The following is a 57,671-nucleotide window of genomic DNA, read 5'->3' on the forward strand; positions in this document are numbered from 1 at the left end:
GCGGGGCGGAGCCGTTCACGGTGTCCTCGGCGATGCGATCGTGGTGTCTGATCACCTCGGCGATGATGATATTCAGGAACTTCTCAGCGAAGGCCTCGAATTCCGCAAGCGGAATTCTGAGTGCGTGTCAATTCGCGCAAGCGCGAATTGAGGGAATCCCGCAAGCGGGATTCTTGGGGCTGGCAGTAAGGGTGGATGCATCACGCGCGGGGCTGTGTAGGGCTTGGGATTCCCCGTCACTACCTCGACAAGGGATGTGACGGGCTGTCGGCCTGACGGGGTGCCAGCCTGGGGGTAGTGACGGGTTCCGCTGCGCTCCACCCTGAACCCCTCCCCCACCGTCTACCTGTCCCGGGCATGTTCACCTATTCGCCCTGTCAGCATAGAGGACAGCTGACTGTTCGTGGGTGAGATTGAGTCACTGTGCCATCCTCGGGTGTGAAGTTGTCTACGGGTGATGCATCACGAGCCTTGACTGTGTAGAATCTGGGATCAGATGCTACACCCTTACCACCGCGCACCTTGCGCCTGGATTCTATTTGCTATTACGCGCTGCATTCCGCGAAAAAGGAGAACACGGGGCATGGCCGTGAAGCTGCGTGATCACCAGATCGAGGCCGTTTCCGCCATTGTGCGGGGTCTTGATGTTCCGCCGGGCGGTATTCCCTGGAATGGTCTTCGCGGGCAGGTGCACGCGGCGTGCGGCACGGGGAAGACCGTCATGGCTGCCGCGTCGGCGAAGCGGCTTGTGCCCAGGGGGCGTGTGCTCGTGTTGGTGCCGACGTTGGATCTGCTGGCGCAGACGGTGAGGGCGTGGCACGAGGCCGGCCACAGGGGGCCGGCGGTGGCGGTATGTTCGCTTCAGGACGACCCGGAGCTGTGGTCGTTGAAGGTGCGCTCCACGACGAACCCGATCCAGTTGGCGCTGTGGCACGGGCAAGGGCCGGTCACCATCTATGCGACGTACGCCTCGCTGGGCGTCCTGGCCGAGGCGTTCGAGGGCGCCTACGGCCAGAAGCTTGATCCAGTAGACCTCGCGGTCGTTGATGAGGCCCACAGGACTTCCGGTTCGATGGGTAAGGCGTGGGCGGACATCCACGACCAGAGCGTCATCCCGGCGTACCGGCGGCTGTACCTGACGGCGACGCCGCGGATCTGGGAGGAGCGGCTGAACCGCGAGGTTGCCGAGGGGGTGCGGGATCCGCTGCCGCGGGAGATGGCGGCGAGCATGGATGACGAGAAGGTCTTCGGGCCCGTCCTGTACAAGCTCTCGCTCGCATCTGCCGTCTCCCGGGGCCTGTTGGCGCGGTACCAGATCATCGTCCTGGAGCTGAAGGACCCTGTCGTCACTCCCGAGCGGCTGATGGGCGAGGAGCGGCACACCGAAGAGGTCCGCGGGCAGCGCCTCGGAGCCCTCCAGGCCGCGTTGCTTCACACGATGGCGCAGCACGATCTGTCGACGTGCATCACCTTCCACCACCGCACCATCGAGGCCCAGGCGTATGCGGAAGGCCTTGAGCGCGTCGCGGCCAAGCTGCACGCCGACCAGCCCGAGACCTACCCGAAGCGGATCTGGGCGGACTGGCTGTGCGGCGAGCACGTCCCCGAACGCCGACGGGAGGTCCTCGGCTCGTTCGGGTCGACGGCGCAGCGGGCCGTGCTCTCGAACTGCCGGGTCCTGGGCGAGGGCGTCGACATCAGAGCCGTGGATTCAGTTGCCCTGTTGGACCCCAAGGGAGCGCCGCACGACATCGTCCAGGCTATCGGCCGGGCACTCCGACAGAAGCCCGGACAAGGGAAGTTGGCCTCTTTGATCGTGCCGGTCTTCCTACAGCCGGGAGAGAAACCGGAGGACATGTTCACCTCGGGATCGTATCGGCCTTTGGTGAAAGTCCTGGAAGGGCTGCGCGCTCACGATGAAGAGGCAATCGAATTGCTGGCGATTCCACAGGAGCCGCAGAAAGACGTGGCGCAGCCGTCCGTGAACATCGGTGCCGCGCCGGGAGACGGTGAGGAAGAATCCCGGCTGCTGCTCCGTTTCGCCGCTCCCAGGGATCCGGTGATGGTCGCGGACTGGGTCTCCTTCAACGTGATCGACACCGAACGCCAGGACTGGGGCCGCGGCTGGGCGAAGCTGAAGACGTACGTCGAGCGGACCGGGAACGCCAGGGTGCCCTACGGACACCGCGAGGGCGCGACACCTCTTGGACAATGGGTCGCGGAACAACGACGCGCCTACACAGCCGGACAGATGACCGGCCAACGCGCCCGACGGCTCGAACAACTCGGCATGGTCTGGTCCCTGGCCGATGAACGCTTCCAGGAAAACCTCGAAGCCGCGAAGGCCTACTACGACCAGCACTGGACACTCTGCGCACCCCGCTCCGCCACCATGCTCGACAAGCCGGTCGGGCAGTGGCTATCGAACCTGCGCCGCCCCGGCGCCCTCGACGGACATCCCGAGTGGAAGACGGCACTGGAAGCCGTGGACAAGGACTGGAACCCGGACTGGCCGCCGGACTGGCAACGCCACTACGCCGCACTGCGCGAACTGGTCGCCGACGAAGAAGGCCAAGCCGGCCAGGTGGAAGTCCTGCCCGGATTCACCGTCCACGGCATGGACATCGGCAAATGGCTCGCCAAGCAGCGCAAGATCGAGGTCTGGCAGACCCTGACGGACGGGCAACGCGAACGCCTGGAACAACTCGTGCCGCTGGCCCCGGCGCCGGAGGCAGAGGTGCCCGCCGCGGCGCCCCAGACGGCCTTGAGCGCCTTCGAGAAGGGCGTGGCGGCCCTGGCGCAGTATAAGACCCGCACCGGATCGGTGACCGTCCCACGGGGGCACGTAGAGACACTGGACGACGGGTCGGAGGTGAAGCTCGGAGTCTGGATCATGAACCAGAAAACCCGCCGCACGAAGCTGACCGCTGACAAACTCGCCGCACTCGCCACGCTGGGACTGGAATGGGCGCAGTAAGGTTAAGGAGTGGGCTAAGTTTTTGGTTAAGAAGTCGGGTTCTGACGTGAGGGTGCAGGGATATGGCATCTGAGGAAGAGCTGTTCGCGTCCGTCGATGCTCTGTTGAACGAGGAGCCGCACCTGCCGCCTCCGGCGGAGCGTGCCCGCCTGCGTGAGGCCGCCGGTATCACCCAGGCCCGTCTGGCGACTGCGTTGAAGACGACGACTCAGTCGGTGAAGAACTGGGAGAACGGCCGCTCGGAGCCGAAGTCGCCGCGCCTGGACGCCTACCAGCGGCTGCTGAAGGGGTGGGCAGCGAAGTATCCGGCTCCCAGTGCGGCCCCGGCTGCCGCGACGGCGCCAGCCGCATCGGGAACGGCTGCGTCCGCGGTGGAGACGACAGAGGCCCCGCCAACTCCCGCTGTCCCAGCAGCGGGGCCGCCGCATCCCGCCGCCCGGCCGGCCGCGGGATCGCGGCGTCCGGCCGCGACGAAGGCGGCGCAGCCCGCAGCCGATCCGCGGTTCCCGCACGGTCCGCTCGCCGTGCTCGACGGCGACGGGGCCGCGTACGGCGTCGGTGGGATCGTGCTCGACTGCCCGGCGACAAACGTGGTGGAGCTGGTGGAGTGGACGCTGCGCGAGTCCGGGCTCGGTGCGCCGCGCCTGCACCGCAACGGCAAGGACAGCGACCCGCTGATCGTGCTCACCGCCGCGGCCGCCGTGAAGCTCGGACTGCCCGAACGCCTTGAGGGCCATGAGCAGCGCCGCTCCCTTCGGCTGCCGGAGGATCACCCGGTGGTCAAGCAGGTGGTGAAAGCGAAATGGCGGCTCACCCAGCGCGGGTTCGGCCCCTGGGCAAGGATCTACCGCAAGGCCCAGGGGCGCGAGCGGCAGTGCGTGCAGCTCGCGATCCTGTCCTGGGACGCCCTCGATGAACGCTCCTGGCCCGCAGTTGCGGAGATGGAGCCGGCCGACATCGCCCGCGTTCTCGGCGTCTACGCCACCCGCGTCATCACCCCGCGCGGCTCCACAGCCGTATCGGGCCTTGAGCTAATGACGGCGCTGCGGCCACCCACACGCGCCACGCAGGACCCCGCCACCGGGAACTGGGTGCCCGGCCACAACCCCGGCTCGCTCGGAACGGAGCCGATGGACCCGGCCCCGCCGGAAGCCACCCCCGAACACCCCGTCGTCGTCGACAGCGGCTGGAACGGCGGCTTCCTGAACGAGGAGGCCTACCAGTGGGTGCGCGACGTCGACCTGCTGAGCGATGAGGAGTGCACACTGCCGTACGCGGTCGGCCTGGACCTGAACACCGCCTTCCTCGCCGCCGCGGCCCGCCTGGTCGTCGGCCTGTCCGCCCCCGACCACTTCCACAACCCGGTGTTCAACCCGAAGATCCCCGGGAGCTGGCTGGTGGATCTGTCCCACGTCGAGGTCGACCCGCGCCTGCCCTCACCGTTCACGCCAGACGGCACCCGGCCCACCGGGCCTGCCTGGTACCAGACCCACACCGTCGCCTACGCCCAGGAACTCGGCTACAACGTCACCCCGATCGAGGGGTACCTGCGCCGGGAGACCGGCGCCTACCTGGACCCCTGGCACGACCGGCTCAAGGCCGCCTACGTCGACACCCTCGCCGACCTCGGCGTCACCCGGGACCTGGACGACCGCGCCTTCCTCGCCGCGATGGAGCGGCACAAGGACGCCGACCCGGCGATGGCGGCCGTCCTCGCCGCCATCAAGGCCACCGTCAAGGGGGGCATCGGCAAGCTCCGCGAACGCCCCCAGGGCAAGAAATACAAGGAGGGCGAGCGGTGGCCGGCCCTGCAGCGGCCCACCTGGCGCCCCGACATCCGCGCCGCCGTCATCTCCAAAGCCCGCATCAACATGCACCGCAAACTGCGCAACATGGCCACCATGACAGGCCTGTACCCCCTCGCCGTGCTCTCCGACTGCGTCGTCTACCCCTCACCCGGCGACTCGCCGCTCGACTTCCTGCCCTACGCCGCCTCCGGCAAGCCCCAACCCGGGGGTTTCCGTCTCGGGCCGACCCCAGGCCTGGCCAAACTCGAGGGCGTCCAGTCAATGCTCTGGGCGGTCGACCTCATGGAACAGGGCTACAACCCCGCCCGGCACATCAAGGGCGGCGACGCCGTCCTCGACGAAGGAGAGTAGGCCGTGGCCGGAGAGATCGACGAGGCGATCGAGCGGGCCGACCGGGAAGCGTTCACCCGTCAGCCGCCCAAAACACTCCAGGCACGCATCAACTTCCTGATGAAGCAGTTCAAGACGACCAAAGCCGTTGCCCAGGAGATCGGTGTCAGCCAGCGGTCGGTGGAGCGCTACCGCACAGGCGAGCGCAAGCACCCGCCCAAGGCCATCGCCGAACGGATCGACGCCGCCGTACGGGCCCGCTGGCAGCCACAGGTCCGCAAGCGCCGGCAGAGGCAGGCCGCGACCACCGGCGGGATCACCGTAGAGACCCGCGCCCGCTTCGGGTACACCGCGCCCGTCGGCACCACCGACGACGGAAGATTCCGCCGCCTGACCGTCCACCTCCCCCCGGCCTACGCACAACGCCTGTTCAACGCCCGCAACACAGGCGCCAGCGACCAGGAGATGCGCCAGATCATCGCCGAAGGCTTCAAAGACATCTACTTCCAAGACGGCGGCAGCCGCGCCACAGGACTCTCCGACGTCACCCTCAACGACATCGACTACCTCGACCTCGACTACTAACCGGACGCGGTCGTCTTCCCCGAGATGGTCGCCATCTGAGCCGAAGCACGGTAGTTGTCACATAGGCAGGCTTGTTGTCACCGGCGAGGCTGCAGGTCGTTGGGGCCGCCCATCCCGGGAATCAGCGGCTCGGGCACAATCAGGAGCCGTGCCCACCCCTCCTGATCCCGCTGCCCTGTACCCCGATGTCGCGGCCCTGCGGCAGCCTCGCCGCAGCGCTCCGGGCCGAGGCGGAAGGCTGCCTCGCCGGTGTTCCCGTCACGTCCTCGGACTTTGATCCGCTGCTTCATGCGACCGTCACAAGCATGCTGCCGCACCGCGAGCCGCTGCAGATCAGTGCATCGTCGCACGAGCGACGGTGGTCAATCCGCGGCACGGAACCGTTCCAGAGCCTGTCCCTCATTGATGGCAGGACGGACGACCTGGCGGAGGTCGCCAGGGCCGCCCGGGCCTGGCACGACGGCGCGGCGCTGAACGGCATTCGCCAGGCGGCACCCTTCGTGCACCTGACTGGCCGGTTCGAGGTGCCCGACCTCGATTCCGCGCGGCTGGTGGAATCCGAGTGGCAGAGCATGCGCGTGGAGGCGAGCGGGCTGGACTACGTCTGGCAGGAGACGTATCAAGCCCTGATCGAGGCGGCGCACGCCGAGCCGGCGCTTCGTGCCCTCTACCCGTTCACGAGCCACTGGGCGTTGCGCTTCTCAACCACCACCCGCCCGCGCCTGACCGTCGTCGGACCGTGCCTGACCGCGGGCAGCGACGGCATGTACGGGGTGGGGACAGGGTTCATCACTTCGGACCTTGGCTTGTTCGCCACAGCGCACGAGGCCGTGGCGATGGCCGTGCACCATATGCCGTCCGGCCTCGGCCCGGTCACGCTTGGCGGATGACCTTGCCCGACAGAGGAGCCGCGTGGGTGCGACCACCGCCCGCATCGCCCCGGCACTGGTGACAGAAAGGCTGCCGAACAAGCACTTGTGACAAGTCGAATGCCTCGTTGGTGACAACCAGACTGCTTCGACCGTCCCCATTCACCACTTCAGCCGGTCCTGCTGATGACAACTCCTGAGCTTCGGCTCACCATCGCGGACGCGCTGCTGGATCCGGCCACATGGCCGAGCTGGTGTGGAGGGACATGGGGCGGGCGGCCGCGGTCCGCCGACGGTGCGACAACAGCCCGTGGTAGCTGCGCCAGGAACATCAGCCCCGCCACCAGCCGGGCAGCTGCGCTGGGCAAGGAGAAGACGGCGCCCGGCTCGGGGAGGATCTGGCGGGCGGCCGTGCCCGCGGAACAGCGCATGCGTGTCCGCTGTTGCGGTCTGCACCCGATCTACGGTCGGGTGCTACCCACACCGAAGGACGGCATCCGGGACAGGAATCGGGTCCGCCGTCATCGTCTAGGTGGGCGCCATCGTTGTCGGAGTCGACTCAGCAGCCCGGGCTTTCCCTCGCTCACAGCGTCGCTGAGGTGGCGGCGGTCCCGTTCACGGTTTTCAGCGATCTCTACCGAGGAGTATCGGCGGCTCCAGTGCACATTGCCCTGTCGGATCCAGTAGTGCGCCTGGCATGGAAGCGCCCAGTTGCCGATGGACGGTGCCAAAGAGATGCTTTCGCCGTCGTAGGTGATGGACCACTGTGCTGGTGACAGTGGCGTGATGACCTCGTGCCCGCATCCGCAGGCGCACAGGTGGCCGCATGTGCCGTAGGGGATCGAGACGTACAGGATGGCCGGTTCCATCGGTGTCGGGAAGGTCTCGACGAACACCGGGCGCAGGTTGTTGACCGGGGTCATTGCCGGTCCTCGTTGGCGATCTCGTTGGTGATCAGCGAGTAGGTGGAGAAGCCTTCCTCGGTCAGGTCGGCGTAGACGCCGATAAAGCGCTTGAAGCGGTTGACGGCCAGGACAGCGTTGAGCGCGTTCAGGTCGGCGGTCTGGATGTTGCGTGCGTAGGCGTCGCGTTCGGGTGCCAGCTGCGGGATGCGTCGGCGGGCTTGTTCGCGGCGTCCCGGCAGGCTTGCGGTCACGCGCAAGAGTCCGCTGAGTCGGCCATCGATTTCTTCGATTCCCATGCCTACGTCGATGAAGGGCACTTCGTGGGATTCGAGCCAGTCCATGACGGCCGGTTTGCCGGCTGCGTCGTCGGAGGCGAGGAAGACGAAGGTGGCTCCCTCGAGGAGGTCAAGGTTGTCCTCGTCCAGGTACTGCTCGCAGGAGGTGACACCGCAGTGCATGTTGGCGTAGAGCGAGGCGAAGTAGGCGGCCTTGTTCGGGCGGTTGCGGAGCGTCTCGACGGTGGGGGCGCCGGGTGCCCTGAAGGCGTTGTGGTTGTCGAAGGTGTCGCCGTCGATGAGCAGGATCGTGTCGACCTCGGTCTTGGCGATCTGGTCGAGGATGTAGCTGCCGCTGCCGCCGAGGCCGACGATCACGATGTGGTGGCCGCGGTAGCGGCGATTGACGGTTGCCAGGCCAGCGCGGGAGGTGGCGGTGTCGCGGTAGACGAAGGGGCTGCCGTCGTCTACGTCCTGCCAGGCCGCTCCTGGGGTAGGCGTGAACGACGGGTCGATGGCCTGTGCCTGGTCGGCGAGGATGCGCGCGTATGCCGTGATCTTTGTGTACTCGTCGGGATAGCCGTCGGGGCCTGGCTTGCTGGAGAGCATGAACTGCGCCTGTAGTCCCTCGGCGATGGCGCGGGACTCGGGGTTGGCCAGCCCCAGCGGCCGTCCGTGCTCGTCGCATGGGGCGGACCCGCCGAACCAGATGCGGTGGTCGGTGCCGGAGACGATGCGATCGCCGCTGACCGTCACGGGGTAGGCGAGGAAGCCGTGATTGACGGCGCACCCTGAGGTGACGTACGGGATGTGGCGGACGATCAGGTGCCCCGCTTGCAGGACGACGTCGTAACCGTCGTCGAGGAGGCGTGAGAGGTCGGGGTCACGAGCGAGAGGTGCGGTAGACATCGAAGACCATCCCCTTCTTCACTCGCACGCTGTGGCCGGCCGTCAGGCTGCCGGAGCCGTGCCCGTCGTGTCCGCGGCTGTAGCGGACGGTGTAGGTGTCCTGCTCGGTCAGCGGCTGGCCGGGGAAGGCCAGGTCGACGACCTGCTCGAAGGTGATCTCCTTCGCCTCCCACGGGTGCGGTCGGGTGTTGACGATGATCGTGACGGGCTGAGGCCCGTGGTCCTGCGGCATGGGTACCTCCAGATGTGCGGAACGACCTGGCCGAGACAGTCCAAAAGTCGACCAGTGCTCGAAGTTTCGAGCAGTTAGACTGTAGCAGAGGTGATCGACAAGTTGAGCGTTGCGAGAAATCAGGGACACCGATGAGCGAAAGCCCGACCGTGGACGTGCAGGCTCTGCATGCGGCTCTGGACGCCGCGCGGGAGGAAAAGGGGCTGTCCTGGCGGCAGTTGGCCAAGGAACTCGGCGTGAGCGCATCGACCATCTCGCGGATGGCCAACGGACTGAAGCCGGACGTCACCGGATTCGCCGCTATGACGACATGGCTGCGCATGCCGGCGGAGACCTTCTACGTCACCCCCGAAGCCACCCCCGCCTCTCTCTCGCAAGAGGAGCCCGAGCTGGTGGCATCGCTGGTGCCCCTCCTGCGCGCCCGCAGCGATCTCAGTGAGGGGGACGTGGCCTACCTCCAGGAAGTCATCGGAGCCGCCGCCCGCAGATTCCGTGCCGAACGCGCGTCCGGGAGTAACTGAGTGCGCTGGACACAGGCGCTGATGCGCGAAGTGGCGCAGGAGGAACGCGCCGGACTCGGCCTGGGGCCGCGCGACCCGCTTGACCCCTATGCCCTCGCCGAGGAGCACGGGATCAGCGTGTACACCCTCAGCAACCTGCGTGAAGCCGACATGAGCGACGAGGCGTTCCAGTACTTCACTGAGCACAGAACATCGGCGTGGTCCGCCGCACTCGTCCCCTTGGGCACCGCCAGGGTCATCATCGAGAACGAGTCACACCAACTGGAGCGCCGCCGCTCGAACATCGCCCACGAACTCGGCCACCACCTCCTGGAACACTCCTTCGACAGCGTCATCCTCGGTGAGGACCACAAGCGGCAGTTCAACGAGCAGCAGGAGAAGCAGGCCGCCTTCATAGCCGGCGAGCTCCTGGTACCACTGGCCGCAGCCGAACGCATGGCCTTCAATGGCTGGGACAACGAACGCGTCGCAGCCGCCTACGGGGTGAGCAAGCAGTTCGCACAGAACCAGATGAAAGGCCAACGCGTGCGGGCCAAGCGCACCGCTCAGAAATACGGGTTCGGAACCCCCGCCTGACGCGCTCGCTCTAGTTCAATACGACTGCGACTCGACTACTTGGCCATACCAGGCCAGCTCAGGAGGCAGTTGGCCGCAGGCTTGCGGCAGCGTCTGAGAAAGCTGAGGGGGCGGCGGTGCGAGACGACAGGGATGACGCACCATCCACCACCTCAACAACCACACCTGCATGGCCTGAGCAGGGTGAACATGCGGCCACAACGGCCTACAGATGTGCGGTGCCTTAGGCAGCATCGGCCACCCCTGCCGGCTGCCTCATGCCCCAGTCGGCAGGGAGTTGCCACGGTTGATTTGTATGAAGATCTCCGGGCCCCTTCCGCCGTTATGCGTGGACCAGTGATCATTCATCAATGACTCCGGATCCACGCAGTCGGCGTCGCGCTACGCCGCGCGCAACCAAGAAGCCGCAAGTCGTCACGAGACCATCGAGCGATGATGAGCATGACGTCGTTTACTTCAAGCGGCACGTCGAGGATGACCCCCACCGGGCTTCACCCGGCCGCGATTTCCTGCGCTCTACGCCCACAGCAGTGCGTGCCACGATGCGATCCGTTCTGGCGGCTGTTGCGGCGGCACCGCCGAAGAGCTTCGCAGGGGGAGGCTACTGGGAGGCCATGAAGGCGGACATGGCCGGTTGGTACGAAGTGCGCGTCGACGGTCCGAAGCGGCATCACTATCGCCTCTTCTGCCTGCTGGATTACGACGCGGAAGGGACAGACAAGCCGCTCCTGGTCGTGATAGCCGGCCGCGACAAGCCCTTCCGGACAGTGCTGGCACCCGCCGACTATCAAGCCGTGCGAGCCTTGGGTGAGGAGTACCGCAAGAGGAACCCTCGCTCTATTGAATGAGCAAGGGTCAGGCTAGGCAACTGCGCGCGAGCGAGCCTTGGGACTTCTCAGTTTGCCGAGGTGCTCCGCAAGCGCGCGGGTGTCGGCTACTCCGCCCTCCAAAAGTGGTTCAGTCACCGACTTCCGTTCTGCTACAGGAAGAGGCTCCAAGGTGATGCGCATACCCAGCGCCGCTGCGATCTCCGCCAAGGTTCCCAGTGTGGGGTTGGCGTGCTTAGAGGAAAACAGCCGTCGCACAACTGCCGGCTCCGCACTGATGGCGCGGGCCAGAGCAGCCTTGGAGAGATCGGCTGCATCCCGCGCCTCATCGAGTGCGTTGACAATGCGGTCGATAGTGGCGATGCGGATCGATTCCACCACGTAGTGGCGCATGAACTCAGGGTCTTGCAGATCCTCTGCAAGGTCATCCCAGAAGGCGCCGTGCTGCGTAGACATAATGCTCTCCTCCCGCCGTCCTGGTCCGTGGCACCAATCGAACAGCTCATGACGTGAATCTCCCGCGACGGAACTAGACACCCACCGACAGCCGTCAAGCCAGCCAGGCCTCACCACGAGGCCTCAAGCGTAGCAAATAAGTTACGCTCCCGCTAGCGCGGGACTGTCCCACAGCGGTGTTGTCAGCTCGGGGCTGACGAACGCGGCGCTTTGATCCGCAGTCGCCTGGCCGGGCGCTGACCGCTCCCTTTGCGGATTCAGAGGCGATTGGCATTCTTCTCGGTACGGCATTCGGGGCAACGACAGCGGCCATGCCGGTAGGCCGCCGCGGCACCGTGAGCGAGGCCGGGATCGCGTCCCGCGGTCAGCGCCAGATCCAGAACGCAACACCGAACTGGGGCATACGCGGCGTAGCTGCGGGCCCGGTGGACGGAGACTCCCAGATCGGCGCAGACGTCACTGATGTGCTCACCGCTGGCGACACACCCCAGCAGAGCGGCCCGGGCGGGCGGGAACAGCATGTCCACAGTCCCCGCGCACGACCTGGTGCGTGAGGACTGTGGTGCGGAGGTCAGCAGCACGTGGCAGCAGGCCAGTGAGGAGGATCGCGCCATGCGGCACTGATCCTGGAGGCTCCCGTCAGATAGGGGGCTGGTCTCCTACGCTCGTGCCAGCCCACCCTCACCGGTTGAGTTCAAACCAGACCACCTTGCCAGTGCTCAGCCGCGTCACGCCCCAGCGCCTGGCCAACCGGTTGACGACGTACAGGCCCCGCCCAGCCTCCTCCACAGCCCGAGCCCGGCGTAGGCGGGGCAGCTGCGGTACATCGTCGCCAACCTCACAGCGCAGCACGTCCGTGCGCAGCAAACGCATGGTGATCGGCCTGGTGGCGTACCGCACGGCATTGGTGACGAGCTCGCTGACCAGCAGCTCTACGGAGTCTGTGAGATCCTCCATACCCCAACGGGACAGGGCCTGCCGCGCAAGGTGTCGCGCCCGTCTCGGTGCCGCGTCCTCCGGCTCCAGGAACCAGTACGCCACATCGCTCGGCGCGATCCCGTCGAAGCGGGCCGCGAGCAGCGCGATGTCGTCGTCCCGGTCGCCAGGACCGAGCACGTCGAGCACCTCGTCGCACAGCGCCTCCAGCGGCGGCGGATGATCCGGCCGGGTCAGCTGCGCGGTGACGGCGAGTTTCTCCCGCAGCTGCTCTATCCCGGTCCACACGTCCCGCAGCCGCGACTCCACCAGCCCGTCGGTGTACAGCAGCAGGGTCGCCCCGGCCGGCGCGTCCAGCTCCACCGCCTCGAAGTCCACGCCACCGACACCGATCGGCGCGCCTGGCGGCACCCGCAGCACCTCGGCGCGGCCGCCCAGGTGCAACAGCATGGGCGGCGGATGACCGGCGTTGGCGATCGTGATGCGGTGCGAGACCGGGTCGTAGACGGCGTACAAGCAGGTCGCTATGTAGTCAGGGCCCAGGCGCTGGGCTTGCTCATCGAGGGCGTGCAGCACTTCCTGCGGGGGCAGGTCCAAGCCCGCGAGGGTTTGCGTGGTGGTGCGGAGTTGGCCCATGAGGGCTGCTGACGCCATGTCATGGCCCATGACGTCACCGACGACCAGCGCAATCCGGCTGCCCGGCAGCGGAATCGCGTCGTACCAGTCGCCGCCCACCCGGGCCGTATCTGCGGCAGGCAAATAGCGAGATGCCAAGCGCACGCCAGTACAGCGAGGGAGCGCCCTCGGAAGCATTCTGCGCTGCAGCTCGCCGGCGATGAGAGCCTGACGCCCGTCCAAGACTGTCTTGTCGATGCCCAGCGCGCTGTGCGTGGCGAGTTGCGCAGCCACCAACAGGTCGTCGTCGTCGAATGGGCGCCGGTCGGGGTTGCGCAGGAACAACGCGGCACCGATCACTCGGCGTCGGCCGCGCAGCGGCGCGAGGATCGCGCGCCTTCCTGGTACGACGCAATGCTCAAAGCCCTTTTCGAGCAGCTCGGTCAGGGCCACCCAGGCTTCGGGCGCGTCGGAGAAGACCGGACGCACCCCACGCAGCACCTCGGCGAGCGCGCTGCCGGGCAGCACCTCGCACAGTTCGGTGCCGAGGCCGTCCAGCTCGAAGAGGTTCTCCGGCACTGGCAAAATGCCGTCCTCCAGATCCCGTTCCTGCTGCGGAATCCGGTCTGTGCGGCTCAGCCGGAGCACCAGCGGGCCGGTGGGCCGCTCGTCGCCTACGGGCAGCGGGTCGCGCAGATAGACGAGGATCGCGTCCGAGAAGGTCGGCACCGTCGCCCGGCACAGACCCATCACGATCTCGTCCAGATCGATGCCCCGGGCAATGCGTCGAGTCGCGGCACCTATGTAGCGCAAACGATCAGCCGACAGGCGCGATGAATCGACGGCGAAAGCGGCATCATGGCTGGTCATCTGGTTGTCCCGGGTTGTCCCGGACAACGCTGAGGACTCTGGATGTGCCTGAGACAGGGACTGTTCGGGGACCACGTGCTGGGCCTGGGCCGGCACCCCTTTGAGGGTGACACTGGCAGGAACCAAAGACGGGGATGCCCGATATCCCATGTCGTGGGCAGCTTGTTGAACGGCGTCGTGCTCCTCATCAAGCACAGCACGCGCCTTCTGCAAGGCAAGATCAACGTCGTCGAGAGCCGCGTCATCATCAGAGATCGCTTGCAAACCGGGCTGAGCAACCTGCACGGCCGGCTCTTGCGCGAGGTCGCGATCGTCATATCCCGCCCACTCCCGCAGCTCAGAGAGTTCTGCCTCCAAGATATGCATGCGGCGCGCGGCATGGTCGGCCACCTGCTGGGCGGTGTCTCTCTCCTGCTCGGCACGTGCCAGCTGCTGACGCAGGTCGATCTGCTGGCGCTGCGCGCGGGACAGGCGCAACTCCAGCGCTGTGTGCGTCTCTGGGTTCTTCGGCGGCAGCACCTGCAGGGCGTCAACCCGTCGTTTGAGTTGCACCGTCTTGGCCTGAGCCTGGCCCAGCATGGCGAACAGGAGCGTGGCAATCTGAAGCGCCTGGGCTCGACTGCGTTCGCTGGCCTCGTAGGCCCCCCGGACGACCTGGAGCTCCTGATACACCTCAATGGTGCGGTCCTTGGCCGCCAGCAGGTCACGAGCGAGGGCCAGCTCTTGCATGCCCGGCGCGACCGGCGTCGGACTGGCACGGGCCCTTTCCCATAAGTCTCTCGCCACCTGCAGACGCTGCTCGGAGCGGTCGACCGGTTCTTCGGGAAAACAGACGTCCGCCACCGCTTCAACCAGGTCCCATGTCAGCGCTTCACCAGACAACAGATCACGCAGTCTGCGCAGTTCCGGAACTGCTCCGGCCGTGAAGTGATCCGGCGTAAGACGCTGGTGGAGCTGCCTCACCGATATCTCGGCATCGTCCAGCCAGGACCGCACCTGCTCAACCAACTGGTTGATCTCAGCACACGAACCTCTGGGTGGTGCCCATGGCCGGCCTGGTCGTTTCCCCTTGCCGCTCACGCACCCTCCGGCTCAGTTGTTCATCGGACAACCCCCTGTTGTCACGGGAGAACATTCAACCGGCTCACCAGCAGGTTTTACTCAGAAACGTCGCAATCCCTCCCCCGTGAAACCCCATCAAGGCGGTGCTACTCGTGAACCACGGCTCCACGGCGTTCCTGCTCCTCGTCCTGGCGGTCGCCATCCTGTTCGCCGCGGTTGCCGCAGTGATCGCCTTCGGCCTCGCCCGTTGGGAGGGAGCCGCTATCCCAGCGGCCCTCTCGCGCAGCGGTGTCGCCTTTGCTGCAGCCCTGACCTTGTGTCTTGCCATCCTCGCCTTCCTTGCCCGATAGCCGTCAACGGGCCCTGCCGGCTCCTTTGGGCGAGGGTGATGGTTGCGCTGTGCGCCCATCGGCCACCGGGCAGGGCGTGAGGCGCGCACCCCGAACCGACCGTGGTTCGAAGGACCCGCTGAGCAAGCGATTCCAGAGCACATGTCGCCGGCCGTGTCGGCCCGAAGCAGCAGTGGGCTCCGTACGCCGACCTACGGAAATCAGCCGGTGGCGTCCCAAGCCGAGGCAGACAAATCCGGCATACGCGAAACGGCTGAAAAGTGCAGCGTCAGTTCATGGGCGGACGGAAAGGGATGTCCCGGTCAATGCGAAGGGAGGGCGCGTGGCACGACGGGACATCGAGAAGATCATCGGTGAGCTCGGCGAGGTCCGCCGGATGCTCGCTGATCCCCATACCGGGATCACAGCGCTGCACCAGGTGCAGGAGAGCCGCCACAGCAAGGTCCTGGAACACGTCACCTACAGCACCACCGGCGTACGGGAGGAAAACCGCGAACTGCGCCGCCGGCAAGAACGGATGCTCAGCGACCTCGGCCAGGTCCGCGCATCTGTCGACGACCTGCGCCGCGAGATCGCCCAGGCCTGGGCCCACACCCTGGGCCTGCCACACATCCCCGGCACGGTGCAACCGGCCGAGGAAGCCATCCAGGCCCGGCAGGCCCCAGCCCTCGAGACCGGGGCCGGCATCGACGACGAGCGGAAGGACGACACCCCCGTGCCTGACCAGCACGCCCCGGACGCCGCCGACAACACGCCGCCCACCGGAGCCGGACACGTCTTCCACGATCTTGCTGAGCCGACGGACCAGGTCACGGCGAACGGGCAGGCCGCGGAGCGAGTACCAGGTGACCTCGCCAGTGTTTCGCACGCTCCCGCCGTTCACGATGAAGTGGGAGACAGTGCAGGTGTCTTGCCGTCCGCGCCTCCTGCTCGAGAAGACGGCACCGAACCCACCGCGCCCGGCCCCGACCCGGCCGCAGCGCCGTCCTCAATACCTGTCGAACCCGCCGGCACGGCGAGCAGCGAGCCCACGGTCATCGGTGAGCAGCAGGCCGAGTACCGGCGCGGGCTGTTGGCAGCGGCCGCCGTCTCCTCCGCCCGGCTGATATGCCACAAGGACACCTGGGCGTTCCTGGTGGAAAAGTCCCTGACGCATGCTCATTTCCGACTGCCGGACACAATCAGCGACACCGACGACGGACAGATCGACACCCACCTCTCCGGCCGCTCCCTGCTCGCCGTGCTGGTCACCACCCAGCGGATCCTTGAGCAGCCCGCCGACGACGACCTCGCCGGCTGGGCTTTGGCCCACGCGATCCACACCCGCACCCACCAGGCCGTCACCGCCGCCACCAGCACCGAGCGCTCCCACAACGGCGAGGTGACCACCATCGTCCTCGACGACCGCCCCCGACCGCCGACTGATTAACTCCCCGCTCCTTCTCCGCGCGCCTCACCGGTGGTCACCCCGGTGAGGCGCCCAGGCGGCTGAAGGCCCAGCGCAGCAGCTCCTGGTCGACGCGGGGGCGGCCGGTGCGGGCAAGTGCGGTGCGGGTGTGGGCGGTCAGTCTCGCCCAGGCGCGGAAGTTGCCGTGTGCGGCGCGGCTGTCGGCGAAGGTGATGTCGTCGGGGTCGGCGTCGGCCCAGACCGGGTGGAACAGCGGGATCGTCTCGAGGACCTCGCTGGGGGTGAGTCGGGTGACGTGCTGCCAGATGAAGATGCGGGAGGAGAGCATCGCCTCGCGGCGCAGTACGGTGTGGCAGCCCTCGCCGCCGACGAAGATGATGGCGAGCTGGGTGGAGGGTTCGTCCCACAGGTAGCGGAAGTACTCGAACGCCTCCCCGTTGAGCCACTGGGCCTCGTCCACGAGGAAGGTGCGGGGGTGTTCGGCCAGGGCGGTTTCAGCAGGCGGTCGAACTCGCTGGGGTGGCGTGGGGGCTGGCCGGGCAGATCGAGTGCGGTGAACAGTTCGTAGCGCACCGCGCGGGCGGTGGGCCGGGCCCGGAAGGTGATCCTGCGGACGTCCTCGTGCTCCAGCTCGCGCAGGCAGACATTGACCGCGAGGGTCTTGCCGAAGCCGGCGCCGCCGTGGAGGCACATCATGGCGCGGGCATCCACGGTGTCGGTGATGTTCTCCCGGGCGGTGAGCAGGGCGCGGGTGGTGACCACGGACGCATCCGGTAGGTCGACGTACTGGTAGGAGGGCGCGGTCACGAGGCGTCTCCGTCGTCGCGTGCGTCAGGAGCCGGCACCCGAGAGGGCGGACTGGCGGAGGCGGGCTCGGGCGGGGCCGGGGCGGGCCGGCCGGGTGTGGTCCGGGGGGTGAGGGAGGGCGGGGTGCGCCAGTCGGCCGGGGGTGCGGCGTGCGGGATGAGGTCCGGCAGGGCCAGCTTCGAGGCGTTGGTGTGCTCGACGGCAGCGAGTTCGTGCTCGGCCTGGGCGGAGGTGAGGGCTCCCAGCCTTTGGGCCGGTTTGGCGGTGGTGGCCGGGGCGAAGCGCTGCCGGCGCAGTGTCTCGGCGGCCTTGACCTCCGCGCGCAGGCGTCGGGCCCGCTGCGCGCGGGCCGCGCGCACCGCCGCCAGTTGTTCGGGGGTGGCCGCGTCCGCGAGGTGCGCGGGCCCGAGATACGCGCCGCGCGTGTCGCAGACGTCGATCTCGTGGTCGTGGTGCGGCATGTAGCGCACGGTGACGGTACGGCCGGCCTGGCCGGTCATCCAGGGCGCGATGTAGGTGCGCCCGCGCCACCGCACACCATGGCTGGACAGCTTCCGCGTCCGGCCGTCGTCCTCGAGGGGGAACGTCCACAGATCGGCGGCCGGAACATCCGTGACGGGGGTCGGGTCGGCCTGCCACGCCTCGAGCGGCGTACGGCCGGACAGTGCCCGGGGCCGGTGCTCGGTGTTCCACCAGACCGTCCAGGCCAGCACCTCGGCGGTGAAGTCCTCAAACGACAGGGCACCGGACGTCTCCGGCCTGGGCCCTGTGCCTTTGCGTCGCCGGCCGGTACGGAGCTGGGTGGGGGTGAGGGTGTAGCCGGGCAGGGCCGCGAACAGCATCCGGTCCACCGCGCGGTTGAGGTTTTCCACCGTGCCCTTGAGATGAGGGCTGTAGGCGGGCAGGTCCTTCACCGTCACGCCCATCGTGCCGAACGCCGCGGTGACGGTGGCCGACAGGAAGTCTTTTCCCCGGTCCACCCGCACCTGCTCCGGGGTCCCTCCCGCCGGCCCATACGGGTCTTCCCGCAGCACAGCGGCGCGCAGCGCGGCCAGCACCGAGGCACGGGACGGAGTACCGGGGGTGACGGCGGTGCCGGTGATGACTTTGGTGGCGGTGTCGACGAACCAGGTCACCCACGGGCGCACCAGGTCGCCGTCGGCATCCACCAGCAGCGGCGCCTGCACATGATCGGCCTCCCACACGTGATTGCGCCACGAGAGCGCCCGCTTGCTGAAGACGTCGTGCGCGCGGGCCGCGTCCGCTCCCGCGGCAAGACCGGCCCGCTCCCCCGCGGTGAGATCACGGCGCACCGCGCGCAGGAACGTCGACAGCGACGGCACCGGCTCCAGCAATGGCACCGCCGCCGGCGGCGCGCCCCCAGGAGGAGCCGCGGATCCAGGAGGTGTTGCCGGCCCGTCATGGCTGCTGTTCTCAGCCCGGGCCACCAACTGGCGGTGCACGGCGGAGGCGTTGCCGTGCCAGTACGCCAGCAGCACCCGGATCTCCCCCGTGATCTCGAACCGGCCACCGCCGCGCTCACCGGGGCGCAGCGCGGCCCGCGGCGAGCGGGAAGCCTCCGCCAGCCACCGCCACACCGTCCGCTCCGACACGCCCAGACACTCCCCGGCCAGGCGCACATGCTCCCGCGACAACCGCCGCTCGCCGCGCAGCGCCAGCAGCCGTCGCACCGCCGGCGCCCGCAACGCCCTCAACGACTCCTCGCCCAGCACGCCGGCTGGATCCCCCGGCGGCGCCAGCGGCTGCCCGTCCACCCCATGCCCCCTTCGTCCTCATCCGCGTGCGTGGGGCGCGTCTTTTTCCACCCCGGCCTCGTCACCTCGTCACCTCGTCACCTCGTCACCAGCAGGAACAGGCCCCGTCCACCAGCCCTCCGTGGAGCCGGAGTCACGGGTAGGGGCCCAGACGCGCGCAGGCCTCCTCAATGAGTTCCCGCTCCACCCGCCGCGCGGGGTCGCGCTCACGGGCCGCGTACACATGTGACGTGATCTTCGCCCAGGTACGGAAATTGCCGCGCGCCCGCTGCTCATCCACCCGCGCCATGTCCTCCGGGTCCGCCTGCGCCCACACCGGATGAAACAGGCTCAGCGTCTGTAGTAGTTGAGACGGCTCAAGCCGGCCGACCTGGTGCCAGGTCAGCACCCGCGAACGCAAAGCCGACGCCCGCGCCACCGCGCGTTCGCTTCCCGCCCCGCACAAAACCAGCGCCGCCGCACAGCCCGGCGCATCCCACAACTGCCGCAGATAATCCAGCAACGGCGGCGTCAGCCGCTGAGCGTCATCGACCACCAGCACCCCCGGCTGGGCCAGCGCCCCCGCCAGCGCCTGACCGGCCGGCCCAGCCCGATGCGTCAGCGCCCCCAACGGCAGCCCAAGCGCCTCACACAAGGAGGCCCGCAGCTGCGGCAGAGCGGGCGCCACCCCGGCCACCGCCCGCCACACCGGCACCCGGCCCGGCACAAGACGCACCGCCTGCTCCACCGCGACCGACTTGCCCAAGCCCGGATCCCCGAACACACAGCACATCCCACGGGCCGCGACCGTATGACCTACCGCCTCCACCACCCCGGCCACCTGCCGCGTCGACACCAGCCGCGCCCCCGGCACGTACAACCGAACCCCACCAGCCCGCCCCTCTGCCGCCACGGTACCCGGCCCGCTCTGCGCCGCAGACGTATCGCCGACCGGCTCCTCCACCAGCGGTCCGCCCGCCCCGTCGGTGAGCCCCAACTCCGCCAGCGCCCGGTCATAGGGACTCGGCTCCACCCCAGCACGGGCCCCTGCCGGACGCGCCACCTCCAGCACCCGGCCCGCCCCCAGATCCCGCTTGATCACCCGGTGCAACGTCGGAATCGACGGCACGCACCGCGCACCCCACCCCTCCAACACCCCCTGCTCCTGAGCCTGGAGCATCCTGCGCCGCAACTCCGCAACGTTCCCACCCGCCTGAGCGAGGACCTCCCACAAGGCGTCACTCAGCGAAAACCCGTCCTGCCGCGGCCGCGCCTCGACCTGACCCCGGCGCCCCTTCGCCAGCCACCGCCACACCGTCCGCTCCGACACCCCCGCCAACTCCGCCGCGATCCGCACATGCAGCGTCGACAGCACCCCCTGCCCCTCCACCGCAAGAAGCCGCCGCACCACCACACCCCGCGCCAACGACACACCCACCCCCGGCACACCACCACCAGCGACCGGACCCGCCCCAGCCTCACCCGCCGAAACCCCCTGCGTCATACCCGCCAGCCCACCCGACCCCGACAAGCACTCACACAGGAACCGCGAAACCCATGACAGCCACAACCCGACCTGCTAACCACCCCACAACAGCCACCTGGTCACCCCACGACAGCAACCAACACCCCGTCCAAGACCGCCACCAGGCCACCATCCCGCAATCCCACTGACGCCCACCCACTGCACCCCCACCGCCCACTCACATCAGGCCGTATCCGGTGAGGGCACGGGAGCGCGTGCGGTCAGGCAGCGAAGCCCACCACTCGTAGATACCTCGCAAGCCCGTACTGATCCCAGGTCGGGCAGGATGCCGTCGGCCGGGCCCCGTCCAGGCCCGCCTCGCACCCGCCGACCACAACCGGCACCGGCAACGCCAGACCACGCTGAACGCCCCGACACCGCCCCAGCACATCGCCCGACAACTCCCCTACCTACAAGCGCGCCAACCACCTAGCGCAAAAACCGCTGCCCCACCCAGCACAGTGCGCAGTACCAAACACCCAGCTCAGCCCACGCAACCACCAGCGCCGCACACCCGGCTTCGCGTAGACCGCCCCCACGAAACGAACACACCGCTCAATAAAGCTGAGCAACAGCAGGCCACAACCAAGATCATTAAGCAAGGCCGACAGCTACGCCACAGCATCCCGGAGGCCCTTCTCTCCGTCTTCCCCGTCACCACCAAGGACGGCGCCTACGAGATCGTCCAGGGTTTGGACATCAACGAGTTCTCCCGCGCCCGCATCGACGCCTCCGTCAAGGAGCTGGAGGAGGAGCGCGAGGCGGTCCGCGCCCTCGGCCTCATCTGACCTCCGGTCTCGTCCGACGTTCCGCCGGGATCCCCGGCCGCCGAAGCAGTGGCCGAGGTTTCCCGCGTTCGCGGGTCAGGGCGTGACGACCAGTTCCGCCAGATCCAGGAAGGCGTTGGTCGTCGCCACCCGCAGCTGGTCCACCTCCCAGCCGGGCGTGCGCAGCGCGCTGTCGAAGGGGACGTTCACGATCCGGTCCGGCCGAATGCCCAGTCGGGGGGTGAAGTTGTCGCGCGGTCGCGAAGGGTACGAGCCGTCGATCTGACCAGCCACCAGGATCGCCGTGTCGGCCAGTTCTCGACGTCCCTCTTCCCGCATTCCGTCGAGCAGACGCAGCGCCGCGTCGAGGAACCAATCGGTGGTGCCGCAGCACAGGATCAACTGATCCGTGTGGTCCAGCACCACGTCGGCTGACCGGTCCAGACGCTGGGGCGACCAGTCGGTCAGCACCAACGGGTAGTACGGCGCCGTGTGTTCCAGCACGCGCGCGTACTCCTGTGCGTGCAGGGGGTTCGGGCCGTAGCGGCCCGCGCGGTGGGCGACCACCTCAAGACCAGACGGGAGCTTCGTAGCGAGGGCGCTCACCGAGGCGTACGACGGGTCCGGTGGCAGGTCGGCGAGATCCCGCACGGTGGCCGGGTTGCGGTCGGTGAGTAACTCGTCAAGCGCCCCCTCCGAGGCAGCCCCATCGAGGGCCAGCACCGGTTCGCCGCGCACCGCGGCTAGCAGGGAGCCCAGCGCGACCGTAGTCGTGGCCCGCCCGCTGTAGTGGTAGGCGCCGACCAAGGTCAGCCGTCTGCTGTACGTCAGCGGGACGCGTAGCCGCTCCAGCCGGGCCTCGCCCTCCCGGCGGCCCGCGCCGAAACGGGGCAGCCGCAGCGAAGGTGGTTCCGGGGAAAGTGGTCCGGAGCGTCGGGGCGGGGTGAGGCGAACCCGGGCCGCCGCGCGCACACCGCCGTCGACGCCTGCGCCGCTCCGTGGGCCGCTCATCCGGTTCTGGGCAATGTACCGGGCCAGCAGGTCGGCGACCTCGCTCGCCGTCGGCCGCAGTCCGGGATCGTCGTCGAGACAGCGCAGCACCAGCTTCCGCAGCGGCTCCCAGGTGGTGCCTTGCCACAGGTGCATGCCCTCGGCAAGGCCCGCCAGGCGCAACCCCGCCTTGGTGCTGACGAGCTGGAGCAGCCCGCCCAGCGAACGGACGTTGTCCGCGGCCGTCGGGACCGGTCCGGGGCCCAGGTGACGTCCGTCGACGACACAGTCCGAGAGGCCGCCGAGGATGACGGTGCGGCGCAGCACGTACACGTCGTCGGCGTTGAGGTCCGCGAGGATCAGTCCCGATGCGTGGCACAGGGCGAGCGCGCTGGCCAGATGGTAAGCGACGAGGAGCCCGCGGAGCGTGTCGAAGGGCGCGGCCCCGGTCGGGATCGCCTCGTTGACGAAGTCGACGAGCTGTGGAGGTCGTGCGCGCGGTGCCTCGGTGCCCGCGATCGGCGCCATCGCCAGCCAGGGCGGCGAGTCGTCGAACCCGGTGGCGAGCAGCGCGGGCACGTACGGTCCCTGGAGCCGGGCCAGCGCCTCTGCCTCCACTTCCAGCAACCGGACGTTGGCTGCGGGCAGATCCGGCCGCGGCACCCGCAGCACGGCCTCCGCGCCGTCCGCGGTGACCCCGCGGTAGACCACCGTACGGCGGCCTCGGCGACGCCCGAGCAGAGCGTACGGACCGAGCCGGACGGGGTCCTGGGCGGTCAGCGGCACCCAGTCGTCCGCGGTCCCGGCGTCCACCGGCTCCGGCCGGGGCCCGGGCAGCGGGGAGACGCGGTCGAAGGACACCCCGAACCGGGTGAGCAGCCGTCGCTCGATGCTAGTGAATGGCTGGTGCGAGGCGGGCAGTTGTGCGGAGCCGTCCGGATGGGCCAGCCAGGCGGGGAAGTCGGGGGAGTTCCCGGCGAGTTCCTCAAGGCGGTGTCCGATCAGTCGCCCGGTGCGCAGGAGTTCGGCCTGCGGCACCGCGTCCAAGAGCACTGCCTTGGCCTCCTCCGAGAAGTCGAACACCCGGTGCTTGGCCGGCAGCGGGCCCGGTACGGGTGCCGGATGCGGCCGTACCAGACCGCCGAGGAAGACCTCTGCCAGATGCGAGGGCCGTGCCGCCAGCACCTCGCCCTGCACGAGCCGCATCACCGGCACCGAGAGCGGGGACACGGCAGCGAGATGGGCGGCGAGCCGGTAGGCCTCGGGAGTGGCCGCGTCGCGGAAGTGCTGAGTGCTGTCCGGATCGATTGAGGCGGCGACGGCGCCAGCCCGGCCGGGGCGGGTGAGCAGCGGCAGCTCCGCGGAGGTACCGGGCGAGGCGAGCAGGTGCGCCCAGGTGCGCAGTGACGCGGCCGTCGGCTCCAGTACCGCCACGGGTACGCCGTCGAACTCGCCCAGCCCCGCCGGGAGTACGGGGTCGGAAATCTCCCAGGAGGTGTTGGCGCCGCCGATTCGCCGGGTGGTGACCTGCCAGTGCTGGGCGGCGATGCCCGACGCCTCCCACATCTCCGGCGGCAGGGTGTGCAGCACCGCGACCGGTCCGTGCGCCGCCCGTTCGGTCAGCAGCTCGTGCATCACGCCCGCCCGCCAGGCGGGGCCCATGCCGTCGCTGACGACAAGGATGAGTGTGCGGCCGGAGGAGTCGTTGACGGTGCTGAGCGGCAGCTCGGGGCTGTCGGGCCGGAACGGTCCCGCGTGCAGCCGTGGCCGGCGTCCCGCGCGGGTGTCGAGGCCGAGCACCCTGGTCGTGACGAAGGCGCCCAACCGCTCCAGCAGGACCCGCAGTTCGGCCCCGAGCCGGTGCCACAGCAGCATGGACAGACCGTCGTCGACGAGCAGCACTAGATGCAGCCAGCGCTCCCGTGCCGGGCGCAGCACCATGTCGGGCAGCCCGGCCTCGGCGAACCGGGCGGCGGTGCGCTCCTCGTCGATCTCCAGACGGTGCCGGCTGTCCAGACGGCGCCGGAGAGGCCGCAACGCCCGACTGACGGCAAGTTCGTCGGCGAGGGCCTTGCTCTCGGGCACCCTGACGGACATGGCCCGGCGGGGTGCCGCGCCGGGCCACCCGGAGACCGGCTGCGGCGCCGGAGTCTGGCGGGCCGCCGCGTACAAGGTCGGCGGGATGAGGTCGGGCAGCCCCGGGTCGTCGGGATCGGGCGGCGGTGGCTCGGGAGCAGCCGGGTCCGGCGGGACGGCTGACGGCGGGGCGGGGTGCGGCCGCTCAGCGGACGGTTCCAGGTGCAGCGGCGCGTCCTCACCCACGGGCAGCCGGCGCGCCAGCCACAACACGTCGAGGACCTCATCGGCGTCCAGGTCGTGCCCGCAGGCGGCGAGCACCCGAAGCATCTCGCCGAACCGCTCGCGGCCCCCGCCCGCCATTGTTACATCGCCCCGGTGAGCCGGTGCAGTACGGCGTCGAGCAGCCCCTCCGCGTTCAGGTCGACCCCGCCAGTGCGCAGGAACACCGCGTTGAGCAGCTGGTCGGTGGCGAGTTCGCCCGGGGCGCGGTGGCGCAGGAATGCCTCGATCAGATCGTCGGCCGCCCGCAGCGCGTCCACGCCCAGGTGCGCCTCGACGATGGCCCGCAGCCGCCGCTCGTCCGGAACCGGCAGCTGGAGCCGGATGCACCGGCGCAGGAATGCGGGCGGGAAGTCCCGCTCGCCGTTGCTGGTGATGACGACGACGGGGAACTCCGCGCACTGCACGAGCCCTTGATGCACTCGAACCGTGCCCCCGTGGTCGTAGGTCTGCACCTCGACGTCGGCCATGTCCTCCGGGAGCCGGGTCAACTCCGGAATGTCGAAGACGCCTTCCTCGAAGACTGTGAGCAGGTCGTTGGGGAGATCGACGTCACCCTTGTCCATCTCGTCCACGAGAAGACAGCGCGGGGTGGCCGACGGGACCAGGGCGGTACCGAGCGGGCCGAGCCGGACGAACGAGCCGATGGACGGCTCGCGTTCACCGCTATCCCGGCTGAGTGTCGTCTCGCGCAGCCGGCCGATCGCATCGTACTGGTAGAGCGCGTCCTTGACGGTGGAGCGGCTGTTGACCGACCAGCGCAGCAGTTCGCCCAAGCGCAGCTCGTGCGCGACCGCCCGGGCCAGCGACGACTTGCCGGTGCCGGCCGGCCCGGTGACCAGCAGGGGACGGCGCAAATGCAGTGCGGCGTTGACGACGTCCGCGTGCTGCCGCTCAATGAGGTACGGCAGTTCGGAACGCATCGTCCGCACCGGGGTGAAGCGGCGCCACGGTGGGGCAGACGGGAGGGCCACGGCCCTCGGGACGCCGTCACCGCGGAAGAGACGCCAGTCCGCCTCGGGAGCCGAAGTCATGCGCCCTCCTGTGGTTCGGTCAGCTGTAGTCGGGGCGTGGTCCGGTCGGCGTCGGCCCAGGCCAGCACAGGCCGGCCGGGGAACTCGGGCGGACTGGCCAGTGAGCCCGCACGGTATCCGCGTATTCCCTCGGGCAGTTCACGGGTGGCGACGTCCGCCATGTGCTTGACGGCGTGGGACCTTCCGTCTGGTCCGCGGTCCCACACCACCACCGGAATGCCCAGGACGAGGCAAGTCTGCACGATGCTGTCCCGCGGCGAACCGGGCGGTACGTCCACGGAGACGCGTACGGTGTCGAGTTGGTTGACAAGCTTCGGGTAGAGCGTGTCCGGGTCCATGGACTCGTCGACGACGAAAGTCTTCCCCGAGTCGAGCCGGCTCCACCTGGTGCGCCAGTGGGGCAGGAACCGCCCGTGCCGGCGCAGGAGTTCGGGGCAGTGCACGACGAGAGGGAACTCCACGCCGAGCACGCCGGGCACGAGTTCGCCCGGAACCCGTGCCTCCCATTCATCGACGGGCAGGTTCAGGCTCTTTCGGTCCACGAGCACCTCGACGAGGGGCGGCCGAGCGTCCACGGCGTCGGGCGTCAGCGAGGTGACCACCCGCAGGACCTCCCGGGCCGCCTCGGAGGCCGAGTAGGACCCCACGCTCTTGACCGACACCCGCCGGGGCCCGGAGCCTTCGTCGCACCAGATGCCCAGCCGGTGCCGGTCGCGCTCCGCCCGGGTCACCTCTACCAGGACCCGCGCGCGCCGGGACCCGTCCCGTACCGAGCGGGCCCACACCTGTGCGTCCCAGCGCCGCTCAGCCAGCGCAGCCCGCGGGACGCCGAGCCGCGCCACGACTCTGTTCGCCCACAGGCGCAGTTCCGACTGACGCGGCTCCACGCAGAGCGCGGCGACGTACTCCATAACCCGCAGCAGCGCCGGGACCCTGGCCTCCCCGTCGGCGGAGCGACCGTCACCCGGCAGTGCCTCCAACTGGTCGAGCAGCGCGTCCAGATCTGTGCCGTCCGGGAAAACGGCGAGGTGCGGCAGCGCGGCCCGCACTGTCTCGGGCAGCCGGGCGAGCACACCGGGGTCCAGGATCTGAAGCCGGTCGCGGAGTTCGAGGTACTCCTGCGGGGTCAGCAGCCGGGCGGCGCGGACCAGACCGGCGACGGCTAGGACGCGCCGGGAGGCCCCGCCGGGCTCGCGGCGCAGCACCGCCGTGAGGGCGGCAATGGCACGCGGGTGCGAGAGCAGGAACATAGCGAACTCCTCGGGCGTGGGTGGAGTGACGTCGCTGCTGTAGCCGACACCGCACGCCCGGGCCAGCCGGCGACCGAAGTCGACGCGCCCGTTCCCCGAGGGCAGGAGGTCCGCGACAAGGTCCGCGAGCACCCCGAATGCGGGGTCTTCGGGATCGACGGGCTCGGGCGACAGGGCGTCCAGGACGCCCAGCGGCCGCAGTTCCGCCTCGACGCGCTGCCAGGGGATGGCCCAGCCGCGCCGGTTCATCTGCTGGGGGTGGTATGGGAGCGGGGCACCGGAGTCGGGGTCTTGGCCGGGCAGCAGGAAGGCGGCGGCCACCAGTCCGACCACGGCCCGGTGGTGCGGGGACCACAAGGGGCTGCCGCTGTAACCGGGGCCCACCGCCATACCGGTCGGCGCTCCGTCGATGTAGCCGATGGGGCCGGCGAGCAGGGTGACGGTGAGGTCGGCGAAGGTCGCCTCCTTCCCGCTCCCGTGCCATGCCTGCACCTTTTGTTGCTGCGACATCGTGGTCCTGCGCGGCGGTGCTGGCAGTTCACCGGTTGCCGCCTGGAGCCGCAGCACCGCTAGGTCGCCGAGCCAGGTCGTGTCTCCCTCCAGTACTCTCCCGCCATATTCGGAACGCGGTGGGATCCAGTGCTCGACGTGCGCGAAGTACTGACGGGAGCCGAGCTTCCCGTGCAGTTGGACGAGAAGGGGCCGCCGCTCCGGATCACGGGGGTCGAGCAGGGGCCGGCCCAGCGCGTCGTTGACGACGTGGGCGCAAGTGAGCACGGTGTCCAGGCCCACGACCAGGCCCGCTCCTGCGGTCAGGCCGTCGTTCGTCCGCCGTACGGTGACCACATGGTGGGAGGGGTCGTCGTCGGGGACCGTCTCGGCTAGGAGGAACCAGCCCATTGGTCACTCCGCGCCCGGTGCCGCCGTGCCTCCGTCGGCCGGTGGCGGCTGCCAGGTCGCGGTCACGGTGAGATGCGCCTGCCCGTTGCCGCTCACGATCCCGAACTTCAGGTCGTGCCCCACCTGCACTCCGAACGTCACGCTCATCTCGCTGGGCGGCTCCGGCACGGCGTTGACGGTGCTGTGCACCTCCTGGAGCAGCACGCCGAGCGGTGCCAGGGCACTGCGCAGGGCACCGGTCGCGAAGTCGGCGACGCCCCGCCGTCCGGCGGCCACGGGCGTCGACGTCCCCATCCCCGCAGGGAGATCCTCGTCCCGTCCCGCGGCGCCACTGGGCGGGACGGGAGAGAGCAGGAATCTGACGGGCGTACCGTCGTCGAACTCTGACTGCAGTGCGGTGGCCACGATCACATTGTGGACCAATTCGCTTTTTCAGACAGCCAGTTCACAGTTACGGACCAGCCCCTGCTCTCCCGGCGCCCATTACAGCTTCGCTAACGCCGACCCGCGCTCCCATCGGCGATCCCGCCCGGTGCGGGGCGAGCTGCTGCACGGGGCTTTCACTAACTGAGAGCCCCTGTCATTACCCCTCACAGTAGTAACCCCCAAACGCCATCCCCTTCCGGTAGCGCGAAGTCGCAGGTCAGAGAGGTTCGCCGCTGGATACCCGGCTGCAGGCCGCCCCAGGGCCCCCTCGTTTCTGCAGCCGGTAGCGCCGCTTCACCCCGCCGGGCACCGCGGCTTGCAGGTGTGCCTCGAATGCGGGGTCGGTCTGCATGCGGGCGACCTTCGAACTCGTCCTTGTTGGCGGTAAACTAGTGCAGCCCGCGCGCGGGCACTGCACCCCGGGGTGGGCTCGCGGCCGCCGCCGACTGCAACGTGCGCTTCTACAAGCCCCATCCTCGATGACAGCCTCCGCACCGCGCGGGCGGTGGGACGGGCCCGGACGGTGATCCTGCGGACGTCCTCGTCCTCGAGGTCGCGCAGGCAGACATTGGGTCTTGCCGAAGCCGGTGCCGCCGTGGAGGCACCTGACGCCCACCCGCTGCCACCCCACCGCCCACTCACACGACGTCGCCACCTCACCGTGCGCCCGGCGGCATCGTCGGCGGCCACCGGCCCAGCAGGCATCCCGCCCGAACGGCCCGGCGTACGGCGGACATAGAAGAACCGAGCCGGTGCCGGCCGACTCGGTTCCTGTCTTAACTACGGGTCGTTTTAGGGGCTGATGAAGGGTCCAATGAGTTCTCCGAGGCTCCATCCGAGCAGAGCCGCAGGGAACCATTGAACTCGCCCGTCTGCGGAGGCGAACCGCCTGATCACATCGGAGAGGACGAACGTGAAGATGGCCGCAACTCCTATCTGCATGAGGGCGTGTTGGAGGCTCCCAAATTCTGGGCTGGTCGAATTGATCAGCGCAGAGCAGAGGGGAACATACAGGGAATGGATGAGCTGTCCGGCAATCACCATGAAGCAGAGCAGGAACACCATTGGTATCTCCTTGTAGGTGGCCTCGCGGGTCGCTCACTCCGGCAAGAATCGACACGATCCGCGAGGGGGTATTGGGTTTGCCGACAAGGTTGCCTTATGGACGTCGGGAATGTCGAGAGGAGGTCACAGCGGAAAAAACCCCAGAAAGGTATTGACAAAGCCCCCGTTTCGGCCCTTGACTGACTCACTGGGCTTTAGTGCAAACAAGCTAGAGCCGACACCAATGGATCCTGCGATTGAACTGGCAGTTTTCCTTGTCTGGTGGTTCGCCGTCCTCTTCACTCCGGCAAGAATGACGGGGGGCGGCGAACGGACTCTTTGGCATCACGCAGCCACGCACAGTTTCATAGCACGAGTTGTTGATGTTCTTCAGCCTCCGCGCGCTGCCAGCGAATCGGAGGCTTTCCAATTTCCCCTCACGGGTCACGGACGTGCCGCGAGCCGCGTGCACGCGAGAGAGTCGACACACGCCCTTGCATTCTCCGCATCCGACGGCACGTCCAGCCGCACAGCGGGCACGGTTCTGCACCCTCGTTCTCGGAGAGTCCGAGCGTGCAGAACCGCCACACTTCGTGCGTGGCCAGAAAGGCCGCACCTCATGCATGACGCATGACCCAGGTTTCGTCCGTGACGATATCCGCGCGACTCACCGACGCTTGCGCCGCTTCTTCTTGCTGCCCTGCGGACGTGGCGGCCGCGGTGCTGGCACCAGTCCGGCGACGCGTTGCTCAATGTGCTCCTGGCGCTCGCGCACCACGGCGGCCGTCGCCTCCAGGTAGCGCATGAGGACCTCGTGGAACCCGGCGAGGCGTCCGGCCCGCACGGCGTTCTGTAGCTGCGCGAGGGCGTGCTGCCACTCGTAGATGTCCTCCGGCAGCCGGAGCTTCGCGGGGCCGCGGCGCACCGTCGTGCGCGTCACCGTCTCAGCCCGCTCGATGACTTCGCGCACCAGACGTCGGTGACCGCATGGATCTCCGCTTGGGCGCGGTTGACGATCTCGTCGACGTCGTCGGCGATCGCGTATCCCATCTGTGTGATGGGGGTGCCGGACTCCACCACGCGGCGCAGCGTTCGTAGGTGGTCGCGGTCTTCGGCGTCACCATCGCGGTCTTCGGGATGGGCCGTAGGTGAGCGGCCTGGTTCATAGGTGGCCGCCACCGTGCTGTGCAGCCGACTTGCCCCGCTCGTCGCCGAGGTGGCTTTGTCCACCAGAACGGGAGTCGTTTGTCGATGAGCGCGGGAGGCGCCCCGAAGGCGGCCGAGTCGATGTTCACGAGTTCGGGAGGCACCGCCGAGAATGATCTTGCTAGGGTCCACCGATGGGCGTTCAACGCGTGGGAGGTGGTCAAGCGATGACCCCCGATGAGCAGGAACTGATCATGGGTCTGGCGGTCGGACTGGGTGAGGGTCCGACGCGCACGCTCGACGAGGTGCTCGCCCACTTCGGCGAGTCCGACGGCGAGGCCCTGGCGCTGAGGCTGCTCCGGGACGCCATGGAGCGCCAGGACGCCGACGACGTCGAGATGGCGCTGATCCTCCATGCCGCTGCCGGCGCCTCCATCGAGGAGTTCCTGGAGCCGTTGACCGAGCTGTTCCCCGCCGAATGGCACAGGGACCATGAGGACATCGTGCGCTCGCTGGGCAGGCTCCGCTCGCCCAGGACAGTGCCGACATTGGCCCTGGCAACCCACTGGGTCCCCGAGCACCTGCACTGGGACGAGAACCGGGCACTCGCAGTGAAGGCGGTCTGGGCCCTCGGTGCCATTCCCGGCCCGGAGGCCCGGGATGCCCTCGAAGGTTTGCGCGACGATGGGAATGAGATCATCCGCGAGAACGCGCTGAATCAGCTCGCACGCCGCGGCGAACTCTGACCGCGGAGTCGTAGCCGCTTCCCCGGAACGCCCGGTCGCGTTTCCTCGGCCAGGCGTTCCGCCCAAGATCAATCTCGCCAGGGATTCCTGTACCTCGGCCACTCAAGGTAGGTCACACAACCCACCCGCCGGGCCGTGAGTGACTCCCAAACTCGGTTCTGGCACAGATCTTGGGGATCCGTCGCGAAGCGTGACATCGCTGTTCGATTGCGCGGGATCAGCTCGTACGAGACGGCGTACGCCTTGTCGCCTGACCGACGAGGCGGATCTGGACGCATGGGCGACCGTGACGGGACTGGCCGGGGAAGTGGCTGTCGCGGCTCCCGGGATCCTCGCGGAACTGCACGGGCTGCTGGTCCGGCGCTGGCCACTGGCACCGTCGCCTCAAAAGTGGGGCGGCGGCGATCCGGTGGCGCACTACCGGTACGGGCTGCAGCGTCTTGGTGAGCGGTTCGCCGAACTCGCCCAGAACGTAGGCCTCGACACCGTGCCCAGCCCGGTGAGTGTGATGTTGGATGTGGCCTGGCTGATGGAGCCGGTCCTGTCAGCCGAAGGCTTCGACCGGCGCGATGGGATCCTGCGGGGCATCGCACGGTGGTGCTCAGCCCCGGCCCATACGCTGCCGCGGGAGTTTGATGCCCTGTTGGAGCGGCGTCGCGAAGTCCTGCGGGTTATCGCCCAATGGGCACGGGACCGCCGGGTGTACGCGCCGCAGGGACTGGATCCTAAGGATGCCGCAGTCCGCGGGCCTCTCAGCCTCATTCGTGTGCTGATGGCCGCGGTGCAGCCACTGCTGCACCTGACCGTGGAGAGCACGGGCGGCAGCCCGGAATCAGCAAGCACGATCACCTTGCAGGCCACAGTCCTGCCGGACCGGCCGCAGACCCTTGAGTTGCTGCGCGAAGCGCTCGCCCTGCTCGTTCCGCTCCTGGACGACCCCTCGCTGCGCAGCGGCGAGGGCTTGACCATCCTGCACACACTCGCGGCCCTGCCGGGCAGTCTGCGCAGCGAGAGTGCCCGGCCGTTGTTGTCGGGCACTGCCATGCCAGCGCATGCGGGCACGATCCTGGATACCGCCGCGGCGGAGTTCACCGCGCAGATCGCGGGCCGGTGGAGTTCGCTGCCGTTGCCGGTCAGACGCAGTGCCGCGCAAGCAGTGCTCGGGCCCGATCCACGGCCCTACACCCTCAGCGGTGCCGCGGCGACCGGAGACGAAGTGGCCGTCGTGGCACTGGCGGATACGGCCCTGACCCGTCTTGCGGTGGTACAGCCGCTGCACGACAGGACGCCTTGGAGCGAGGCACTGGAAGCACAGCAGCACGCCTCCGCCCAGCAGTTGGGCAGCGAGATGGGCCTGGTGGAGGCGCTTGAACTGCTGGACGAAACGGCGCCAAACGTCATCGGAGTCGCGGTCGGTGCGCTTCCGGCTTTCGCGCAGGCGGCCGGAGCCGGCACGGATGATCCGCGGCCGGCACTCGAGAGGATCGCCCGCGGCCCGCTTGCCGGTGAGGGCGCGTTGCTGGCCGGTCTCACGCAGTCCCATCCGGACGTGGTCTGGCCCTGGTTGGAGGAGCGCGTCAGCGATCCTCGCCTGGCCGCCGCGGCGCTTGCTTGCGTCGATGCCTATCCGGAGCGCGAGTCGCGTCTGCTGCCCCTGCTTCTGGAATCCGCTTCCTCAGGATCGGCGGCGGGTGACGAGGTGGCGGCCCGGCTGACGTGGATCTTGGTCTGGCACCTGGTGCCGTGCAGGCAGCCGCTCGCACAGCGCCTGAAGGTTCTTGCCTCCCTGGCATCGCGGTGTCCAGCCGCGGCTCTTCCCAACACCCTTCAGGTCATCGGCTTCCTACTCAAGGAGGCAGGCAAAGACGGGGTTCCCGTCGAGAGTGAGGTGGCTCGCCAGTTCGCCGACGCTCTGCGCCGCCGGTTTAGCGACGCCGACCGGATCTCCCAGACACTGCACTTCGATGAGGACACGGCCTACGGCGCCGCAGCGATCGCTTCCTTCCTCCCCGAGGAGTTCGCCGCGGTCCTCGTTGAACAGCTGCTGGCCACCGATGGCCGATATGACCTCCCCAGCGCCTGGGCACATTCGCTTGCGAGGCTCACACCGCCCGCGCGTGAACAGGTCGTAGGCGCCTTCCTCGGGCAGATGGACCGAGCTCGCTTCGACACCGAGGCCAGTGAGCGCACGGGGCTGGCAGCCGCGCGGCTGCTGTCGGCGCTCGGTCGTGGCACGGAGGAGTGGGCAGGGCGCGTGCGGCAGTGGGTGTCAGGATCACCGGCGCAGCGTCAGCAGGCCGCTGCCGCCATCCAACACGCGTGGCAGACCCCGCTGTGGGCAGAAACCGTCTCGAGCCTGCTCGCCGCAAACCTCGACCCTGCCAGCCGGGACGCAATCCTGGCAGGCATCGTTCTACCCGGCCTGGACACCGAGCTCCCCGATGACCCACAGCCCCGCCGCACGGCCCTGGCCCCGCTGGTGACCGATACGAACGCGGCCGTGCGGGCCTTCGCCTTGGATGCCCTGCGCCGCCTCGACGCCATTGAGGAAGAGGACAACAAACAAGAAGCTGACTTCAGACGCGGCTATCGCCGTTGACGAGCTGCCAGGAACAGGCCTCCAGCGTGCCCCTTCGACCGTCGGCGAAGTCCTGTACTCCGCCGTCCAGCCGGATGCCGGGGTGACTCATCAACGCTTACGGATCCGCGGTGCGCGAGGCGGGACCCGGCGGGCTACCGGTTCCCGCTGGCCGGACCATGCCAACCACAGCTGGGCGGGCACCGGATGCGCCATGTCCCCCGCCATCATGAACGGCCGGGCCTCACCACAGGCGAGCTCCCAACCCACCGGCCGCTCGGTCCCTGGTGGCCAATCACGCTCGCCGACCGTCACCGCGACGGCAGGCGCGGACCCTGTATTACGCAGCGCCCATGTGTCCCCGCTGACGTACTCGACACGAACATCCGGACGAGGTTGCTCGGCCTCGAGCCTCGCTCGACGTTCCTCCTCTGCCGCTCGCCGCTGATCAGCCAGCGTGGCCTCAGCAGCATCTGCAGAACGGACCGCTGCATCAGCCGATTTGGCTGATGCATCCGCTGACCGCCGCCCGTCCTGGCGAGCCTTGATGCTCACGACGAAAGCACCAGCCGACAGCACCAACACCGCCCAGGCCGGCGCATCTCCCCATTCCATGCCGGGACCTACTCCGGGCAGCCCCAACCCAGCCAAACGGACCCGAGGGGTTGCGTCCAGGGAAATGGTGTACGGGTTCGACCTGATCCGGGGGTGTTGCTCCGGCGTTGGGATGAGGCCCGCATAGATGACGGCCACCGGCTGATCTTCGAAGTGTCGAAGCCCGAAGGAGATCAGCACGATGACCGCACCCGACAGTCTGCCCCTGCACGCCCTCGCTGAGAACAACCTCGCCGCGGCTAGGGTCCGTCTTCAAAGATCACTAGATGGTGGATCATGGTGTGGTGATACATCGCCATGAACTCACCGACCACGAGTGGGAGTTACTCGCTCCACTCCTACCGCGGGCCGCGACGGGTCGGCCGCGTGTATCGGACCTGCAGGTCCTCAACGGGATGGTCTACAAGATCCGGACCGGGATCTCCTGGCGTGACCTGCCGGAACGCTACGGGCCGTGGCAGACCGTCTACACCCGCTTCCGTCGTTATGCCCTGGACGGCGTGTTCACGCGAGCCCTTCAGCATGTCCAGGCTCAGGCGGACGCTGCCGGCGACATCGACTGGCTCGTCCAGATCGACTCGACCATCGTCCGCGCCCACCAGCATGCCGCCGGCACGGGCCGAAAGGGGGGAAGCACCGTCAGGACGAACCGGACGATCACGCCCTCGGCCGATCCCGAGGAGGCCTAACCACAAAGATCCACCTGCAGCCGGAGCGGTCGATGCAGCGTCGATCGTCCGGCTCACCGCGTCACGGACGGTGGGAACGACGCGCTCCTCCAGCCCGGTCCCCGCGTCGTCGACCCGGTATGCCGATCCCGCAGCGTCCAGGATCCGGGCCAGCCGTCCTTCAAAGTCTCCTCCCAGCCCCAGTACCTCACCATCTTCGGGCTGCTCCCATCCGAGGATGACGTCCACGACGTCGAGCAGATCCATGCCGTCTGCGCTGACCAACGCGTCGGCGGCGGTCTGGCCAGGAAGCGGCACCATTCGCAGCCGCAGGCAAGCCTCCACCGCGTTCTCGTCGTCCCGCGAAAAGTGCGATGCCACCCACTCTTGCAGCGCTCCGACAAGGTGGCGGGGGACACCGTCGTAGGGGGCGTAGTCGTAAGGCTCGTTGTGGCCTATCCGAACGGAGAAAGGCGGCCGTGCCATGGTCATGCTCCGTGAGCGTACTGGCCAGCCAAGGCAACAGAGGACAGATTTTCCGGCCTCCAGCACCCCTGAGCGTGGAGCAGCGCTGCCTCGGACACTGACACCATGCCGCAAGCACGTGACCACCCCTGACCTCTGACACCGCCACTCACGTTGGCCCTCAGGTACTGGTCGTCCTGCCGAAGAGGGCTTTGAACAGTCCTGGAGACTGCTGAACGAGGTCGATGCAGCAGTCGGGGCAGTGTCGGTCGTCCTCGGGCGGGGCGTCCTCGTAGCGGATGCCGGGCGTGCCGGTGACGGGCTGGCCGCAGCGCTTGCAGGGAGCGGGCGGCGGTGACGGCGGGGCTGCCGGGGGTAGGGTTCGCAGCTCGCGCTGCAGGTCGGCTTCTTGTTGGAGGCGTTCCTGTTCGAGCTGCTGATCGCGTTCGCGGCGGTGTTCTTCGTCGCGGTGGTGCCAGGCGTCGATGTCGTCGGGGTTGGCGAGGGCGTCGGTGAGGGTTTCCCACTGGCGGTGGCCACAGCGCCACCACACGGCCTCGATGGGTCCGTGCTCCTTCAGGCGGGGCAGGGTGGTGAACAGCAGCGGGATGGCGTCGGTGTAGTTGGTGTAGCCGTCGGCGGGATCGCTGAGGACGCTGCCCATGCGTTCGTAGCGGCCGGACCAGAGGTCGCGGGTTAGTTCCAGAACCCGGTTCATGCGGTTCTTCAAAGCCTGCTCGCCGGTGCGGATACCAGGGTTGAACACCACAGCCACCGGCGGGTGTCCCTCCCTGCCGGTCGGCGGGTACAGGGTGCTCCACACCGGGACCTCCAGGCCCTGGTGGCCCTTGGTCTTCAGGCGGAAGAAGCGACGGTAGCGGTCGAACTTGGCGGCCAGGACGTCCGGGGTCTCGGTGCAGTTGTCGACCTCCACCAGCAGCACCGGCACGCCCGCCTCCGGTGCGATCAGCACCGCGTCGGCCTGGACCGCGGAGCGGTTCCGCGCACCGGCGGGCAGATGGTAGACCACCTCCGTGGACCAGGAGGCCACCGTGCCGATCCCCGCCCCCGCAGCAGCGCTGGTGTCCCGCGCGGCCGGGAGCAAGGCCGCTGGCTCGGTCTCGGGCTGGGTGCGGCGTACCGGACGGGTGGGTTCTGGGGTGGTGCGGGTGATGGCGATGATCGTCTCGTTGGCCGCCATCGCGTGCGGGGCGCCGGAGCGGGCCGCGCCGCGAGCGGTCCCGCCCATCTCGCTAAAGGGACGGGCGAGTACCTCGGAGGCGGCCTCCAGCCCGAGCGGGGTCCGCCCCCACAGCTTGTTGCCATCCCGCGCACTGCCCTCCGAGACCACGAGGTTGTGGCGGGCCAGGTCCAGGCAGGCGTTGCGGACGGTCTTGTTGTCCTTGTGCCCGGAACACATCAGCCGCCGGATCTGATCGGGACTGGCGACCTTCAGGACCCCCAGCGCGGCCAGCACATGCGCCCGCACCGCCGCCGTGGAACCGTACGGATACACCTTCGACCCACCCACCGACGCCTCGCCCTCCCACATCCCGGCGCACCCCTCCCCGGGTGCGCAACAGCGGGCCCGGCGGGGCCCGCAACAGGCCGCGCCACCTCACCCGATGGATCTCGACCCCCACCCCGCCATCACTACCACCCATCACTGACACAAGCGGGTAGGACAAGAGGAGAGAGACAGAGGGATGTCGAGATCCGTGGTCGGCCCTGGACAAGGGGTTTGACCAGGGAAAACCCTGCGCAGCCTACCGCACGTGCCGGTAGGGGCTCTGGTAGGGAAGGCGGTAGGGAGCCCGGTAGGGGAATCGGAGGCTGGCCCACTGTGCAGGGCCTGCACAGTGGGCACTGCATTCCTCAGCCGCCCGGACGCGCCAGTCCCGCACATTGCTGTGGATGGAACCCCGGTGCCGTACCCGCTAGCGGGTGTAGTTGAGCCTCTCCCCGTTCTCGGAGTTGGTGCGGCTAAGGGTGTGCCCGTTGGTGAGGGTGAGGGTCGTGGCGCCCCCCGGCTTGCAGATCCCCGGATCGCCGGAGGTGACGGTGCTCGGACCGACCGTCAGCTCGCTACCGTCGCTCGACGCCGCAGTCAGGGGGGCCGTGAACACGCAGTGGTAGGTGCCGCTCGTGGTGGGACCGTCGGCGACGAGGATGAGGACGTCGTCACCGATACGGCCCTGCTTGATCACGAGCGACCGAGTGTGCTCCCCGTCCTGATTGATGATGGTTCTCCAGCTGCCGAGGTAGGCCTGTGGCACATCTCCGTTGACTACGGGAGTAGGAGAGGAGGACGGGGCGGACGGGGCGGACGGGGCGTCGCTCTGCTTGGAGTGTGCGGGGAACTGCTGGTGGATGAAGGGGCGGAGCTGATAGCCGAATGCGGTGAAGGCGATGGCAAGGACGGCAGCCACCGCGGTCAGGGCGAGAGTGCGGCGAGGCCCACGCTGACGCTGTTCCCCAGAAGCGCTGCTCGATCCGAGCACTACGGCAGCGCTGGGATCGAGGACGAAGGTGACCCAATCCGGGTGTGGAGGCCGGGGACCGGCTTCTGCGCGCTCCTCGCCCTGTGGTGGTGGCGCCGTGAGGAGGGACTGGTATGAGGTGGCGGCCGCGGGGCGTCGCACTTCGAAGACCCTTAATGCTGAGCCAGAGTTGTCGACCCGCCCGTAGGAGCGGATGCCGATGACGGCGGCTGCAGCCCGCCGTGCGAGACCGAGCTCGACGGGGGCTGTCAGCACGCTGGCCTGTGGAGCACGGACGCCGGCTCCTAAGGTGGCAGCAGCGGCCCGGCGCAGCAGACCGGGCCGACTCATCCGGCACCGTCCTGATCAGCGGCTGGCCTGCGCGTCCTGCCCTGCGAGGAGGGACCCGAGGATGGCGGCTGCCCCACCGAGGGCGACTGCGCTGCGTCAGGGCCTGCACGCTGCGTCGGTAAGACCTCCCGCGTAGTGTCCAGGACCGGCCCCGGACCGTTGCTGGCCGCGGCGGTCTGCTGCGCGGCGCCAGTGGGAACAGCACCTTCCCCGAGGATCGCTTCGGCCAGGCGGGAGTTCTTGAGCTGGACCAGGATCAGGGGCGCGGAGGCGCCGGCAGCAAACACCGCGAAACCGCCACTGACCTGACCCGACGTTCCCAGCACCCCGGCCACCAACGCCCCCAGCACGGCGTGCACCACGGCGGCGATGCATTCCCCTCCGACGTCGTAGACCGCACCGAACGTCGGCGGCCCCTCAGCGCCGGGATCGGGAGCATGCCGATACTGCTGACGCCGGTTGAGCCATTCAGTCATGCAGTCATATGCGTGCATGATCCCGCGTACTGCTCCGCCTGCGGCGCCGAGCAGCAGCAGTGTCGCAGTATTCACGGTGCCTCAGCCCATGCAGGAAGATTCCAGTGATTCCGCCGCAAAGCCTACGGACCTGACCGGCGCAGCGCGGACGATTGCCGAAGATATGCACATGTAACCCCATCTCAACCCAGGCCAGTTGAGTGTCGAGCTGTACGAGCGCACCGGGCGCACCGCCTCAGTCTCAGCCGCCCCCCCCCCGTCCAGAGGCCCTCGGGGTCCCGCAGGGTGGCACGGAACCGGTCGATCGTGGCACGCACGCGCGAGGCCTCCTCCCACTCCGCGCCGTACTCCCCGGCGGCCAGACGTCCGTGGCACACGAACTGCTCGGCCACCGTGGCCACATCCTGCGGTGCTGCGTAGACCCGGTGCAGCATCGTCAACGGCTTGCTGGAACCGGAACGGAGGTTCAGGCCGTGCAGGGAGTAGGCCCAGCCGGTGTCCTCGTCCCAGTCGAAGCGGATCCCGCCCGTGCGGGCGGCGGTACGGCTGGTGTCCCACCCCAGCACGATGAACAGCCGGTCCCCGAACCGCGGATGGCGGTAATCGGCCCGTACGGTGCCCGGCGGGATGCCGTGCCGGGTGAGGGCGTCGTCGACGGCCTGGCCGATCTCGTCCCGGCGCACCTCGAAGCGATGGGAGTACGGCAGCTGTTCGACGCGGTGGTCACCTCCTTCGAGGTTGGCTGGCGAAAGCCGCACCCCACCATCTACACGGCCGCCTTGAACGAACTCGGGATCGCTCCCGGCGCGGCCGTGTTCGTCGGCGACACCTACGAAGCCGACTACTGCGGCCCCCAGCGAGCCGGAATCCGCTCGCTCCTCATCGACCCACACAGTCAAGCTGCCATACCCCACGAGGCGCGCCTCTCCTCGATCTTCGAGCTACCTGCCCGTCTCGCGGCACTCAACTGAAGAAAAACACCTGCTCGACTCAACAAGGGGTGCCCACCGTCACCCGGGGTGTGTGTACCAAGGAGTGCCGGGCACTCTCGCGGACATCGCGGTGCGCACCGGTACGTCCAGGCGCAGTGCACGACATCGCCGGATCGCGCACTGGTGCGCAGGATGAAGTTCATCGTGGTGCGCCTGAGTGCACACGCGAAGCCGTTCACCGGCGCGGGCGCACCGCGCCGTTCGGTTCATCCCTGGCGGCGCTTGCCGTAGTGCCTGTTTGCGATGTCGGCTGATCCATCGTGGCAGCGAGTACCAATCTTCGTGCTTCATCGCACGAAATGGTCCGCCGACGCTGTCGGCTATGGTGAAGGCATGTGTTGCTGTGCTGCCATGACCACCCGTACCGCCGCTTAGCGGCGGTATCCGCGGTTGCCCATAACCGCGGCCTCGTTGCTGGCCCCGGCCGGGGCCAGTGCCACGACCTACCGCCGGATCAGTGTCCTGCCGGCAGCCACTCGCTTATTGCTGCGCTGCCGGGCCATCCTGCCTGATCAGGGAAGTCATGTCTCAGTCGCAGCGCTTCGATTCACAGCACGAAACCACGTCCCCTTGCCCGCATGGAGCCAGCCCCGGCGTCGCGCAGGATCCGCCTGTCGCCACCCTGCTCCTGATGGTCGGGCTCCCCGGAGCTGGGAAAACCACCCGGGCCAAAGAGCTCGCCGCAACGCACCGGGCACTGCGGCTGACCCCAGACCACTGGATGATCCCCCTGTTCGGCGATTCGATGGCCGACGGAAAGCGCTGGGTGCTCGAAGGGCGGCTCATCTCGGTCGCCCTCCAGGCGCTGCGGCTGGGGACCAGCGTCGTGCTCGACTACGGGCTCTGGGGCCGCGATGAACGGTCGGCACTGCGCTGGCTGGCACGCTCGGCCGGGGCAGCATGTCAGGTGGTCTACGTGCCTGTGGACAAGGACATCCAGCTCGCTCGCATCGCGCACCGCCAGGCGACGACACCGCATCAGACGTTTCCCATGAGCGAGACCGACGTAGACCAATGGCGGGAGCGGTTTCAGGTGCCTGACGCCGCCGAACTCGCCGGGGGCGAGATCCCAAGCCCGCCGGCGGGCTGGCCGAGTTGGCCGGAGTGGGCGGTAGACCACTGGCCCTCATGCACCGACAGCTAAGTGCCTGTTTTCGGTGTCGGGCGGAGTGGGCCTGGCTGGTGATCGATGGAGAATGCGGCATGGCGCCGACTGCAATCCGCCGAGATCCGTGATGGCTCCGGGTGGTGACGGTCGCGACGGTTACAAGATTGATGTTGGTCGTCAGACGGCAGCGGGCATCGCTGCTGGGACTGTCCGTGGTGACCGTCGCGCCGGTTTCCGGGTAAGTCGGCGGGTCATCAGCGTGATGGACGCCCAGGTGATCAATGACTCGCTGACCTGCGGGAGCCGTTCGTGGTCTCGGCAGTGGCGTCGGGCCCTCATGATCCAGGACAGTGAGCGCTCGACGACCCAGCGACGAGGCAGGACGACGAAGCCCTTGGCATCCGGCGGGCGCCGGACTGTCTTGATCTTGATGTCGAGACGCTCCTTTGCCCAGTCGACCAGCGCGCCCGCGTAGGCGGAATCGGCCCAGACGATCGCGATCTCGGGGTGCATCAGGTGAAGGCGGAAGAGGACCTCCTTCGCGGCCTCCCGGTCGGTGACGTCGGCCGGGGTGACCATGACGAGCAGGATCAGGCCGCAGGTATCGACGACGATGTGGCGCTTGCGACCGTTGATTTTCTTCGCGGCGTCGTAGCCGCGGCTGGCCCGGCTGACGGTCTCCGACGCCTTCACGCTCTGGGAGTCCACGATCACCGCGGCAGCCTGCGGGGTCTTGCCATTGCTGAGCCGTACTCGTCTGCGGAGCTGGTCACGGATCGCGTTGATGATGCCGACGGCGGCCCAGCGTCGGGCGAATCCGTAGATCGTCCGCCAAGGCGGGAAGTCCGAGGGCATCGCCCTCCACTTGATCCCGTTATCGACGAGGTAGCGGATGCCGTCGACCACCTCGCGGCGGGGTGCTTCTCGGGCCGTCCGCGGCCGCTCTCACAGGCGGCAGGCGGAAGCAACGGCTCGATCAGGGCCCATTCGGCGTCCGTCATGTCGGACGGGTAGCGGCGGCGGCGCATTGGGAAGGGAGGGGGCCTGGCCCATCTGGTGCGGGGAGGGAGCCGGCCAGGACCCCGATCCTTTCTGCTGTCGAAGTGTCGGTGCCCCGCGGGGAGAGATCAGCTGGACTGTGAGGCTGCCATTTCTCCCACCCGGCCAGACCGCTACGGTGACACCCCGTCACTCGGCCGTCCCCGGACACCCGTTAGTACACGACAGACATCAACACCGGCAGATCATGACGTAATGAACCCTTTTGATGGCGAAACCGTACTGAGGGTTGCGACGCCCGCCGGAAGGGGCACCATGAAATTGCACGCCTCCCCTGGCATCGCACCTTCCAGTCTGGAAGGCACGGCGGGTCCCCTCGTGCTCAAGAACCATCGGAGGGCAAACCGCCCCGCTTCCGCCCGGCCGCCCACGCGCCGGGCGGAAGCAGACCGGGCCGGGCCGCACCAGCGCCCGCCCCGCCTCAGCGACTGCGGTGCAAGAGCCATCGCACGCCAGCCACCGGCGGCCCCTTGCAGCCGCCCGAGACAGAAGCGGATCGTCAGCCGCTACACCGGCCATCCTGTGAGCTGGTGACGGAATCCGTCGTTGAGGCGGTCCGTCAGAATGTCTCCGTCAGAGGTCAGGATGTGCGGCTGGTGGGCTCCCATGTCGGCCAGCAGGTCAGCTGCGAGGGTCCAGGCGACGACAACTGCCTCCCGCTTGTCGGTGACGATGGCGGCGAGATCCCCCGTTGTCTGCGCGGGAGCCGTGGGGAGCGGTAGGGCTGGGCCGTGTTGGAAGACGCTTTCGGTCACGACCAGTTGCACAAGATTGTCTCTGCCGTCGTAGCGGTGCAGTGCGGCTGACAGCATCAGGTCGCCGACCGCTCCAGTCTCTGCCGCCCAGGCCGCGGCTGCTTGCACCAGGGTGACGAGGTCGACTTCGAAGGCGCGCTGGGACATCTGGTGGGGGCCGTCGGCGTCGCGTCGATTGTTGTGGAGGTCGATGGCCCGTGCGGCGTAGAAGCTGCCGTCCTGGTGGAGTTGGCCCGTGGGGGAGCCCTCAAAGCGGACCTGCCTCCGGCCTACCAGCGGGGGGTATGGGGGCCGCGCGTTGAGCGTCACTCCGTGACAGGCAAGGTCCTCGAAGCGGCTGAAGGCCTCGTCGCGATCGGCCCGGGTGGCCAACGGATAGGTGCCGCGTACGGCCGGAACGGCGGCAAGGCTGACCCAGGCTGGGGAGTACGTCACCGGAGGGCTGCTGCCTTCCACAGTTCTGGTCAGAAAGTCCTTCAGGTAGCGACGGCCTGCGTCGGCGACTTCCCGCAGGCGGTCGACATCGTCGGAGGCCGCCTGAAAACGGTCACGGTAGCGCTGGGCGATCTCGGATTCGGCCAGGGTGCGGGTCGTAGTTCCGTGCCGGACGTGAACGCGGAAGTTGTAGTCGTTGCCCGGAGCCGCGACGGCGTGCGGGGCCTGGGTGCTCGGGGGCACGGTGAGGATCCAGTAGATCTTGCCCGCGTGGACCGTGGACTTCACCGGTCGCACACCCACGTTGGGGACGACGGGCTGGATCCAGTTGGCTAGTACCGAACGGATCCACTCCTCGCCTCGGCCCGGGATCAGCTCGGAAGGGGCCAGGTCGTGTGCGTGGTCCTTCTTGCCGTCGTCGACGCCGATGACCACCATGCCGCCGGCGGTGTTGGCCATGGCAGACACGTCCTTGGCGAGCTCCTTCTTGCCCGCGTCGGTGCCCTGGTAGAAGTCCTTCTTCCAGTCGAGGTCGACGCTCTCGGGTATCTGGCTGTCGATCGCGCGCTGCAGATCCTCCTCGGTGAGGTGATCGGGGTGTTGTCCCAAGGTGGCGGTAAGCCGGGCAGGCAGAGCCATCGGGTACTCCAGGGTGTTCGCACAAGGCTGACGGTCGCCAACCAGATCACGCTAAACGTGATCACCTGGACGTCACCACGCATTTCCGGTACTGAGCTCGCTGCCCGGGCCGTACCACCGAACCCGGACCGTGCGGGTCGCGCTGCCGCCGATCCAGTGCTGGGCCACAAGCAGCAGGAAGTCGTCGCGTGACTGTGGGACAGATACTCCCGATGCACTCCTGCGATGCTCTGCGACAACAGGACTCACGGGCTGGCTAGTTCCTGCCGGAGCAGGTCGGGGCGGGTGTCGGCAAGGTCGAAGGCCCGCTTCAGTCCCTCCACGAGGGCGGGCTCGATCCGGTAGAGGCGTACGCTCTCGTCGCGTTCCAGGAGCTGGGTGCGGTTGTCGGGGCCTATTCGGCGCCGGACGGCCCGGACACTGGTGAGTGTCCCGCCGATCCTCTTCGGCTCGATCGGCGTCTGCGGGTGGCCGGCGAAGTGGGCCTGGATGTCGTCGTAGGTGGCGGTGCCGCCCACTTCGACCAGGCGGCGCAGGACGGCGCGGCCGCGGGGCATGACGGCGGCGACGGTGTCGAACAGCATCCGCTCACTCCAGCCCTGCCCGAGATCCTCATCGGCCAGGGTCTCCGGGCCGGGCCGGGGCTCGTGGGAGGGCGCGTCGGGCCAACTGCTGGTCACGGCGGCGGGGTTGAGGCCGTAGGCGGCCTGGACGGCCGCGATCGCCTGCTCGTACGTGTCCCTCTGGGTGTCGATCGTCAGCTGCACGCCCTCCCCCTCCATCTCCCTGTTCTCCGCGCCCGTCCTGGTCCCCTCCCCCGGCCACTGGCGTCCCAGAGGCGGGAGTCCGAGGCGGGCGCGGCGGAAGTCGTTCGCGGCGACCTGCACCTCGCCGGCGCCTTCCCAGGGCTCCCCGTACTCGGCTTCGGTGATCCGGCGGAAGCGTACGAGGTGTTCGGCGACGTCGGCCACCGCCTCGGGGGTGGGCATGGGCGTACGGAGCGGCGTGAGGACGGAATAGAAGTGGACGTCGAACTGGCTCAGTCCGGCCAGGGCGTAGAACCATCCCTTACGTTCGTGCCAGTGCAGCTGGAGGCCGCCGTGGCCTCCGGTGCGGCTGACGTCCCACGTCATCACGGTGTACATGGTCATGCCGCGTTCGAGGCTGGTGTGGTTGGCCCGGACCGTGCCCGGTGGGATGCCGCGTGTGGTGAGGGCGTCGTCGACGGCCTGGACGTAGGGCCAGTGCGGCAGCCCTTTGGGGTCGACCAGGGTGCCGGGCGGGTCAAGGAGCACGACCGATACCTCCACAGCAGCAGATCGGAGCGGGTGGGGTGGGGTCAGGAGGCGCTGCGGAAGACGGCAGCAGGCCCGATCACGGCGGGGCCGAACTTGTCCCGGACGCGGTCGACGGCCTCTTCGGCCACCAGGCGTGCCTCGCGGGCCTGGTCGAGGCTGATCTGCGTGGTGACCTGGCCGGCGCCGATGAGGTCATCACCCCGCAGGGCAAGGGCGGTCAACCGTCCGCGCTGCAGGCCGGCGGCGTCGAGGAGCGAAGCGCACGGGTTCGCAGAATCATGCGTCACGCAGCACGGGAACCCGGACGGGAACCCCGGATGGGTGGGGCTTCGCGTACGAGTTGCCGCTTCTTTCTACAGGACAGTTATTGGTTCCAGTTTCACTTGTTTATGGGCGAATTTTCGACCGAACGATTTACTCTATTTGCGCCCACACGTTGGGTGTGATGCAGTGAGAGATGTTCGGTGCGGCATCCCGATTTGATCGTTGTCGTGGCGATGGCCGACCTTATAGACGCAATGAACCTCGCTGAGCTGGGACGGGTCGCCATGACTGCTGCGGCAACGTAGGCAACGGAGCCATCCCTTAAACAGGACTGCACACAATCAGCGCATGGCCACAGGTTTGAGGCCTGGCTCAAACACACCGCCGCCGACGGACACACCACGGGCAGCTTCGAGATGGACGAAGACGGTGATTACACCCCCGTGCCGTGATCACACAAGAACACCCACCAGTCCGCCGGAGGCTCATCAACTCTCCGCGCATGTGGGCCTGGAACGCTCTCGTGATCATGATCGTAAGCAGGATCTGCGGCCAAGGGTCAGCCTCCTCGCACTCGCCCGAAAGCCCGGCTGCGATCACCGCCGCACTGCAGGCCACAAGCCTGATCGCCCAGCAGGCATGGCCGGCCGTTATCAGCGTGCCCCCGCCCCTAACAGTAGCGAGTCGCTGATTCCTGCCAGGTGCGAACGGATGCCGCGCCCGCCAGTTCCGGCAGCAGTCAGCTCGGCTCACGGGCCTTAGGCGGGAGTTAGTCGGGCTCCGTCCATCCGAGCGCACCGGCCGTGACTACGGCGAGAGCGCAATATCTCAGGAGGGAACATGCAGAAGCGACCAAACCATCTGCTGCCCACGGAGGCGGCCACGTCGCTGGCGTCCGCGTCCGGAACCGCCGATGAGGCCGAGGCCGCGACCGGTATCCGCGTTAGCAACGGACGTGTCGTCGAGGCCAATGGCAACGACTTTGTGATGCGTGGCGTCAACCATCCTCACGCTTGGTATACCGACCGGACGGGCTCCCTCGCCGACATTAAGGCGAAGGATGCCAACACCGTCCGCGTGGTGCTCTCCAGCGGCCATCATTGGCCGATGACCAGCGCCGCTGAGGTCTCTACCATCGTCCGGCTGTGCAAGCGGAACCGGCTGATCTGCGTGCTGGAGGTGCACGACACCACCGGTTACGGCGAGGTGAGCGGCGCCGCCACGCTCTCCGAGGCCGCCGATTACTGGATCAAGGTCAAAGGAGCACTGCAGGGCCAGGAGAAGTACGTCGTCATCAATATCGGCAACGAGCCGCACGGCAACAAGGATTACGAGCGCTGGACTTCCGACACCAGCGCCGCCATCCGGAAGCTGCGAGGCGCCGGCTTCCGCCACGCTGTCATGGTCGACGCCCCCAACTGGGGTCAGGACTATTCGGGTACCATGCGCAACCACGCCCACACGGTCTTCGAAGCCGACCCCAACCGGAACACGATCTTCTCGATCCACATGTACGGGGTCTACGAAGCCGCCGCTACAGTGCGGGACTACCTCGACTTCTTCGTCAGCGCCGGATTGCCGATCCTGGTAGGTGAGTTCGGCGACTGGCACACCGACGGCAACCCCAACGAGGACGCGATCATGGCCATCACGGAGGAACTCAGCCTGGGATACTTGGGCTGGTCCTGGAGCGGCAACACTGGCGGCTACCTGGACATGGTCAATAACTTCAAGGCCAACTCCCTGACCGACTGGGGCAAACGCATTTTCCACGGCACCAACGGCATTGCCGCCACCGCCAAGGAGGCCACTATCTACGCCAGCGGAGGTAGCACCGACGGCAATGGCGGCACCGCCCCGAGGGGCAACCTCTACGCATGAACGTCGTCCCGACCGACCCCCACACGGACGGCCGGTGGGTGAAGTAGGGCCCCTGTTGGCGATGCGCGGCTGCACCGTCGCCTCCTACGTCCGCCTTCGTACGCTCGCCGAGGTCACCGACCATCTCGGCGCAAGCGGGCAGACCGGGATCATCGACGGCACCGAGATCCGGGTCCGCCGCCCGGCTGCCGGACGCCAAGGACCGCGAGAAGTTCATCTCGGGCAAAAACAAGCAGAACGCCGTGAAGTCCATGGTCCTCGTGGACGCTGACGGTCGGCTGCTGTTCTGCAGCTCGGCCGAACCCGCCAGTTGCGGAGGCAGGCGCGTAGGCGCGCATGGCAGGCCTCGGCTCGCCGGGCGAAGTCAGGTGGGAGGTTTGGTGTCGGCGGGGAGGTCGAAGGTTAGGCCGCTGGAGCCTTCGCCCCGGCCGGTGCCGCGGCGGGCGCTGAGCCAGACGGCGACGCGGCCGTTGCACCAGCGGGTGCGGTTGTAGGCGACGGTGACCTTGGTACCGGTCTGCGGGACCTCCTCTTCGTTGAGGAAGTACGAGCGTTGCGGGGCGGCGTCCAGGCCCTCGCGCAGGATCGTGGTGCGGGGGCGGACGGGCTTGGTGTCGATCTCGCTGGGCATGCCGGCGCGCTGGAGCTGGATCTTGCGGCTGTCGCCGGGGACGTGCACGGGGATGAACGGGATCCAATTGCCGGGGACCGAGGTCATGGCCAGGTAGGCGATGGGGGCCAGCGGGGCGGTTGGGGGCATGGGCGGGAACAGGCGGCGGCGCTGGGCGAGGATCTCGGCGGCGACCTCGCTGCCTTTGCGGCCCGGGCCGGTGGGCAGCCGTACGGTCTGCTCGATGCCCCAGACCATGTTGGCGTTCTCGTCGCGGAAGAGGTCGACCTCTTCCAGGACGGGTCCGTCGGCGACCTTGGGGACGGTCGGGGCGAGGAACAGGCCTGTGTCGGCGGGGACGGCGTCTGAGCCGATGGTGTCCAGGGTGAACATGGACCAGCGCTGCCAGTCGTTGTCGGCTCCTGCCCCGGCGGGTGTGATCCACAGGCGCTGGCCGAAGACGTCGGTGACGGCTAGGCCGCGCAGCGAGGCCAGTGTCCCGGTGGGCAGGTCGCACGGCAGGTGGAACCAGTCGTTGCTGTAGACGAGGGCGAACTCCAGGACGACCAGGCGGGCCATGTCGGTGCGGTCCGGGCGGACGGCGGCGAAGTTGGTCTTGCCGTCCTCCACCGCCCACCAACGCGGCAGTGGCATGCCGGAGTAGCGCACTGGGGCCGGGAAGACCGTGCGGTTGATCGGGGCGGGCGGTGCGCCGGCCCCGCCCACCGGGGTGCTGGGGTCGATGGAGAAGGCATGCCAGTCGAGCTCGCCGCCCGGGTACTCCTGCGCGGTCAGCACCTTCTCCGAGCCCCCCGGCTGCCCCGCGGCGACCGAGAACCGGTGCTCCAGGCGGTGCGGATCCCAGGTGGCGTTGTCGGCGGGCTGATCGATCAGGCCGTCGAACCAGCCGACCAGCCGGGTGCCCAGCTCGTTGATCAGCGTGCGGTGCGGTGGCGCGACATTGGCGATGCCGTCGGCGGCCTCATGTCCCGCTTTGATGTGAAGGTACAGCTCGTATCCGTCCATCCGCCGGCCGGCGACGGCCTGCAGCGTGGACCAGACCTCGGGGTGGGCTACCCGCGGGGTGTCGGCGTCGCTGGCCGGGGACGGCAGTGCGATGCGATACAGCTTGACGAAGTCCTGCCGATGGTGGCGGATGGGCGGGTTCAGGCTCATCAGCTTGAGCCAGCGGCGGCCGATGGCAAGGCGCAGATCGTACGAGATCTGCTCCGGCCCGAAGGCGAACGGCAGCACTCGGCGTTCAGCGACGTCCTCCAACGGACGGTCAGCCGGCAGGATTTCAGCCGAGCCGCCCGACGCGGACTGGAACCGGCTCGGAACCGCCATCCCCACCGAGTACATGGCGGTGACCGGCGTTCCGGCGTCGGAGCCGCGGAACTCGCCGAGCTGCCACTGCCGGGTGAGTAGCCACAGCGCATCCCGCACCTCCACGCGCAAGGCCCGTTCGAAGTCCGCCGTGCGGGGACGTCCCTCCAGCCGGTTCCACAGGCTGACGGTCGGTTGCTCACGCTCCGCCAGGGCCTTCGGCAGGTTCTCGATGCGTTCTGTCATGGGTTCTTCCCGCGTAGGTTGTTGGTCGCGAAGTCGGTGCTGATGGTGATCGGCTTGCTGGCGGCCGACACCAGCGTGGCGGGCAGCAGGTGGGCGTAGGCGGTCTCGTCCAGGTGGGCGGGCTCGACGGCGCGGGCCTTCATCAGGTCGTACGTCTCGTGCAGCGCCGCCACCAGGTCGTCGGCGTTCCACGTCCCGGTACGTGTGGGCGGGGTGACCAGCAGCATGGCCTGCGGCGGCTCGGAGTCGGGCTTGTCATAGTGCAGAGCGATCCCGGTCGTCTCCTTCTGCGCCGGGATGACCTCGGTCCACTCGTCCAGCAGCAGGCCGCAGAAGTCGTCGGTCGGCGGTGTGGGCTTGGCGCCGTAGTGCGCGGTGAACAGCAGCCGGTCCTCATCCAGCTTCGTGCCCGGCGCGAACTCCATGGCCAGCCAGTGGTCGTCGGTCCGGTATGGCAGCTGGATCGGCACCAGCTGCGGCTCCTCGAAGCCTGGCAGACTGCCGAGCAGTCCCCCGTCACCGCGCAGCGCGTCGCTCAGGATCGCCACCTGCTCCCACAGCCGCGGCTTCTCCCTGACCCGAGCGATGCCGTGCAGCCAGTCGTCCACCGGGAAGTCACGCCCCCCGTCCTCCAGGTGCTCGATCAGGCCGCCGCTGTCGTCGCGGGCCTTCTTCCAGTCCGAAGCGAGCGTGGCCGACGGGGTGTACTCCGGTACGGCCAGAACATCCTCGCCGAGCAGGGCCTTGAGGGTGTCGAGCGCGGCCTCCACCCGGTCGGGTCCGGTCACCGCCGCGTCGTGCTCGGTCAACGCCGCGTCGGCGGCGGTCAGCCGCTCGGCGATCTCGGCTTGCAGCGCCCGTGCCCGGTCCAGCAGTTCCTTCCCGTACGCGAGGACCAGGTCCTCGTACCGGGTCAGCGTCAGCCCGGCCGGGTCCAAGCCGGTCAGCGGCAGCAGCGCGGCGACCTCGGCCAGCAGCCCGCTCAGCGTCTTCTGGCCGGTGTCGGCGACCTTGCGCAGATCCTGCAGCTTGTTCTGGAACGCCTGCCGCCGGTTGTTGATGATCGAACGCAGCTTCTGGGGCGTGTTCGGGCGCGGCGCAGTCGGCGTGGTGGTCAGCAGCCGCTCGATCTGCTCCAGCAGCCGGAACCGCTCCGGGGTCGCGGTGGCCGCTGGGAGCGCGTCGTAAGCGAAGATCAGCGCGTTGGCGTCGGCCAGCGCCTTGGCCATCCGGTCGGCGACCTCGTCTACGGCCGCGAGCACCTCGGTGTAGCGGTCCCGCCGCCAGCCGGCGGCCTCGCCCCAGCCGCTGCGCACCATGCCGAACCCGCCCGCCGTCGCGATCAGATCCCCGTACCGGCGCAGGAACGTGTCGATGCCGCTGATCACCTCGCTGCGCCGGACCGGCGCAGGCGGCTCGGGGAACAGCGGCCCGAGGTCGTTCAGGTAGCCGGTGACGGCCGTGCGCAGCGCCACCAGCGCGTCCCGCACCGCCCCCAGCCGTTCGCGGGGCAGCGTCACGGCCGCGTCGGCGGAGCGGTCGATTGGGGCGTCCCCAGCGGCCGGGATCAGGTCGGTGGGCCGCACCGGCCGGGACGTGGTCATCAGCGACCGCAGAGCGGCGATCAGTGGCGACAGCTCGAAGAACGTCACCTTGCCGGTGATGCGCTTGGTGTGCTCGATCACCAGCCGCGCGTCCGGACGTGGCTGGTCGCGGGTGGCGACCACGCCGATGATCCGGTCGTCCAGATCGGTCATCGACGCCTCGCTCGCGGGCCGTACCGCCCACAGCAGGTCGATCGGCCGCAGCCGCAGGTCCCGCTGGGTGACCACGCTGCTGCGGGCCACCCCGTTGATCGGGTCGGTCCAGGTCACCAGCGCGGCCACGTCCCGCTGGTCGGGCAGCAGCGTGGGCAGCCAATCGTCCACGGCGGGCTCGGCCTTGGCGCGCGGGCCGTCGCCTTGTACGGACGGTGCGCTGTGGCCCGGCCGGATGCCCGGCGTCAGCTGTAGAGCCATCCGGTGGGTCAAGGTGGTGCCGCTGCGCGGTGTCCGGACTACCTCGGGTTCGGGTGCGACGCCTTCCTTCGCGTAGGCGTCGAGGGTCGTCGTCGCCCGCTCGGGATTGCCTGCGAGCGCCTGGTGCGTGCTCTCGGCCACCGCCAGGTCGGCCAGTGCGTCGTGGGTGTCGAGGAGCCGGTGCACCTCCTCGTTGATGGCCTTGCGCTGGTTGGTGTCGGGGTTCGGGAGCCCCTGGGCGCCGAACGGGTAGACGTCCGCGCCGGGCACCTGGGTCACCCGCCGCACGAGTTCGAGGCCGTCGATGACGTTGCGGGCCTCGACCAGCTCGACGGCGGTGCCTGGTGCTGGCTTGGTCTCCTCGATCCGCCCGGCCCGCAGCGGGAAGGCCCCGCGCAGCGCGGTGATGAACGAGTCCAGCTCGGCATCCGGATACCGGTCGTGCAGGGCCCGTTCGAGCCGGTAGCCGAGCAGGGCGCCCAGCGACTGGCCCTGCCGCAGCCCGTCCAGCAGGGTCAGCGCCACCCGGACCCGTTCGGAACTCAGGTTGACGGCGAACATGTGTCGGTCGGTGGGACTGGCGTTGGCGATGTATCCGGCGCGGAGGACCGCGGCGGTGGTGGCCTGCGCGGGCGACGGAGCGTGGATGTAACCGCCGTTGGCTTTGTCGTGCATCAGCGGCTGCGCGCCCGGCGGGTTGAACAGCTGCCCGAGGTCGCCGGTCAGCTGGACCTGCGTCATGCCGGGGCGCGGCTTGGGCCGTACCTCCTCCAGCCAGCCGTACGCACCGAGGTGGATGCCGCGCCGGGCCGGTCCCGTGCCGGACGACCCGTACCGCAGCTCCGCGAGCCGCTCGTTGACCAGCCCCAAGCGCCATGCGTCGAGCCGGTAGGTCGCGCAGTCCAGGTGCTCGGTCAGCACCCGTTCCAGGCGGCCGGTCGGCAGCCCGGCCAGGTGTTTCAGCGCGTCGATCTGTTCGGTGAGCTGCGCGGTGGCCGGGCTCTGCCTGATGACCTCGGGGATGAAGCTCGCCACCAGCCGGTCCGGGCTGCCGGTGATGGCCTGGTCGGGCGAGTACAGCTGGCGGAACCGGCTCTCGCTCTCCACTGGGGGTGCGCCGGGCCGGTTGGGCCGTACGTGGACGAACAGCGGATCGCGCGCGGGTGGCGCCGTGCTCCCGGCTGCGGCGGCCAGGCGGCGGGCGGCGTCCTCCCAGGCGAGCAGGACCGCGTGCCGCGCCAGCAGATACAGCAGCGCCGCAGGCGGCTTGTCGCCATTGAAGCCCAGTTCGAGCCGGATGGTCTCCAGGTCGTGCTCGGCGTGCTGGGCGAGCCAGTGCAGGTAGTTGCCGCCGTCGGGAAGGTACGCGCGGATGTGGTCGGTCTCCGACAGCGGCCGGTCATCGACCAGCGGCCCGAGCAGCGGGTACTGGTCGCCGACGAACAGCCGCCGGAGCACCTCCGGGTCGGCTCCAGGGGGGATGGCGTAGCCGAGGCGGTTGAGCAGGGCACGGATCGGCTGCGGCATGTTGAGCTGGTCCAGCGCGGGGATGACGCGCGGGCCGCCGCTGTTGAGGTTCTCCCGGTTGAAAATGTCCTCGACGCTCTGCGCGTACCGCTGGTAGAACTCCGCCGACGTCGGATGCAGCGCCAGGATGTCCAGCAGCAGCTGGTGCGGGTCCCCGCCCTTGCCCAGGTAGCTGACCTTCGCGACGGCCTTCTGCCAGTCCCCCGCCGCCACGCTGAGCAGCTTGTACAGCGCGCGGCGGTGCGTCGCGCTTGCGGGGAAGGTCATCTTGGAGAAGGCGGTGGTGGGCAGGATGCCGTACGGTTGCCGCCCGATCTTGACCGCCGGGACCGGGCCGCGCCCCGAAACGTTTCGAACGAAGAACTCGCGCGTCTGGTCGACCGCCTGCTCGGACAGGGCCGGATGCATCATGCCCCGCAGGTACGCGCCCCAGGTTGCGGGCCACAGGGCGATGTTGGCCGCGCGGGCGTCACGCTGGTCGGTGCCGTCGGCGTTGGGCATGCCGGTCAGTACGGCTGGGTCGATGCCGAGCAGGTCGGCTAGCCACTGCCCGTCGGTCCGGGTCCGCCAGTCGTCAGATGGGTCCGCCGCCGCGAGGCCGAACGCGGTGCGCAGCGCGGCCTCGGCTTCGGCGTGGCGGTCCTGCCCGGCGGGGGCGGCTTCGCTGTTGTTGGTTGGGGTTCCCTGCGGCAGCAGCCCGTATCCGGACGGGCTGCGCAGCTGCCGGGTGATGAGGTCGGCCAGTTGGACGGCCGTCTGCTCGGGGCCGGACCGCTCCCGCAGTCCGAACACCACTAGCCGGTCCAGTCCGTTGCGGATCTGTGGGGTGAGCGGGATGCGCAGGCCCATGCCGAGCGTCACCGCCCGCCCGAAGTCGGTCAGCCACTGGAGCTCGTCGGGCACGCGCAGAGCGCCGGTCTGCTCGTCCACCTTGAGCTGCTTGTCGGTGTCGGCCTGGGGGTCGGGGCTGACCGCGAGGGCGTCGGGCACCGCCTCGCCGGTCGCTGTCAATACCCGATTGCCGCCCACGTATCCAAGCACGGTGAAGCGGTCCGGCAGGAGCCTGGCCTTCGCCGCCTGGGTCCAGGACTGCTCGGCCAGGCTTCCCGCGGCCGGTGGTGGCAGCACGAGGAACGCCACGATCACCGCGTCGCCGGCAGCGGTAGGCGCGGCGTCGACGCCCACCGGGCGCCGGGACCGGATCGTGTCCGCCCGGCTGGCCCCGACGTCGGCGCGCAGCGCGGTGTCGGCAGCACGCAGCTTGGCCCGGTCGCCGTGCGCGCGCCACACCGCCGTCCAGTAGGTGATGGCCGGTTGCCGGTCGGCGGCCGGTACGGCCTGGCCGGTCACGACCACCAGCACGGTCGCGCCCTCCGGCACCGTCGCGGGCCGATCGGCGGGGTTGACGGGGGTACGGGTCTGCAGCAGCCAGCTGGCCCGGCCGCCGGGCACCCGAGCGACCAGCTCCTGCCAGGCCGCCTGCTCAGCCACCGCGTTCGCGCCGGTCCGCCAGTGCGCCGTCCAGTACGCGTCCACCGCGGTGATCTCGGCGCGGGTCGGTTTGGGCTCGAACTTATCGGTGCACCACTCGTCCGGGAAGATCCGTACCAGCAGTTCGGTGGCGGTGAACCGGGTCTCCACCCGGACTGGGCCGAGCAGTACCGGGAAGTCGTCGCTGAGCGCGGTCACAGCAGCATCTCCTGAGCGTGGACGGCCATCATTACCGGCGCCTGGAACAGCATGTAGGCCACGTCGGCCGAGCTCAGCCCGCCATGCCAGACGGGCAGGAACGCGTCTTCCAGGTGCTGGTCGTTCTTTTCGGCGTCGGCGGCGGGGTCGTCGAAGTCCTTGAGCGGGACCTGCACGGTGCTCGCGTCGAGCCGGATGAACCCGGTTTTACCCGGGTCCACGTCGGCCCAGGTCAGGTCGTTCCACACCTCGACCGGGGTGGGCGGGCCCTCGTCCGCGCCGAACCTGGGGTCGCCGGGACGTTCCTGGATCACGAAGAACCAGCCCGCCGCGCCGGTGGCGAAGTTGCCTTTGGCCTCCGCCGCCGTGAGGTCGAAGCCGAGCAGCGTCAGGTCGGGGTCCACCTTGGCCTCATACAGCGGGAGCCTGATCTCCTCCAGCGTCGGGTGCGCCGGGTCGGCGAGCGTGACCGGGACCCGTTCCTGGGCCGGGTCCGGCGGTCCCGACTCGGGCTGCCAGCGGGCACGGTGCGCGTAGATCGCGGCGTTACGGTACTTCTTCAGCAGGTCGCCGCGGATGACCAGCACGAGGTCGTCAGCCTGCTCGCCGGTCTCCCGCGCGTCGTTCTCCCCGAGCTTGGCGGCCTTGGGCCAGGTGTGCAGCGGCTGGATGTCGTACTGCTTCACGCCCCCGCGCGTGTCCCAGAACTGCCGGAAAGGCGAGCCGCGCTGGTCGGTTGGATACTCGCGCCAGAGCAGCTCGCGGGCCATCCCGTGGTTGAGTCCGACCAGGTAAGACTCGATGAACTCCTGGTTGGTCTCCAGCAGCGTCACCGTGTTCTGCGGGATCAACCCGAGGTTGGGGGCGAAGTAGTCCACCGAGAGGTCCAGCAGCGCCTTGTACATCGGCAGGTCGATGACGGGATAGGCCATCGCCTCGATGAACCGCTCGGCGAACGACTGCAGCCGTTCGGGCAGGCTGACCGACGTCAGCAGACTTGTGGGCACGGTCTTGTCGGCCCGCAGGCCGATCATCATCGCGTCTGTGGTGGCGCGGACATTCAGCGGGTCGTCGCCCTCGGTCTGGCCACCGACGCCCGCCGCGTGCCAGCCCCGGTAGATGTCGCGTAGCCCGTCCTTGAACCGTCTGGCCTCCTCGCTGTCGGCGCCTCCTTCGGAGGGAACGAACATGTCGCCCGGAAGGGTGATCCGGAAGTTGGCGCTGTGCGGAAGCTGGTCGACCGGATCGGCTGGGCCGGCCTCGGTGGCGGCCGTGAGCCCGATCGGCGGTGGTGCTGGGTGCAGGACATCGTTCAGCTGCTTGGGCGTCACCACCGCGTCGGGAGTCTTCATGGCGGCGGCCGCCGTCACGGGGTCGTCCGGGTCGTCCATCCGCGGGATCAGCGCGTCGGGCGGCTTGGTCTCGCTGAACGGCAGGTCCCGGATCAGCCGCCCCGGCCGTAGCATCCTGCGCATCGGCGGGGACAGCGGCGCGGCTGTCACGCGGCTGCGCGCTACGTGGAACCCGACCGCGACCCGCTCGCCCTCGACAGCCACCGCCGGGCGCAGGGCCCGATCATGCGTGGTCACCCGCGAGTTTGCGGGAGCGGTGAGTACGAGGGCCTTGCCGGACGGCACCGGCTCGTCGGCCAGCGTGATCGGTGCGGCGGCGGGCTCCACATGCTTGGCCTGCAGTACGGTCCCGACCTCGCGGGCGAGCTGGGCGGCGCGGATCTTGGCGTTGGCCGCCAACACGTCGCCGACCTGAGCCCAGGCGGCGACCATGAACTCCTCCTGCCGCTCCTGGACGACGCGGGTGCCCAGGTGGGCGGCGACGCGGAAGCGCGGGTCCAGGTTGAGGCGATGCACCCAGTTGCGGTCGGGCGTGATGGGGCTGCCGTCGCGCTTGGTCAGCAGCCGGTTCGCGGGGGCGTGCCAGCGCCCGTAAATCGGCGGGGTGATGATCGGATCGACCTCGGCCGCCACGTCCTGCACCCCGGAGGTGGCGTGCGCGGCGGCCGGGGTCCAGATCGGATCGACCTCGCCCGCCACGTCCTGCACCCCGGAGGCGGCGTGCGCGGCGGCCGGGGTCTGGTCGAGGTAGGCGTCGGCCAGGTTGATCAGTCCGGCGAGGGCCTTCTGGAACAGGTGCGGGTACGGCTCGTCCCACTTGTCGTAGACATCGCCCTTGGGCCGGTTGGGCGACTGGAGTGCGCCGCCCAGCTTGAGCACACCGTGCAGCTCCGCCGGGCTGGTGATGGGCGGCAGCCCGGGCCCTGCCGAGTTGTGCACGTCGAGGTCGCGGCGGCCGATGGCCGGGTCGGCGGGCCGGGGCTCCAGCAGCCGGACCAGGTACTCGAAATCGCCCGCGCTGCCGGTACCGAAGAACCAGCGGTGGTAGTACGGCAACGTTGCAGGTTCGGGGCGGCCCGGGTAGTCGGGGCCCCAACTGGAGTGCAACGCGCCGGGCGCGGTGGCCGGGTCCAGGCCGAGCCCGGCCAGGCGGCCCGTCTCGAACGCGGGGACCAGGAACGCGTGATAGCCGCTGTTGGGCTTGAGCCGCCGCGGGCACATCAGCCGCGAGCACGCCAGGTCGGCATTGGTGCTCAGCACCTGGCGCAGGGCGGCGAGTGCACCGGCGGGATCGTCGTTGGCGACCAGGCCGTCCAGCTCGCCGTTCACGTGCACGTGCGCCCATGCGCCGAGCTGGTCCGGCGGCGGCAGCGTCCCGGCCCGGTCCTTGACCTGGATTGACGGCAGCGGCCGCCCGGCGACCGCGCCCTCGGTGAACTCTGCGCCCGGGTCGTCTGCGGGCTCGGCCGCTCCGGCGAGCACGACGAGCGCCAGCCAGGGCAGCAGTCGCTTGTTGGCCCCGTCCGGTGGGGCCGGGCTGTAACTCCACGGCAGGCCCTCGTCGTAGAACTCGATGTGCGC

At 68.8% G+C, this 57,671-nt stretch carries 40 protein-coding genes and 3 pseudogenes (1 of these 43 running past the window's edge); 16 read left to right on the forward strand and 27 right to left on the reverse strand.

All coding sequences use genetic code 11. The features are described 5' to 3' along the window. Window positions 1-94 (reverse strand): annotated as a pseudogene (locus ABZT93_RS33630) (chorismate mutase); the annotation flags it as partial. Between the two features lie 489 nt (window positions 95-583). Between ABZT93_RS33630 and ABZT93_RS33635 the strand changes: the two are divergent. The 4 genes from ABZT93_RS33635 (at window position 584) to ABZT93_RS33650 (ending at window position 6,590) form a co-directional block, all read left to right on the forward strand. Continuing rightward, entirely contained in the window at window positions 584-2,977 is a 2,394-nt protein-coding gene (locus ABZT93_RS33635; RefSeq protein ID WP_356111828.1) for a Helicase associated domain protein, read from the forward strand. Window positions 2,978-3,039: 62 nt separating this feature from the next. Beyond that, the gene (locus ABZT93_RS33640) at window positions 3,040-5,136 is read left to right on the forward strand and encodes a helix-turn-helix domain-containing protein (protein WP_356111830.1); all 2,097 of its coding nucleotides are present in this window, start codon (window positions 3,040-3,042) and stop codon (window positions 5,134-5,136) included. Between the two features lie 3 nt (window positions 5,137-5,139). Next, the gene (locus tag ABZT93_RS33645) at window positions 5,140-5,700 is read left to right on the forward strand and encodes an XRE family transcriptional regulator (RefSeq protein WP_356111832.1); all 561 of its coding nucleotides are present in this window, start codon (window positions 5,140-5,142) and stop codon (window positions 5,698-5,700) included. A 305-nt stretch (window positions 5,701-6,005) separates the two neighbouring features. Continuing rightward, the gene (locus ABZT93_RS33650; protein WP_356111834.1) at window positions 6,006-6,590 is read left to right on the forward strand and encodes a DUF6193 family natural product biosynthesis protein; all 585 of its coding nucleotides are present in this window, start codon (window positions 6,006-6,008) and stop codon (window positions 6,588-6,590) included. 500 nt (window positions 6,591-7,090) lie between these two features. Here ABZT93_RS33650 and ABZT93_RS33655 read toward each other — a convergent pair whose 3' ends face one another. Genes ABZT93_RS33655 through ABZT93_RS33665 form a run of 3 tightly spaced genes read right to left on the reverse strand, consistent with a single transcriptional unit; the run spans window position 7,091 to window position 8,890 of the window. Next, a complete protein-coding gene (locus ABZT93_RS33655) occupies window positions 7,091-7,492 on the reverse strand; it encodes a DUF6527 family protein (protein WP_356111836.1) in 402 nt (133 codons plus the stop codon). Continuing rightward, window positions 7,489-8,658, reverse strand: a complete 1,170-nt coding sequence (locus ABZT93_RS33660) for a ThiF family adenylyltransferase (protein ID WP_356111838.1) — start codon at window positions 8,656-8,658, stop codon at window positions 7,489-7,491. The genes ABZT93_RS33655 and ABZT93_RS33660 overlap by 4 nt, the downstream gene beginning before the upstream one ends. Then, window positions 8,633-8,890: a multiubiquitin domain-containing protein gene (locus ABZT93_RS33665; RefSeq protein ID WP_356111840.1), complete on the reverse strand. Its 258-nt coding sequence runs from the start codon at window positions 8,888-8,890 to the stop codon at window positions 8,633-8,635. Before ABZT93_RS33665 ends, ABZT93_RS33660 begins: the two co-directional genes overlap by 26 nt. A 131-nt stretch (window positions 8,891-9,021) precedes the next feature. Between ABZT93_RS33665 and ABZT93_RS33670 the strand changes: the two genes are divergently transcribed. The 3 genes from ABZT93_RS33670 to ABZT93_RS33680 all read left to right on the forward strand — a co-directional run bounded on the left by ABZT93_RS33670 (window position 9,022) and on the right by ABZT93_RS33680 (window position 10,835). Continuing rightward, a complete protein-coding gene (locus ABZT93_RS33670; protein ID WP_356111842.1) occupies window positions 9,022-9,411 on the forward strand; it encodes a helix-turn-helix domain-containing protein in 390 nt (129 codons plus the stop codon). Next, complete coding sequence (locus ABZT93_RS33675) at window positions 9,412-9,987, forward strand: ImmA/IrrE family metallo-endopeptidase (protein WP_356111844.1); 576 nt, start codon at window positions 9,412-9,414, stop codon at window positions 9,985-9,987. 350 nt (window positions 9,988-10,337) lie between these two features. Then, the gene (locus tag ABZT93_RS33680) at window positions 10,338-10,835 is read left to right on the forward strand and encodes a hypothetical protein (protein WP_356111846.1); all 498 of its coding nucleotides are present in this window, start codon (window positions 10,338-10,340) and stop codon (window positions 10,833-10,835) included. Between the two features lie 12 nt (window positions 10,836-10,847). On the opposite strand, the gene ABZT93_RS33685 is transcribed toward ABZT93_RS33680, so the two are convergent. Both ABZT93_RS33685 and ABZT93_RS33690 read right to left on the reverse strand, forming a co-directional pair. Beyond that, on the reverse strand, window positions 10,848-11,270 hold the full coding sequence (locus tag ABZT93_RS33685; protein ID WP_356111848.1) for a helix-turn-helix transcriptional regulator: 423 nt from the start codon (window positions 11,268-11,270) through the stop codon (window positions 10,848-10,850). Window positions 11,271-11,951: 681 nt separating this feature from the next. After that, window positions 11,952-14,699, reverse strand: coding sequence for a SpoIIE family protein phosphatase (locus ABZT93_RS33690; protein WP_356111850.1), 2,748 nt, complete (start codon window positions 14,697-14,699; stop codon window positions 11,952-11,954). A 206-nt stretch (window positions 14,700-14,905) separates the two neighbouring features. On the opposite strand from ABZT93_RS33690, the gene ABZT93_RS33695 reads away from it, so the two are divergent. Both ABZT93_RS33695 and ABZT93_RS33700 read left to right on the forward strand, forming a co-directional pair. Further along, a complete protein-coding gene (locus tag ABZT93_RS33695) occupies window positions 14,906-15,103 on the forward strand; it encodes a hypothetical protein (RefSeq protein WP_356111852.1) in 198 nt (65 codons plus the stop codon). Window positions 15,104-15,425: 322 nt separating this feature from the next. Then, window positions 15,426-16,532, forward strand: coding sequence for a hypothetical protein (locus ABZT93_RS33700; RefSeq protein WP_356111854.1), 1,107 nt, complete (start codon window positions 15,426-15,428; stop codon window positions 16,530-16,532). A gap of 34 nt (window positions 16,533-16,566) precedes the next feature. On the opposite strand, the gene ABZT93_RS33705 is transcribed toward ABZT93_RS33700, so the two are convergent. From ABZT93_RS33705 to ABZT93_RS33715, 3 genes are all read right to left on the reverse strand, one after another. Next, window positions 16,567-16,971 carry an ATP-binding protein gene (locus tag ABZT93_RS33705; protein WP_356111856.1) on the reverse strand — a complete coding sequence of 135 codons (405 nt, stop codon included), beginning with the start codon at window positions 16,969-16,971 and terminating at the stop codon, window positions 16,567-16,569. 343 nt (window positions 16,972-17,314) lie between these two features. Then, complete coding sequence (locus ABZT93_RS33710) at window positions 17,315-19,093, reverse strand: transposase (RefSeq protein WP_356111858.1); 1,779 nt, start codon at window positions 19,091-19,093, stop codon at window positions 17,315-17,317. Window positions 19,094-19,226: 133 nt separating this feature from the next. Continuing rightward, a complete protein-coding gene (locus ABZT93_RS33715) occupies window positions 19,227-20,447 on the reverse strand; it encodes an AAA family ATPase (protein ID WP_356111860.1) in 1,221 nt (406 codons plus the stop codon). 611 nt (window positions 20,448-21,058) lie between these two features. On the opposite strand from ABZT93_RS33715, the gene ABZT93_RS33720 reads away from it, so the two are divergent. Next, window positions 21,059-21,385, forward strand: a complete 327-nt coding sequence (locus ABZT93_RS33720) for a hypothetical protein (protein ID WP_356111862.1) — start codon at window positions 21,059-21,061, stop codon at window positions 21,383-21,385. A gap of 75 nt (window positions 21,386-21,460) precedes the next feature. Here ABZT93_RS33720 and ABZT93_RS33725 read toward each other — a convergent pair whose 3' ends face one another. The 7 genes from ABZT93_RS33725 to ABZT93_RS33755 all read right to left on the reverse strand — a co-directional run bounded on the left by ABZT93_RS33725 (window position 21,461) and on the right by ABZT93_RS33755 (window position 30,596). Then, entirely contained in the window at window positions 21,461-24,793 is a 3,333-nt protein-coding gene (locus ABZT93_RS33725; protein WP_356111864.1) for an SAV_2336 N-terminal domain-related protein, read from the reverse strand. A gap of 2 nt (window positions 24,794-24,795) precedes the next feature. After that, window positions 24,796-25,746: a MoxR family ATPase gene (locus ABZT93_RS33730; protein ID WP_356111866.1), complete on the reverse strand. Its 951-nt coding sequence runs from the start codon at window positions 25,744-25,746 to the stop codon at window positions 24,796-24,798. Further along, complete coding sequence (locus tag ABZT93_RS33735; RefSeq protein WP_356111868.1) at window positions 25,743-27,896, reverse strand: trypsin-like peptidase domain-containing protein; 2,154 nt, start codon at window positions 27,894-27,896, stop codon at window positions 25,743-25,745. Before ABZT93_RS33735 ends, ABZT93_RS33730 begins: the two co-directional genes overlap by 4 nt. Window positions 27,897-27,899: 3 nt before the next feature. After that, complete coding sequence (locus tag ABZT93_RS33740) at window positions 27,900-28,301, reverse strand: CU044_2847 family protein (RefSeq protein ID WP_356111869.1); 402 nt, start codon at window positions 28,299-28,301, stop codon at window positions 27,900-27,902. 813 nt (window positions 28,302-29,114) lie between these two features. After that, window positions 29,115-29,387 carry a hypothetical protein gene (locus ABZT93_RS33745; protein ID WP_356111871.1) on the reverse strand — a complete coding sequence of 91 codons (273 nt, stop codon included), beginning with the start codon at window positions 29,385-29,387 and terminating at the stop codon, window positions 29,115-29,117. A gap of 646 nt (window positions 29,388-30,033) precedes the next feature. Continuing rightward, entirely contained in the window at window positions 30,034-30,336 is a 303-nt protein-coding gene (locus ABZT93_RS33750; protein ID WP_356111940.1) for a hypothetical protein, read from the reverse strand. Beyond that, a complete protein-coding gene (locus ABZT93_RS33755; RefSeq protein WP_356111941.1) occupies window positions 30,303-30,596 on the reverse strand; it encodes a hypothetical protein in 294 nt (97 codons plus the stop codon). Before ABZT93_RS33755 ends, ABZT93_RS33750 begins: the two co-directional genes overlap by 34 nt. A 110-nt stretch (window positions 30,597-30,706) precedes the next feature. Between ABZT93_RS33755 and ABZT93_RS33760 the strand changes: the two genes are divergently transcribed. The 3 genes and pseudogenes from ABZT93_RS33760 to ABZT93_RS33770 form a co-directional block, all read left to right on the forward strand. Beyond that, window positions 30,707-31,258 (forward strand): HEAT repeat domain-containing protein, encoded by a 552-nt coding sequence (locus ABZT93_RS33760; protein WP_356111873.1) that lies wholly within the window; start codon window positions 30,707-30,709, stop codon window positions 31,256-31,258. 286 nt (window positions 31,259-31,544) lie between these two features. Continuing rightward, the gene (locus ABZT93_RS33765; RefSeq protein ID WP_356111875.1) at window positions 31,545-33,857 is read left to right on the forward strand and encodes a hypothetical protein; all 2,313 of its coding nucleotides are present in this window, start codon (window positions 31,545-31,547) and stop codon (window positions 33,855-33,857) included. A gap of 860 nt (window positions 33,858-34,717) precedes the next feature. Further along, a pseudogene (locus ABZT93_RS33770) lies at window positions 34,718-35,157 on the forward strand (IS5 family transposase); the annotation flags it as partial. Between the two features lie 608 nt (window positions 35,158-35,765). Here the strand turns inward: ABZT93_RS33770 and ABZT93_RS33775 are convergent. The 4 genes from ABZT93_RS33775 to ABZT93_RS33790 all read right to left on the reverse strand — a co-directional run bounded on the left by ABZT93_RS33775 (window position 35,766) and on the right by ABZT93_RS33790 (window position 39,574). Continuing rightward, on the reverse strand, window positions 35,766-37,136 hold the full coding sequence (locus tag ABZT93_RS33775) for a replication-relaxation family protein (protein ID WP_356111877.1): 1,371 nt from the start codon (window positions 37,134-37,136) through the stop codon (window positions 35,766-35,768). A gap of 385 nt (window positions 37,137-37,521) precedes the next feature. Continuing rightward, entirely contained in the window at window positions 37,522-38,013 is a 492-nt protein-coding gene (locus ABZT93_RS33780) for a serine-threonine protein kinase (RefSeq protein ID WP_356111879.1), read from the reverse strand. Window positions 38,014-38,411: 398 nt separating this feature from the next. Then, window positions 38,412-38,891, reverse strand: coding sequence for a hypothetical protein (locus tag ABZT93_RS33785; RefSeq protein ID WP_356111881.1), 480 nt, complete (start codon window positions 38,889-38,891; stop codon window positions 38,412-38,414). A 182-nt stretch (window positions 38,892-39,073) separates the two neighbouring features. Further along, a complete protein-coding gene (locus ABZT93_RS33790) occupies window positions 39,074-39,574 on the reverse strand; it encodes a hypothetical protein (protein WP_356111883.1) in 501 nt (166 codons plus the stop codon). Window positions 39,575-39,583: 9 nt separating this feature from the next. Between ABZT93_RS33790 and ABZT93_RS33795 the strand changes: the two genes are divergently transcribed. Beyond that, window positions 39,584-39,862, forward strand: coding sequence for an HAD-IA family hydrolase (locus ABZT93_RS33795; protein WP_356111885.1), 279 nt, complete (start codon window positions 39,584-39,586; stop codon window positions 39,860-39,862). Window positions 39,863-40,514: 652 nt separating this feature from the next. Next, entirely contained in the window at window positions 40,515-41,027 is a 513-nt protein-coding gene (locus ABZT93_RS33800; protein WP_356111934.1) for an ATP-binding protein, read from the forward strand. A 141-nt stretch (window positions 41,028-41,168) separates the two neighbouring features. Here the strand turns inward: ABZT93_RS33800 and ABZT93_RS33805 are convergent. The 4 genes and pseudogenes from ABZT93_RS33805 to ABZT93_RS33820 all read right to left on the reverse strand — a co-directional run bounded on the left by ABZT93_RS33805 (window position 41,169) and on the right by ABZT93_RS33820 (window position 45,464). Next, a pseudogene (locus ABZT93_RS33805) lies at window positions 41,169-42,019 on the reverse strand (IS5 family transposase). Window positions 42,020-42,556: 537 nt separating this feature from the next. Beyond that, complete coding sequence (locus ABZT93_RS33810) at window positions 42,557-43,879, reverse strand: ATP-binding protein (protein ID WP_356111886.1); 1,323 nt, start codon at window positions 43,877-43,879, stop codon at window positions 42,557-42,559. 245 nt (window positions 43,880-44,124) lie between these two features. Then, the gene (locus ABZT93_RS33815; RefSeq protein WP_356111888.1) at window positions 44,125-45,174 is read right to left on the reverse strand and encodes a DUF6292 family protein; all 1,050 of its coding nucleotides are present in this window, start codon (window positions 45,172-45,174) and stop codon (window positions 44,125-44,127) included. Between the two features lie 44 nt (window positions 45,175-45,218). Beyond that, window positions 45,219-45,464 carry a hypothetical protein gene (locus ABZT93_RS33820; protein WP_356111890.1) on the reverse strand — a complete coding sequence of 82 codons (246 nt, stop codon included), beginning with the start codon at window positions 45,462-45,464 and terminating at the stop codon, window positions 45,219-45,221. 817 nt (window positions 45,465-46,281) lie between these two features. Between ABZT93_RS33820 and ABZT93_RS33825 the strand changes: the two genes are divergently transcribed. Further along, complete coding sequence (locus ABZT93_RS33825) at window positions 46,282-47,322, forward strand: glycoside hydrolase family 5 protein (protein WP_356111892.1); 1,041 nt, start codon at window positions 46,282-46,284, stop codon at window positions 47,320-47,322. Window positions 47,323-47,686: 364 nt separating this feature from the next. On the opposite strand, the gene ABZT93_RS33830 is transcribed toward ABZT93_RS33825, so the two are convergent. The 3 genes in view from ABZT93_RS33830 to ABZT93_RS33840 are tightly spaced (each overlapping or abutting the next) and all read right to left on the reverse strand, a layout consistent with a single transcriptional unit that may run on beyond the window. After that, the gene (locus tag ABZT93_RS33830) at window positions 47,687-49,504 is read right to left on the reverse strand and encodes a hypothetical protein (protein ID WP_356111893.1); all 1,818 of its coding nucleotides are present in this window, start codon (window positions 49,502-49,504) and stop codon (window positions 47,687-47,689) included. Further along, window positions 49,501-54,738: a hypothetical protein gene (locus tag ABZT93_RS33835; protein ID WP_356111895.1), complete on the reverse strand. Its 5,238-nt coding sequence runs from the start codon at window positions 54,736-54,738 to the stop codon at window positions 49,501-49,503. The genes ABZT93_RS33830 and ABZT93_RS33835 overlap by 4 nt, the downstream gene beginning before the upstream one ends. Further along, on the reverse strand, window positions 54,735-57,671 hold the 3' portion of the coding sequence (locus tag ABZT93_RS33840; RefSeq protein WP_356111897.1) for a hypothetical protein. The gene runs 264 nt beyond the window's last position; 2,937 of the gene's 3,201 nt are visible here — the last part of the coding sequence; the start codon falls outside the window, past its right edge — the gene reads right to left on this strand; it ends in the stop codon at window positions 54,735-54,737. The genes ABZT93_RS33835 and ABZT93_RS33840 overlap by 4 nt, the downstream gene beginning before the upstream one ends.

The organism is Streptomyces sp. NPDC005303, from assembly GCF_040607335.1.
GTDB lineage: Bacteria > Actinomycetota > Actinomycetes > Streptomycetales > Streptomycetaceae > Streptomyces.

Excerpts from the sequence above, each read along its gene's own strand:
- ABZT93_RS33635 (WP_356111828.1), top strand. The coding sequence starts at position 584 with ATGGCCGTGAAGCTGCGTGATCACCAGATCGAGGCCGTTTCCGCCATT.
- ABZT93_RS33640 (WP_356111830.1), top strand. The coding sequence starts at position 3,040 with ATGGCATCTGAGGAAGAGCTGTTCGCGTCCGTCGATGCTCTGTTGAAC.
- ABZT93_RS33650 (WP_356111834.1), top strand. The coding sequence starts at position 6,006 with ATGCTGCCGCACCGCGAGCCGCTGCAGATCAGTGCATCGTCGCACGAG.
- ABZT93_RS33655 (WP_356111836.1), bottom strand. The coding sequence starts at position 7,492 with ATGACCCCGGTCAACAACCTGCGCCCGGTGTTCGTCGAGACCTTCCCG.
- ABZT93_RS33660 (WP_356111838.1), bottom strand. The coding sequence starts at position 8,658 with ATGTCTACCGCACCTCTCGCTCGTGACCCCGACCTCTCACGCCTCCTC.
- ABZT93_RS33665 (WP_356111840.1), bottom strand. The coding sequence starts at position 8,890 with ATGCCGCAGGACCACGGGCCTCAGCCCGTCACGATCATCGTCAACACC.
- ABZT93_RS33670 (WP_356111842.1), top strand. The coding sequence starts at position 9,022 with ATGAGCGAAAGCCCGACCGTGGACGTGCAGGCTCTGCATGCGGCTCTG.
- ABZT93_RS33680 (WP_356111846.1), top strand. The coding sequence starts at position 10,338 with ATGACTCCGGATCCACGCAGTCGGCGTCGCGCTACGCCGCGCGCAACC.
- ABZT93_RS33685 (WP_356111848.1), bottom strand. The coding sequence starts at position 11,270 with ATGTCTACGCAGCACGGCGCCTTCTGGGATGACCTTGCAGAGGATCTG.
- ABZT93_RS33725 (WP_356111864.1), bottom strand. The coding sequence starts at position 24,793 with ATGGCGGGCGGGGGCCGCGAGCGGTTCGGCGAGATGCTTCGGGTGCTC.
- ABZT93_RS33730 (WP_356111866.1), bottom strand. The coding sequence starts at position 25,746 with ATGACTTCGGCTCCCGAGGCGGACTGGCGTCTCTTCCGCGGTGACGGC.
- ABZT93_RS33735 (WP_356111868.1), bottom strand. The coding sequence starts at position 27,896 with ATGGGCTGGTTCCTCCTAGCCGAGACGGTCCCCGACGACGACCCCTCC.
- ABZT93_RS33745 (WP_356111871.1), bottom strand. The coding sequence starts at position 29,387 with ATGGTGTTCCTGCTCTGCTTCATGGTGATTGCCGGACAGCTCATCCAT.
- ABZT93_RS33760 (WP_356111873.1), top strand. The coding sequence starts at position 30,707 with ATGGGCGTTCAACGCGTGGGAGGTGGTCAAGCGATGACCCCCGATGAG.
- ABZT93_RS33775 (WP_356111877.1), bottom strand. The coding sequence starts at position 37,136 with ATGTGGGAGGGCGAGGCGTCGGTGGGTGGGTCGAAGGTGTATCCGTAC.
- ABZT93_RS33785 (WP_356111881.1), bottom strand. The coding sequence starts at position 38,891 with ATGACTGAATGGCTCAACCGGCGTCAGCAGTATCGGCATGCTCCCGAT.
- ABZT93_RS33795 (WP_356111885.1), top strand. The coding sequence starts at position 39,584 with ATGGGAGTACGGCAGCTGTTCGACGCGGTGGTCACCTCCTTCGAGGTT.
- ABZT93_RS33800 (WP_356111934.1), top strand. The coding sequence starts at position 40,515 with ATGGTCGGGCTCCCCGGAGCTGGGAAAACCACCCGGGCCAAAGAGCTC.
- ABZT93_RS33810 (WP_356111886.1), bottom strand. The coding sequence starts at position 43,879 with ATGGCTCTGCCTGCCCGGCTTACCGCCACCTTGGGACAACACCCCGAT.
- ABZT93_RS33825 (WP_356111892.1), top strand. The coding sequence starts at position 46,282 with ATGCAGAAGCGACCAAACCATCTGCTGCCCACGGAGGCGGCCACGTCG.
- ABZT93_RS33830 (WP_356111893.1), bottom strand. The coding sequence starts at position 49,504 with ATGACAGAACGCATCGAGAACCTGCCGAAGGCCCTGGCGGAGCGTGAG.